General features: G+C 68.1%; 57 protein-coding genes (1 of these 57 running past the window's edge). 41 read left to right on the top strand and 16 right to left on the bottom strand.

All coding sequences use genetic code 11. The features are described 5' to 3' along the window. Positions 1-162: 162 nt before the first annotated feature. Complete coding sequence (locus JNK84_RS18140) at positions 163-1548, bottom strand: FAD-binding oxidoreductase (RefSeq protein WP_293426302.1); 1386 nt, start codon at positions 1546-1548, stop codon at positions 163-165. Between the two features lie 252 nt (positions 1549-1800). Between JNK84_RS18140 and JNK84_RS18145 the strand changes: the two genes are divergently transcribed. From JNK84_RS18145 to JNK84_RS18155, 3 genes are read left to right on the top strand one after another with little or no spacing between them, the layout of a single operon-like run. Continuing rightward, positions 1801-2823: an ABC transporter substrate-binding protein gene (locus JNK84_RS18145; RefSeq protein ID WP_293426304.1), complete on the top strand. Its 1023-nt coding sequence runs from the start codon at positions 1801-1803 to the stop codon at positions 2821-2823. 1 nt (position 2824) lies between these two features. After that, entirely contained in the window at positions 2825-3625 is an 801-nt protein-coding gene (locus JNK84_RS18150) for an ABC transporter ATP-binding protein (protein ID WP_293426306.1), read from the top strand. Between the two features lie 5 nt (positions 3626-3630). Then, the gene (locus JNK84_RS18155) at positions 3631-4506 is read left to right on the top strand and encodes an ABC transporter permease (RefSeq protein ID WP_441343270.1); all 876 of its coding nucleotides are present in this window, start codon (positions 3631-3633) and stop codon (positions 4504-4506) included. A 4-nt stretch (positions 4507-4510) separates the two neighbouring features. On the opposite strand, the gene JNK84_RS18160 is transcribed toward JNK84_RS18155, so the two are convergent. Both JNK84_RS18160 and JNK84_RS18165 read right to left on the bottom strand, forming a co-directional pair. Beyond that, entirely contained in the window at positions 4511-5095 is a 585-nt protein-coding gene (locus tag JNK84_RS18160; RefSeq protein WP_293426310.1) for an NAD(P)H-dependent oxidoreductase, read from the bottom strand. Further along, positions 5092-6465: an FAD-binding oxidoreductase gene (locus JNK84_RS18165; protein ID WP_293426312.1), complete on the bottom strand. Its 1374-nt coding sequence runs from the start codon at positions 6463-6465 to the stop codon at positions 5092-5094. The genes JNK84_RS18160 and JNK84_RS18165 overlap by 4 nt, the downstream gene beginning before the upstream one ends. Positions 6466-6672: 207 nt before the next feature. Here JNK84_RS18165 and JNK84_RS18170 point away from each other — a divergent pair, with 207 nt between their 5' ends. Continuing rightward, the gene (locus tag JNK84_RS18170; RefSeq protein WP_293426314.1) at positions 6673-8343 is read left to right on the top strand and encodes a methyl-accepting chemotaxis protein; all 1671 of its coding nucleotides are present in this window, start codon (positions 6673-6675) and stop codon (positions 8341-8343) included. Here the strand turns inward: JNK84_RS18170 and JNK84_RS18175 are convergent, their stop codons facing one another. After that, positions 8344-9516: an amidohydrolase/deacetylase family metallohydrolase gene (locus tag JNK84_RS18175; protein WP_293426316.1), complete on the bottom strand. Its 1173-nt coding sequence runs from the start codon at positions 9514-9516 to the stop codon at positions 8344-8346. 117 nt (positions 9517-9633) lie between these two features. On the opposite strand from JNK84_RS18175, the gene JNK84_RS18180 reads away from it, so the two are divergent. From JNK84_RS18180 to JNK84_RS18190, 3 genes are all read left to right on the top strand, one after another. Further along, positions 9634-10434 (top strand): creatininase family protein, encoded by an 801-nt coding sequence (locus JNK84_RS18180; protein ID WP_293426318.1) that lies wholly within the window; start codon positions 9634-9636, stop codon positions 10432-10434. Positions 10435-10568: 134 nt separating this feature from the next. After that, on the top strand, positions 10569-10823 hold the full coding sequence (locus JNK84_RS18185; RefSeq protein ID WP_293426320.1) for a hypothetical protein: 255 nt from the start codon (positions 10569-10571) through the stop codon (positions 10821-10823). Positions 10824-10832: 9 nt separating this feature from the next. Further along, complete coding sequence (locus JNK84_RS18190) at positions 10833-12035, top strand: low temperature requirement protein A (protein WP_293426322.1); 1203 nt, start codon at positions 10833-10835, stop codon at positions 12033-12035. Positions 12036-12039: 4 nt separating this feature from the next. On the opposite strand, the gene JNK84_RS18195 is transcribed toward JNK84_RS18190, so the two are convergent. Genes JNK84_RS18195 through JNK84_RS18205 form a run of 3 tightly spaced genes read right to left on the bottom strand, consistent with a single transcriptional unit; the run spans position 12040 to position 18750 of the window. Next, entirely contained in the window at positions 12040-12921 is an 882-nt protein-coding gene (locus tag JNK84_RS18195) for a transglutaminase family protein (protein ID WP_293426324.1), read from the bottom strand. Next, positions 12918-15422, bottom strand: a complete 2505-nt coding sequence (locus JNK84_RS18200) for a circularly permuted type 2 ATP-grasp protein (RefSeq protein ID WP_293426326.1) — start codon at positions 15420-15422, stop codon at positions 12918-12920. Before JNK84_RS18200 ends, JNK84_RS18195 begins: the two co-directional genes overlap by 4 nt. A 7-nt stretch (positions 15423-15429) precedes the next feature. Continuing rightward, positions 15430-18750, bottom strand: coding sequence for a transglutaminase family protein (locus JNK84_RS18205; RefSeq protein ID WP_293426328.1), 3321 nt, complete (start codon positions 18748-18750; stop codon positions 15430-15432). A 147-nt stretch (positions 18751-18897) separates the two neighbouring features. On the opposite strand from JNK84_RS18205, the gene JNK84_RS18210 reads away from it, so the two are divergent. From JNK84_RS18210 to phoB, 6 genes are all read left to right on the top strand, one after another. Beyond that, positions 18898-20070 carry an acyl-CoA dehydrogenase family protein gene (locus JNK84_RS18210; protein WP_293426330.1) on the top strand — a complete coding sequence of 391 codons (1173 nt, stop codon included), beginning with the start codon at positions 18898-18900 and terminating at the stop codon, positions 20068-20070. Between the two features lie 94 nt (positions 20071-20164). Further along, a complete protein-coding gene (locus JNK84_RS18215; protein WP_293426332.1) occupies positions 20165-21100 on the top strand; it encodes a sulfite exporter TauE/SafE family protein in 936 nt (311 codons plus the stop codon). After that, positions 21097-21858: a TIGR02186 family protein gene (locus tag JNK84_RS18220; RefSeq protein ID WP_293426334.1), complete on the top strand. Its 762-nt coding sequence runs from the start codon at positions 21097-21099 to the stop codon at positions 21856-21858. The genes JNK84_RS18215 and JNK84_RS18220 overlap by 4 nt, the downstream gene beginning before the upstream one ends. 167 nt (positions 21859-22025) lie before the next feature. Beyond that, positions 22026-23384, top strand: coding sequence for a sensor histidine kinase (locus tag JNK84_RS18225; RefSeq protein ID WP_293426336.1), 1359 nt, complete (start codon positions 22026-22028; stop codon positions 23382-23384). A 123-nt stretch (positions 23385-23507) separates the two neighbouring features. Continuing rightward, positions 23508-24215, top strand: coding sequence for a phosphate signaling complex protein PhoU (phoU, locus tag JNK84_RS18230; protein WP_293426338.1), 708 nt, complete (start codon positions 23508-23510; stop codon positions 24213-24215). Between the two features lie 34 nt (positions 24216-24249). Next, positions 24250-24957 (top strand): phosphate regulon transcriptional regulator PhoB, encoded by a 708-nt coding sequence (gene phoB, locus JNK84_RS18235; RefSeq protein WP_293426340.1) that lies wholly within the window; start codon positions 24250-24252, stop codon positions 24955-24957. An 11-nt stretch (positions 24958-24968) separates the two neighbouring features. Here phoB and JNK84_RS18240 read toward each other — a convergent pair whose 3' ends face one another. Next, positions 24969-26780: an ABC-F family ATP-binding cassette domain-containing protein gene (locus JNK84_RS18240; RefSeq protein ID WP_293426342.1), complete on the bottom strand. Its 1812-nt coding sequence runs from the start codon at positions 26778-26780 to the stop codon at positions 24969-24971. Between the two features lie 159 nt (positions 26781-26939). Between JNK84_RS18240 and JNK84_RS18245 the strand changes: the two genes are divergently transcribed. Then, positions 26940-28460, top strand: a complete 1521-nt coding sequence (locus tag JNK84_RS18245; protein ID WP_293426344.1) for a UxaA family hydrolase — start codon at positions 26940-26942, stop codon at positions 28458-28460. Between the two features lie 15 nt (positions 28461-28475). On the opposite strand, the gene JNK84_RS18250 is transcribed toward JNK84_RS18245, so the two are convergent. Beyond that, on the bottom strand, positions 28476-29324 hold the full coding sequence (locus tag JNK84_RS18250) for an alpha/beta hydrolase family protein (RefSeq protein ID WP_293426346.1): 849 nt from the start codon (positions 29322-29324) through the stop codon (positions 28476-28478). A 211-nt stretch (positions 29325-29535) separates the two neighbouring features. On the opposite strand from JNK84_RS18250, the gene JNK84_RS18255 reads away from it, so the two are divergent. The 3 genes from JNK84_RS18255 to JNK84_RS18265 are packed head-to-tail and all read left to right on the top strand — an operon-like array spanning position 29536 to position 32423. Beyond that, positions 29536-30588 carry a TRAP transporter substrate-binding protein gene (locus JNK84_RS18255; RefSeq protein ID WP_293426348.1) on the top strand — a complete coding sequence of 351 codons (1053 nt, stop codon included), beginning with the start codon at positions 29536-29538 and terminating at the stop codon, positions 30586-30588. Positions 30589-30594: 6 nt separating this feature from the next. Next, positions 30595-31107: a TRAP transporter small permease gene (locus JNK84_RS18260; RefSeq protein WP_293426350.1), complete on the top strand. Its 513-nt coding sequence runs from the start codon at positions 30595-30597 to the stop codon at positions 31105-31107. Next, on the top strand, positions 31104-32423 hold the full coding sequence (locus JNK84_RS18265) for a TRAP transporter large permease (RefSeq protein ID WP_293426352.1): 1320 nt from the start codon (positions 31104-31106) through the stop codon (positions 32421-32423). Before JNK84_RS18260 ends, JNK84_RS18265 begins: the two co-directional genes overlap by 4 nt. Before the next feature lie 104 nt (positions 32424-32527). On the opposite strand, the gene JNK84_RS18270 is transcribed toward JNK84_RS18265, so the two are convergent. Then, positions 32528-32929 carry an Ig-like domain-containing protein gene (locus JNK84_RS18270; protein WP_293426354.1) on the bottom strand — a complete coding sequence of 134 codons (402 nt, stop codon included), beginning with the start codon at positions 32927-32929 and terminating at the stop codon, positions 32528-32530. A 55-nt stretch (positions 32930-32984) separates the two neighbouring features. Then, complete coding sequence (locus tag JNK84_RS18275; RefSeq protein ID WP_293426356.1) at positions 32985-33335, bottom strand: hypothetical protein; 351 nt, start codon at positions 33333-33335, stop codon at positions 32985-32987. Positions 33336-33530: 195 nt separating this feature from the next. On the opposite strand from JNK84_RS18275, the gene JNK84_RS18280 reads away from it, so the two are divergent. Both JNK84_RS18280 and JNK84_RS18285 read left to right on the top strand, forming a co-directional pair. Beyond that, entirely contained in the window at positions 33531-33914 is a 384-nt protein-coding gene (locus tag JNK84_RS18280) for a PaaI family thioesterase (RefSeq protein WP_293426358.1), read from the top strand. A 109-nt stretch (positions 33915-34023) separates the two neighbouring features. Further along, positions 34024-34827, top strand: a complete 804-nt coding sequence (locus tag JNK84_RS18285; RefSeq protein ID WP_293426360.1) for a crotonase/enoyl-CoA hydratase family protein — start codon at positions 34024-34026, stop codon at positions 34825-34827. A gap of 15 nt (positions 34828-34842) precedes the next feature. Here JNK84_RS18285 and JNK84_RS18290 read toward each other — a convergent pair whose 3' ends face one another. Both JNK84_RS18290 and JNK84_RS18295 read right to left on the bottom strand, forming a co-directional pair. Continuing rightward, on the bottom strand, positions 34843-35139 hold the full coding sequence (locus tag JNK84_RS18290) for an antibiotic biosynthesis monooxygenase (RefSeq protein ID WP_293426362.1): 297 nt from the start codon (positions 35137-35139) through the stop codon (positions 34843-34845). Positions 35140-35269: 130 nt separating this feature from the next. Further along, a complete protein-coding gene (locus JNK84_RS18295) occupies positions 35270-36358 on the bottom strand; it encodes a malate/lactate/ureidoglycolate dehydrogenase (protein WP_293426364.1) in 1089 nt (362 codons plus the stop codon). A 140-nt stretch (positions 36359-36498) separates the two neighbouring features. Between JNK84_RS18295 and JNK84_RS18300 the strand changes: the two genes are divergently transcribed. Next, the gene (locus tag JNK84_RS18300) at positions 36499-37347 is read left to right on the top strand and encodes an alpha/beta fold hydrolase (protein WP_293426366.1); all 849 of its coding nucleotides are present in this window, start codon (positions 36499-36501) and stop codon (positions 37345-37347) included. Here JNK84_RS18300 and JNK84_RS18305 read toward each other — a convergent pair whose 3' ends face one another. Next, positions 37348-38208, bottom strand: coding sequence for an OmpA/MotB family protein (locus JNK84_RS18305; protein WP_293426368.1), 861 nt, complete (start codon positions 38206-38208; stop codon positions 37348-37350). 3 nt (positions 38209-38211) lie between these two features. Then, entirely contained in the window at positions 38212-38982 is a 771-nt protein-coding gene (locus tag JNK84_RS18310) for a motility protein A (protein ID WP_293426370.1), read from the bottom strand. 171 nt (positions 38983-39153) lie between these two features. Here JNK84_RS18310 and JNK84_RS18315 point away from each other — a divergent pair, with 171 nt between their 5' ends. From JNK84_RS18315 to JNK84_RS18390, 16 genes are all read left to right on the top strand, one after another. Continuing rightward, a complete protein-coding gene (locus tag JNK84_RS18315; protein ID WP_293426372.1) occupies positions 39154-39360 on the top strand; it encodes a hypothetical protein in 207 nt (68 codons plus the stop codon). Between the two features lie 66 nt (positions 39361-39426). After that, positions 39427-40068 carry a glutathione S-transferase family protein gene (locus JNK84_RS18320; RefSeq protein WP_293426374.1) on the top strand — a complete coding sequence of 214 codons (642 nt, stop codon included), beginning with the start codon at positions 39427-39429 and terminating at the stop codon, positions 40066-40068. A gap of 11 nt (positions 40069-40079) precedes the next feature. Then, positions 40080-40589 (top strand): hypothetical protein, encoded by a 510-nt coding sequence (locus JNK84_RS18325; RefSeq protein WP_293426376.1) that lies wholly within the window; start codon positions 40080-40082, stop codon positions 40587-40589. A gap of 100 nt (positions 40590-40689) precedes the next feature. Continuing rightward, positions 40690-41100 (top strand): hypothetical protein, encoded by a 411-nt coding sequence (locus JNK84_RS18330; protein WP_293426378.1) that lies wholly within the window; start codon positions 40690-40692, stop codon positions 41098-41100. Positions 41101-41105: 5 nt separating this feature from the next. Next, complete coding sequence (locus JNK84_RS18335; RefSeq protein ID WP_293426380.1) at positions 41106-41432, top strand: SH3 domain-containing protein; 327 nt, start codon at positions 41106-41108, stop codon at positions 41430-41432. Between the two features lie 13 nt (positions 41433-41445). Beyond that, positions 41446-42768, top strand: a complete 1323-nt coding sequence (locus JNK84_RS18340) for a hypothetical protein (RefSeq protein WP_293426382.1) — start codon at positions 41446-41448, stop codon at positions 42766-42768. A 71-nt stretch (positions 42769-42839) separates the two neighbouring features. Then, entirely contained in the window at positions 42840-43586 is a 747-nt protein-coding gene (lepB, locus tag JNK84_RS18345; RefSeq protein WP_441343269.1) for a signal peptidase I, read from the top strand. 8 nt (positions 43587-43594) lie between these two features. Next, positions 43595-44332 carry a ribonuclease III gene (gene rnc / locus JNK84_RS18350; protein ID WP_293426386.1) on the top strand — a complete coding sequence of 246 codons (738 nt, stop codon included), beginning with the start codon at positions 43595-43597 and terminating at the stop codon, positions 44330-44332. Beyond that, positions 44329-45252 carry a GTPase Era gene (era, locus tag JNK84_RS18355; protein WP_293426388.1) on the top strand — a complete coding sequence of 308 codons (924 nt, stop codon included), beginning with the start codon at positions 44329-44331 and terminating at the stop codon, positions 45250-45252. Before rnc ends, era begins: the two co-directional genes overlap by 4 nt. 3 nt (positions 45253-45255) lie before the next feature. Then, complete coding sequence (locus JNK84_RS18360) at positions 45256-45489, top strand: DUF1737 domain-containing protein (RefSeq protein WP_293426390.1); 234 nt, start codon at positions 45256-45258, stop codon at positions 45487-45489. 73 nt (positions 45490-45562) lie between these two features. Continuing rightward, positions 45563-45853, top strand: a complete 291-nt coding sequence (locus JNK84_RS18365) for a DUF1330 domain-containing protein (protein WP_293426392.1) — start codon at positions 45563-45565, stop codon at positions 45851-45853. Between the two features lie 49 nt (positions 45854-45902). Beyond that, a complete protein-coding gene (recO, locus tag JNK84_RS18370) occupies positions 45903-46613 on the top strand; it encodes a DNA repair protein RecO (protein WP_293426394.1) in 711 nt (236 codons plus the stop codon). A 93-nt stretch (positions 46614-46706) separates the two neighbouring features. Continuing rightward, complete coding sequence (gene serS / locus JNK84_RS18375; RefSeq protein ID WP_293426396.1) at positions 46707-47996, top strand: serine--tRNA ligase; 1290 nt, start codon at positions 46707-46709, stop codon at positions 47994-47996. Next, positions 47996-48778 carry a 5'/3'-nucleotidase SurE gene (gene surE, locus JNK84_RS18380; RefSeq protein ID WP_293426398.1) on the top strand — a complete coding sequence of 261 codons (783 nt, stop codon included), beginning with the start codon at positions 47996-47998 and terminating at the stop codon, positions 48776-48778. Before serS ends, surE begins: the two co-directional genes overlap by 1 nt. 7 nt (positions 48779-48785) lie before the next feature. Next, positions 48786-49433, top strand: coding sequence for a protein-L-isoaspartate(D-aspartate) O-methyltransferase (locus JNK84_RS18385; RefSeq protein WP_293426400.1), 648 nt, complete (start codon positions 48786-48788; stop codon positions 49431-49433). Positions 49434-49631: 198 nt separating this feature from the next. Then, a complete protein-coding gene (locus JNK84_RS18390; RefSeq protein ID WP_293426402.1) occupies positions 49632-51110 on the top strand; it encodes a peptidoglycan DD-metalloendopeptidase family protein in 1479 nt (492 codons plus the stop codon). Between the two features lie 178 nt (positions 51111-51288). Here JNK84_RS18390 and JNK84_RS18395 read toward each other — a convergent pair whose 3' ends face one another. Then, complete coding sequence (locus tag JNK84_RS18395; protein WP_293426404.1) at positions 51289-52176, bottom strand: ATP-binding protein; 888 nt, start codon at positions 52174-52176, stop codon at positions 51289-51291. A gap of 238 nt (positions 52177-52414) precedes the next feature. Here JNK84_RS18395 and yajC point away from each other — a divergent pair, with 238 nt between their 5' ends. The 5 genes in view from yajC to JNK84_RS18420 are tightly spaced (at most 50 nt apart) and all read left to right on the top strand, a layout consistent with a single transcriptional unit that may run on beyond the window. Beyond that, positions 52415-52744: a preprotein translocase subunit YajC gene (gene yajC, locus JNK84_RS18400; protein ID WP_293426406.1), complete on the top strand. Its 330-nt coding sequence runs from the start codon at positions 52415-52417 to the stop codon at positions 52742-52744. A 50-nt stretch (positions 52745-52794) separates the two neighbouring features. Beyond that, positions 52795-54411: a protein translocase subunit SecD gene (gene secD, locus JNK84_RS18405; RefSeq protein ID WP_293426408.1), complete on the top strand. Its 1617-nt coding sequence runs from the start codon at positions 52795-52797 to the stop codon at positions 54409-54411. 20 nt (positions 54412-54431) lie between these two features. Next, positions 54432-55391 (top strand): protein translocase subunit SecF, encoded by a 960-nt coding sequence (secF, locus tag JNK84_RS18410; RefSeq protein WP_293426410.1) that lies wholly within the window; start codon positions 54432-54434, stop codon positions 55389-55391. A 2-nt stretch (positions 55392-55393) separates the two neighbouring features. After that, on the top strand, positions 55394-55792 hold the full coding sequence (locus tag JNK84_RS18415) for an Mth938-like domain-containing protein (RefSeq protein ID WP_293426412.1): 399 nt from the start codon (positions 55394-55396) through the stop codon (positions 55790-55792). A 4-nt stretch (positions 55793-55796) separates the two neighbouring features. Next, positions 55797-55997: the start of a phytoene/squalene synthase family protein gene (locus tag JNK84_RS18420; protein ID WP_293426414.1), read on the top strand. 687 nt of this gene lie beyond the right edge of the window; the window shows 201 of its 888 coding nt (coding positions 1-201); its start codon is at positions 55797-55799; its stop codon lies off the right edge, out of view.

Raw genomic sequence — 55997 nt, forward strand, 5'->3', positions numbered from 1 at the left:
GCGGGGGGGGGGCTCGGCCCCTACCCCCCGGGGCGGTGGGGGCGGGGGGGGCCGGCCCCCCCCCCCCCCCCCACGACTTGAACACGATCTGTGAGAATGAAGCCGAGGATGCCCGGCGCGAGGCCGGGCATGACGTGTTCAGGTGATGGCCCCGTTCGGCCTCTACTCCGCCGCCTGCTGCGCGTCCTGCTCCCAGCCCAGGAGCTTGCCGGGGTTCATCAGCCCGTAGGGGTCGGCCTGCCGCTTGAACTCCGGCTGCGGCGCATCAATGCGCTTCCAGCCGACATTGTTCAGCACATAGGTATGCGGGCTTGACGGCTGCACGCCACCCTCCGCCGCCCGCCGCATGATCTCGTCCAGACGCTCGGCCGTGGTGAATTTCACCAGCGGCAGCGACGAGGTGATCACCTTGCCCTCGCGGCGCTGGAACTCCAGGTGGAAATAGACGTCCTCGTGGAACTCCTTTTCCGCCCAGGCGACGAGCTTCAGGTTGTCCGGGGCCGGAAAGCGGAGCTGCAGATAGGTGATGGACGGATCCATCTTGAGGGCGTGCAGCGTGGTGTGGTTCCAGGTGTATTCGTAGAGCGGGCCCGGCCCTCCGCGCTCCTTGTGGGTGCCGAAGGCGACCGCCTTTGCCTCGGCGGCGGCGCGCCGGAAGGTCACCTTGCCGGCATGGTCGGCGATCAGCAGGTCCAGCGTATCGGCCTGCGGCTCGGAGACCATCAGGATCGCGAAGGCGCGGCCTTGCTCCAGATAGGGCGCGAGGCGCTTGAGATAGGGCACGATGCGCGGGTCGTGGACGGAGACGAGCTTCTTGGCGATGCCGTCGCATTCCATGAAGGCCTGGCCGAAGCGTGCCGCGACGGTGAGGCTGTCGAAGGTGACGATGCGCTCGGCCCAGTCATGGGCGGGGGCGGTCGGCAGCTCGACCTCGGTGATGATGCCGTTGACGCCATAGGCATGCATCACCTTCAGAATCTCGCGGCCGCGCAGCTCGATGAGGCGCGGCTCCTCCTCGACGGTCATGACCTCCAGCGCCGTGACCGCGCCGAGATTGTCGATCTGGCCCCAGGTGCAGGAGCCCGCGCCCGCGGCGCCGCCCGCGACGAAACCACCGATGGTCGCCTGCGCCCGCGTCGAGGGATGGAAGCGCAGTTCCTGCCCGTGCGGATCGAGCATCTTGTCGATGTCCAGCATGTTGGCGCCGGCTTCGAAGCGCGCGCCGCCGGGCTTGGCGAAAACCATGCGGTTCAGCCTGCGCATGTCGACGACGAGGCCGCCGGCCAGCGGCACCGCCTGTCCGTAATTGCCGGTGCCGCCGCCGCGGATGACCAGCGGCACGCGGTGGCGCGCGCAGGCGGCCGCGATCCGGCGCAGTTCGGCCTTGTCCGCCGGGGTCGCCACGAGGTCCGCGTGTTTGCTTTCCAGCTGGGGCTTGAGCACCGGCGAGAACCAGAAGAAGTCGCGGCTCGCCATGCGGACGGACGGGGCGTCGTCGGCGAGGGCGATGCCGGAAAGGTCGGCGCGCAGCCGGTCGATGGCGGTCATGGCGGATCCAGTGTCAGGGTCGGGCGAGAATGCCAAAGTTCGGTCGCTGCCGCCATCCCGGAGCCGCATGGCCTGCCAGCATGGCGTCAGCCCTGGAAGGTGGCAGGGTCCGTAGCGGTATGCACAGATTTTGTGCAACCCTGTCCCGCATTATCCGTCAATATCGTAGGATAACCCGGCACGCCCGTTGCTCTTCGCTCCACGATAACGTTCAAGGTCCTCGTGAAGGACCCAGCCTCTGGAGAGTTCGCCATGCTTCGCACCCCCCTGTCACGTCGCAAGGCCCTGGCGCTCGGCGCCGGCGTCTCCGCAGCCTACCTCACCCAGTCCGGCAAGGTTTCCGCGCAAGGGCTCGACAAGGTCTCGTACCAGACCAACTGGCGGGCACAGGCAGAGCACGGCGGCTTCTATTACGCCGTCGCCCACGGCATCTACCGCAAGTACGGCATCGATGCGGACATCCGCATGGGCGGGCCGCAGCAGAACCCCTCGCAGCTCCTGCTCGGCGGGCGCGTGGACATGGTCATGTCGAACTCGTTCGAGGCGGTCCGCTACGTTCAGGAGAACCTGCCGTTCCTCTGCATCGGCTCGATCTTCCAGAAAGATCCGCAGGTCATCATCTGCCATCCCGGCGTCGGCAACGACTCGTTCCCGCAGCTGAAGGGCAAGACCATCCTGGTGGCCGCGGGCGGCCGCACGTCCTACTGGCCCTACCTGCGCGCGCGCTTCGGCTTCACCGACGAGCAGGTCCGCCCCTACACGTTCAACATGGCGCCGTTCCTGGCCGACAAGAACCTCTGCCAGCAGGGCTTCCTGTCGTCCGAGCCCTATGCGATCGAGCAGCAGGGCGGCGTGAAGCCGCTGGTCCATCTCATCGCCGATGCGGGCTTCGCGAACTACAACACGACCATCAACATCTCGCGGAAGATGGTCGACGAGCGGACGGATGTCGTGCAGCGCTTCGTCACCGCCACGCTGGAAGGCTGGTCGGAATACATGAAGAACGGGCCCGGCAATGCCGATGCCAACAAGCTGATCCTGGCCGCCAATCCGGACATGGACCAGAACAAGATCAACTATGCGGTCAAGATGATGACCGAGAACGGCATCGTGCTGTCGGGCGACGCCACCACGCTCGGCATCGGCGCGATGACCGATGCGCGGTGGGAGATCTTCTACAACCAGATGCGCGATGCGGGCGTGTTCCCGGCCGGCGTGGACTTCAGGAAGGCCTACGACCTGCGCTTCGTGAACAAGGGTGTGGGCAAGGCCTGACGTGACAGCAGCCGTTTCCATCGACCGGCCCCTGACGGGGGGTGGCAGGCCCCTCGTTTCGGTTCGCGGCGTTTCCAAGCAGTTCGCCAACGGCACGATCGCCGTCCGCGACGTCAATCTGGACCTGGCGGCGGGCGAGTTCGTCTCGCTGCTCGGCCCTTCGGGCTGCGGCAAGTCCACGCTGCTGCGCATGATCGCCGGTCTCGGCGAGCCCAGCGTCGGCGCCATCGACTGGCCGCAGGAGGTGGGGAAGGGCGCCGAGCACGAGCTCGGTTTCGTCTTCCAGGACCCGACGCTGATGCCCTGGGCCACCGCGCTCGGCAACGTCATCCTGCCGCTGACGCTCAAGCGCGTCGGCAGGCGCGAGGCCGAGGAGCGCGGCGCCGACATGCTGGCGCTGGTCGGCCTCAAGGGGTTCGCGAAGAGCTATCCGCGCGAATTGTCGGGCGGCATGAAGATGCGCGTCTCCATCGCGCGCGCGCTGGTGACCCAGCCGAAGATCCTGCTGATGGACGAGCCCTTCGCGGCGCTCGACGAGATCACCCGCCACAAGCTCAACGACGACCTGCTCGGCCTGTGGGAGCGCAACCGCTTCTCGGCGGTCTTCGTCACGCATTCGGTGTTCGAGAGCGTCTATCTCTCGCAGCGTATCGTGGTGATGGCGGCGCGTCCCGGCCGGGTCATGGCCGATCTCCGGATCGAGGCGCCTTATCCGCGCGACGACGAGTTCCGCACCTCGGCGGATTATGCCCACTGGTGCCGGATCGCATCGTCCAAGCTCAAGGAGGCGATTTCCTCATGAGCGACATGACCCTTCCGACACCCGCCGTTCCCCATGACGGCACTGATGCCGAAGCCCGCCCGGTCTTCCGCGTCGAGCGCAAGGTGCTCGGCATTTCGACGGAAACCTGGCCCGGCATCATCGCGCCTGTCGTCATCGGCGTGCTGGCGCTGGGACTGTGGGAATTCATCGTCTGGTGGCGCGCCATCCCGCCGTTCATCCTGCCGGGCCCGCTGCTGATCGCGAAGACGCTGTTCGCTGACTGGGGCACGCTGTCCGCCTCCCTCTGGGTCACGCTTCGGATCACCGCCGCCGCGCTGATCGCGGCGGTTTCGCTCGGCGTCGGCCTCGCCATCCTGTTCACCCAGTCGAAATGGCTGGAGAAGTCGCTGTTTCCCTATGCGGTGATCCTTCAGGTGACGCCGGTCGTATCGATCGCGCCGCTGATCATCATCTGGGTTGGCGACATCAACCTGTCGCTCTTGATCTGCGCCTGGATCGTCGCCTTCTTCCCGATCCTGTCGAACACCATCCTCGGGTTGAACTCGGCCGACCACAACCTGATCAACCTGTTCCAGCTCTACCGCGCCTCGCGCTGGCAGACGCTGCGTTATCTGCGCCTGCCGGCGGCGCTGCCCTATTTCCTCGGCGGCCTGAAGATTTCCGGCGGCCTCGCGCTGATCGGCGCGGTGGTGGCGGAGTTCGTGGCGGGCTCCGGCGGATCGGCCTCGGGGCTTGCCTACCGCATTCTCGAAGCCGGCTACCAGCTCAAGATCCCCCGCATGTTCGCGGCGCTGATCATGATCTCGATGTCGGGAATCGCGATCTTCCTCGCGATCAGCTGGCTGTCGCACATGCTGCTGCGCCGCTGGCACGAGAGCGCCCTGAAGCGCGAGAACTGAGGGCTTAGAGGCGGGCCATGCCCGCCTTGACCTTCTCGATGAAGCCGGCGCGCTGGTCTGATGTCGCGACGTTGAGGTGATAGAGCGCGTGGTAGCGCCGCCGCGCCTTCCAGCCCGTGTACCACCACAGATAGCGCATCACGATCTTGCGGGGCGGATCGCCCATCCAGAACGCATACCACCATGGCCGCCCGTAGGTGACGATGCCCGCGACCGAACGGATGTGAGTGAGCAGGGGCTTCATCCTGGCCGGATCGGAAATGTCGAAGCCGACGCCGGGCATGAACATGCGGTCGATGAAGCCTTTCAGCATGGCCGGCGGACCGAAGCTCCAGGTCGGAAACTGGATGACGAGCCCTTCCGCCGCGCGCAGGCGGGCGATGTAGGGCTCGAGGCCGCGCTGGTTGACGGCCTCGTCGTGATAGTCGCGACGGCCTTCCGCGGACAGGACGGGATCGAAGCCCTCGGCATAGAGGTCGAGCAGATCGACCTCATGTCCGGCGGCTTCGAGCGCGGCCAGCGCTTCGGCGCGGATACCGGCGTGGAAGCTGTCGGCGAGCGGGTGGCAATAGACGTAGAGGACCCTCATCGGACCGCCACGTAGCTCGCCATCTTGCCGGGGTTCAAAAGGCCCATCGGGTCCACATCGGCCTTGAAGCCGAGCTGGTCGGCATCGGCGCGCTTGTGGCGCGAGCCATCCTCGAGGCTGACGACATGCGGATTGGCGACCATGACGCCGTGGTCCTCGTGGATACGGATGATCTCGTCGAGGCGCTCGGGCGTCGTGTAGCGCACGATCGGCAGGGCCGAGCAGGTGATGCGGCCGGCGAAGCGGATGAATTCGAGATGGGGCAGCACCTCTCCCTCGAACTGCTCCATCAGCCGGAACACGGTCTCCTCCAGCCGGTCGTGCGGATAGAGAAGCTGGAGATAGGTGATCGAGCGGTCGGTCTTCAGCCACTGCAGGGTCGTGTGGTTCCACGAAAACTCGTAGAGCGGCACCTGACCCGGACCTTCCTGCGAGGGCGCCTCGTGGGTGACGGTGCCGCGCCCGCCGAGCACGGCCTTGAAACTGTCGAGGAAGGGTTCGGCGATCATGCAGACAAGGATCGCCTTACCCTCGGGACAGGCGGCCTTCAGCGAGCCGAAATAGGACGGGATCGGCCAGGCGATGGGCGTGACGAGCTTCTTCACGACGCCGTCCGCGAGGGCCACGGCGCGGCCGGCCTCGAAGGCGTCGCGGAACGTGTCGAAGGCGACGATGACGTCGATCCAGGGCCAGGCGGGCGCGAGTGGCATTTCCAGCTCGGTGATGATGCCGGTCGTGCCATAGGCGCGATTCACCTTCTGCGCGGCGTCCTGCCTGAGTTCGAGGATGCGCGGCTGTTCCTCGACCGTGACGATGCGCGCGGCGAGGATGTTGCCGGGTTCGCGCAGGCCGCCATAGGCGACCGAACCGACGCCGCCGGAGCCGCCGGCGACGAAGCCGCCGACCGTCGCGGTGCGCTTGGTCGAGGGATGCATGCGCAGTTCGAAGCCGTTGGCGCGCGTCTCGCCGTCGAGCGCCAGCAGGTTCATGCCGGTCTGGACGCGGACTACGCCCGGCTTCTGCCAGAGAACGGCGTTCAGCGCCGTCATGTCGAGGATCACGCCACCCTCGAGCGGCATGGCCTGTCCGTAATTTCCGGTGCCGCCGGCCCTGACGGTCAGGGGTATCCTCAGCTTCGCGCAGGCGGCGGCCGTGCGGACGACATCCGCCTCGTCGCGCGGCTGGACGATGATGTCGCCGGCGACCGCCTTCAGCTGCTCGGCGAGGATCGGCGAATACCAGAAGAAGTCGCGCGAGCGGCGGCGCACGATGACCGGCTCGGTGACGACAGGCACGTCGCCCAGCGCCTCGACAAGGGCCGCGATATCGTAGCGGGGCGATGCGGGTTCGGTCTTTGCGCGCGCGGTCATGACGGTCTCATCCTGCGGTGCATCATGCAGGGTCCGGCACCCTCGCGACAAGGTTTCCGGATCGGTCGTCCACGGGGAAGCATGGCGATAGTGCAAGGAATTTAGGCAAAACGGCATAATGATACCGTTACACGGTCGCGATGGTTAACGTTTTGCTAGGCCCTTTCACTGATGGTCTGGAGGTAATGTGGGAGGGGAGAAACCACCTTGAACATCAAGACCCGTCTCGTGCTCGTGGTGTCCGGACTGGCCGCGGCGGCGCTCGTCGTTGGCGCCGTCGCGGTCCATGGCTTCCAGCGCTACCAGAGCGTGGTGGACCAGAACGAGCGTACCGCGAAGATCACGCAGCTCGCCGAACAGGCCAATGCGCTGATCTACTCGGTGGTGATGGAGTCGCGCGGCATCTACATGTCCGACGATCCCAAGGTCCTGGAGCGGTTCGCCGCCAATCAGGATCGCGAGCTCGGTCGCTTCCGGCGCGTCATCGGGGAGTGGGCGGCGCTTGCGGCGCCGGAGGATCAGGCGATCAAGGCGCGACTTCAGGAACAGGCCGAGACCTTCATCCGCCTGCGCGACGAACTGGCGCGGGCCGGCCGTGCTTCCGGGAACATGGCGGCGCGCGCCATTGGTGACAATGACGCCAACCGCACGACGCGCCAGAAGCTGAACACGGAAATGGCCGCCTTCGCGGAGGTCAATGCGAAGCGCGTCGCGGCACTGTCCGACCAGATCGAGGCGATGCGCACCGGACTGATGCGGATGATCGCCGCGACGATCGGGCTCGCCATTCTGGCGGCGGTGCTGGCCTTCTGGACAATCCTGTCGGGCGTCGCGCGTCCCCTGACGCGCCTCACGGCGGCGGTTGACGCGGTATCGTCGGGCGTGACGGACAGCGAGATCAGCGACACCGGGCGCAAGGATGAGATCGGCGCGCTCGCGCGGTCGGTGCTCGTGTTCCGCGACAGCGTGCGCGAGGTCGAGGGTCTCAAGGCCGCCGAGGCCGTACGCGAGGCCGGGATGCGCGACCGGCGCGCCCGCGACATGGCGGCGCTGGCCGACGAGTTCCGCGCGACCGTTCAGTCGGTGGTCTCGACGGTGACAGACGCCTCGGAGGCGATCGTCGCCAATGCCTCGCGGGTCGGCGACGTCGCCCGCAACGTTTCTGAGCTCGGCGGAACCGTGGCCGCGACCTCGGCCAGCGCGACGCTGAGCGTCGACAGCGCGGCCGGTTCGGCGCAGGAACTCGCGACATCGATCGGCGAGATATCGAGCCGAACCGCGCAAGCCCAGCAGATCGCTGCCTCCGCCGTCGACCAGGCGACGCGCACCGGCGAGATTGTCGGATCGCTCGCGGCATCGACCCAGAAGATTGGCGACGTCGTCAGCCTGATCAATGCCATCGCCGCCCAGACCAACCTGCTGGCCCTCAACGCCACCATCGAGGCGGCGCGCGCGGGCGAGGCCGGCAAGGGCTTCGCCGTCGTCGCGACAGAGGTGAAGAACCTCGCGGCCCAGACCTCGAAGGCGACGGATGAGATCGCCAGCCAGATCGGCGCGGTTCAGGCGGTCACCGGCGAGGCGGTGTCGGCCATCGAGGCGATCAACCGGACCATCGGCGAGATCTCGTCGGTGTCCTCGTCGATCATGGCGGCGGTCGAGGAGCAGGCGGCCGTCACCAATGGCATTGCCGGCTCGGTGTCGGACGCCGCCGACGGCACGCGCGCCGTCGGACAGGACATCGGGCGGGTCACGCGCGCGGCGCAGGAGACGGGCGATGCCGCCCGCGTCATGTCCGACGCGGCGACCGCGCTCGGGGAGGGCTCCACCGAACTCGACACCGCCGTCGCCGGATTCCTCGACCGGATCCGCGCCGCCTGATCAGGCGGCCACGGTCTTCCTGAAGCGCGTCGAGCGCTTCGGGTGCCACCACTTGCCGGCGACGACCGTGCCCTCGGCGACGATCTTCTTGTCGCCGATCAGGTGCTCGCCGACGACGTCGACATAGTCGAACTTGCCGTCCTTGATGGTGAGGATGGTGGCATCGCCCGCCGATCCCGGCTTCAGACTGCCGAGTTCCGGGCGCTTCAGGGCCATGGCGGCGTTGACGGTCGAGGCGGCGATGACGCGGTCGAGCGGCATGCCCATGCAGAGGAATTTCGACAGGGTGGTCACCTGGTCGAAGGCCGGGCCCTCGATGCACAGCGTGTGCACGTCCGACGAGATCACGTCCGGCTCGAAACCGCCCGCCAGCATGGCGCGGGTGGTCTTGAACGAGAACGACCCCTTGCCGTGGCCGATGTCGAAAATGACGCCCTTCTTGCGGGCGGCGATGACTTCCGGCTTGACCGCGCCCTGCGCGGTGATCGGCGCATTGGGGAAGGGGCGGAAGGCGTGGGTCAGCACGTCGCCGGGGCGGAGGCGGCCGATGACGTGCTCGTAGCTCGGCGGCGGGTGGTCGATATGGGCCATCAGCGGCATGCCGACCTCGTTGGCGACCTGCAGCGCCATGTCGAGCGCCGCTTCGCCATTGGTGCCCGAGGCATGCAGGCCGACGCGCACCTTGATGCCGACGATGAGGTCGCGGTTGGCGTCGGCGACCTCGGCGCAGTCGATCGGGTTGAGGTGCATGATCTCGCGGCTCTCGCCGACCATCACGCGCTTGTCGAACCCGTAGATGCCGGCATGGCTGACGTGCAGATAGGCAAGGATGCGCACCTGGCTCGGCTCGATGACGTGCTTGCGGAAGCCTTTCCAGTTGCCGGGGCCGGCCGAACCGGTATCGACGGCGGTGGTGACGCCGGAGGTCCGGCAGAACTCCTCGGCATCGATGCCGAGCGAGGTGCCGCCCCAGTAGACATGGGTATGGAGGTCGATCAGGCCGGGCGTGACGATGTAGCCGGAGACGTCGCGAATCTCGGTGCCGGCCGGCGCCTTCAGGTCCTTGGCCACGGCCGCGACCTTGCCGTCCCTGAAGGCCACGTCGCGGACGCCGTCGATTTTCTGCGAGGGGTCGATCACGCGCCCGCCGCGCAAAATCAGGTCGAAGGTCATCGAAGGCTCCGCTTGCTGGATCAGTCCCGCCGGTGCATCTGTCGCCGGCGCGGCGCAGATTGCGCGTCGGCTGGCGGATTGCCAACCGCTACAGCAAACCGTTTGTGGAGATCTCCCATGCCGGCTCGTCACTGGGGCGACCTGAAGACCACCGATTTCGACCGGCTCGACCCGACGACGACGGTCGCCATCCTGCCGCTCGCCGCGATCGAGCAGCATGGGCCGCATCTGCCGGTATCGACCGACACCTCGATCATGCAGGGCATGATCCAGACGGCCTTTCCGCTGGTGGGCGAGGGCGTCACCGCGCTGTTCCTGCCCGTCGAGGCGGTGGCGAAGTCCAACGAGCACCTTCATTCCAAGGGCACGGTGACGCTCTCGGCGCAGACCGTGCTGAGCGCCTGGATCGAGATCGGCGAGAGCGTCAAGCGCGCCGGCATCGACAAGATCGTGCTGATGACCTCGCATGGCGGCAATCTCGATCCGATGCGGGTCGTGGCGCGCGAACTGCGCATCCGCTTCGGCCAGTTGGCGGTGGTGACGAGCTGGACCGCCTTCGGCCGGCCGCCCGGCCTCTACGGCGAGCTCGACATCAAGCACGGCATCCATGGCGGCGATGTCGAGACGTCGCTGATGCTGCATTTCCGCCCCGAACTGGTCGACATGGCCCATGCCGCGCGCTTCGAGCCGGTCATGGTGGCGATGGAGAAGGAGTTCACCTATCTCCGCCCGACCGTGAACCACGCCTTCGGCTGGATGGCGCAGGACATCCATCCGCACGGCGCGGCCGGCGACGCCTCGCTGGCGACGGCCGAGAAGGGCCGGCAGACCGCCGAGTATCAGGCGCGGGAATTCGTCAAGCTGCTCGACGACATGGCGCGCTTCGACATCGGCCGGCTCTACCAGCCCGGCGGGTGATTGGTCCTACTTTACGAAAATAATCCTTGACGAGCGTAACGCTCCGTGGCAGGGTTTCCGGCATGTTCCGGAGGTGCGGCCGGCAGCCGGGGAGCTGCGGATGCGCCAGTCTATCGAACGGGAGCGGCTGAAGCGTGCATACGATCATGGTCATTGGCGGCGGGCTCGTCGCACTTGCGCTGTTCGCACTCGTCGCCCGGATGTTCGCTCTGGACATGGGGACAGTGACCAAGGCCTTCATCGGCCTCTGGTTCGTGGCGGCGCTGGTCAATCTCTGGATTGGCGTCGCGAGGGCCGGCTATCCGGTGGCGGTCGAGGCGCCGATCTTCCTGATCGTGTTCGGCGTGCCGGCGGCCATCGCGCTGTTCGTCGGCTGGAAGCTGTCCTGAGAAGCTCCGATGGCAAGCCTCACCTCGCATGCCGGTTTCCTGCGCGACAAGGCCTCGGCCGCAGCCTCGCGTGTCGCGCCCGTCGAGCTCTTTTTCGACCTCGTCTTCGTCTTCGCGGTAACCCAGCTCTCCCACACGCTGGTTGCCAAGATGACGCCGCAGGGCGCGGTCGAGACGGGCATTCTGTTCCTTGCGGTCTGGTGGACCTGGATCTGCACGAGCTGGGTGACCAACTGGCTCGACCCCGACCGCTGGCCGGTCCGGATGTTCCTGTTCGCGGCCATGCTCGGCGGCCTCGTCCTGTCGGCGGCCATTCCCGACGCCTTCGGCAAGGGCGCGCTGGTCTTCGCCGCTGCCCACGTGATCATCCTGATCGGGCGGCCGCTGTTCATGATCTGCGCGCTGGGCGAGGCGAGCCCCGGCAACAAGCGGAATTTCCAGCGGATTCTGGCCTGGGCCTCGGTTTCCTCGACCTTCTGGATCGCCGGCGCACTGGCCGAAGGCAATGCCCGCCTCATGCTGTGGTGTCTGGCGCTGGTGCTGGATTACGGACCGGCCTGGTTCGGCTTCCGCTTTCCGGGCCTCGGCACCTCGTCGACGGCGGACTGGGACATTGACGGTCATCATCTCTCGGAGCGTTGCGCCCTGTTCGTCATCATCGCGCTCGGCGAATCGCTGCTGATGACCGGCGCTACGGCGCAGAAGCTGCCGGTCTCCGTGGGGACTTTGACGGCCTTCGTCTCGGCCTTCCTGTCGACGGTCACGATGTGGTGGCTCTATTTCGCCATCGGCGCGGAGCGCGCGACCCATCACATCGCCCACTCCGACGATCCGGGGCGGCTGGCGCGCGCCGGCTACACCTATCTGCATATCGTCATCGTCGCGGGGATCATCGTCGCGGCGGTGGCGGACGAACTGGTGCTGGCGCATCCGGCGGGGCACGTCGCGACGAGCTACCTGCTCGCCATTGTCGGCGCGCCGGCATTGTTCCTGCTCGGCAACGGCGCGTTCAAATCGCTGAGCGCGCCGAACTTCCCGCTGTCGCACATGATCGGCCTCGGATTGCTGGCCGCGATCGCGGCGGCCGAATACGTCATGCATCTGTTCTCGCCGCTCGGCCTGTCGATCGCGACGACCGGCGTTCTGATCGTCGCAGCGATGTGGGAGTGGCGCTCGCTGGGCGGCGCGGCGGTGCCGGCCGCGTCGCACTGACCGTTCAGCCCGCCACCGGCTTGACGTCCACCGCCACGGAAATCTCGTGGTCGCCGGAGGCGATGAGAACGCCGCCGTTCGGCGCGACATCGACGAAGTCGCGACCGACCGCCAGCGTGATGTGATCCTCGCCGACGATCAGGCCGTTGGTCGGGTCGAGCCCCCACCAGCCGAGTTCCGGCCCGCACCAGACCGACACCCAGGCATGGGTGGCGTCGGCGCCTTCGAGCCGCGGTTGGCCGGGCGGCGGCACGGTGCGCAGATAGCCCGAGACATAGGCCGCCGGCAGGCCGAGCCCGCGCAGCCCCGAGATCATGATGTGGGTGAAATCCTGACAGACGCCGCGGCGCATGGCGAAGGCCCGCGCGGCCGTCGTCGATGTGTCGGTCGTGCCGGGGGCATAGGCGAAGTCCGACTGGATGCGCCGGGCAAGGTCGAAGGACGCTTCGAGGATCGGCCGACCCGGCGGGAACGAGGCGCTGGCATAGGCGCGGATCAGCGGGTCGCGCGGCACATAGGTCGAGGGGAACAGCGCATGGACCGGAGAGTTCGGCGAGATGTCGGCCGAGGCGAAGGCGGTTTCGCGGACGCGCTCCCATGGCGGATCCATGGCGGGCAGGGGCCTCGCGCGGGCCGCGATCGAGACGCGGGCGCGCATGTCGATCTTCAGTTCGCGGTGCGGCGTGTCGAAGTCGAGGAAGATGCGGCGGTTGCCGAAGAAATCGCTGTCCTGCCGCCGCGCGCTCGGCTTGGGCGAAATGTCGATGTCGCAGGCGAGCACCCGCTGCCCCGCGCGGTCCACCGGCACGACGCGCAGCACGTGCTGGGCCATGACCACCGGGCGGGCATAGCGGTAATCGGTGACCTGGCGGATGTCGTAGTTCATCCGAGCACCTCGCCGGCCATGAAACCGACGGTCCGGGCGCCATCGCGATGGGTGAAATAGCGCTCGGAAATCTCGTTCGAGATCGCCAGCAGCGCCTGTTCGACGGCGCTGATCTGCCTGACGTCGAGCGTATGGGCGTCGGCGGTCTGGAGATCGACGCGGGTGCGCGCGATCAGCTTCTCGGCGACGTTCAGCCGGCCATCGGACATGTGGTCCGGCAATTCCTTCAGATGCGCGGCGATCCGGTCGATCTGGAAGGCGACGGAGCGCGGATTGTTGGGGTCGAGCATGACGAGGTCGAGCACGGGCGGCCGCGCCGCGACCATGACGTAGCGCCGCCGGTAGGTGATCTGGCTGTCCGCGAGGCTGAGCAGCAGGTCGAGACTGGCCGTGCCGGCCTTGGGGTCCGCGAACTGCCGGACGCAGCGGCAGGTCGCGAGCGCGCGCTCGATGCGTTTGCCGAGCTTGAGGAAGCGCCAGCCGATGAGCTGGTTCATGTTCTCCTGCGTCAGGCCGGAGAAAACGGCGGAGAGGCGCAGCCCCGCCTCGACCCGCTCGAAAATGCCGCCGTCGGCCTTCGGGCCGCCCTCGGCGAGGGCGACCATGTCGGTGATGGTGCGCCAGGCGTCCGGAGAGAAGCGGTCGCGGATGACGGAAGCCGCGTGCAGGGCCGACTGGGCAAGGCTCAGGACGCCGCCGGACGTGCGCCCGTGGAAGGCGGCGGCGGCAATCGCGGTGGGATCGGCGACGACCGGCTCCTCGGGCAGGGCCTCCCAGACACCGAGCAGGTCGACAATGCGCCTGACCGTATCGGTGGTCATGGACTCGCCGGAGCCGACCTGTTCGCCAAGCGCGCGCAGCACGCGCAGCGTCGCTTCGCCGCGTTCCATGTAGCGGGCGAGCCAGAACAGGTTGTCGGCGGCGCGGCTGGGGAGCGAGGACGTCGCGCGGCGCAGTTCGAGGCGGTCCAGGGACGGCAGGAGCGTGGTTTCCTCGACGGGGCCGTCGGCGAGGACGCAGACATCGGCCGAGCGGCCGTCGCGCTGCATGGTGACGGCCCGGGCATCGATCCGGTCGCCGACACGGCAGAAGCCGCCGGGCATGACCGTCCAGCTGTCGCCGACCTTGGCGAGGAACAGGCGCAGGATGAAGGGGCGGGGCTCCAGATAGCCGTCGCGCCAGACCGGCATGGTGGAGAGCTTCACCACCTCCTGCGCGACGAAATCCGAGCCGCGCAGGCGCATTTCCTCGGCCAGCGCCAGCCGGCGCTCGGGCGACAGGCTTGACGCGAGCACCGCGCCCTCGTCGAGGATGCCGGGAATGGTCGGGGAGAAGGCCGGCGCGACCACGAAGGAATCAAGATCCGCGATGACCGCGCCGCGTTCGAGGGGCTGGCCGCACCACCAGGTCGCGACATGGGGCATGGCGAGGTCGCGGCCAAGCTTCGCCCGCGCGATGGAGGGCAGGAAGGCGAGCAGCCCGCGCGCCTCGACGACGCCGGAGCCGAGCGCATTGGCGAGCGTCACCTTGCCGGAACGGATGGCGTGGACGAGCCCGGCGACGCCGAGCTGGGAACGCGGGTTGAGCTCCAGCGGGTCGGCGAAATCGGCATCGAGCCGGCGCCAGACCATTTCCAGCTTCTTCAGGCCCGAAACGGTGCGGACATAGAGCGTGTCGTCGCGGACGGTGAGGTCCGCGCCCTCGGCCAGCACGAAGCCGAGATAGCGGGCGAGGAAGGCGTGTTCGAAATAGGTCTCGTTGAGGGGCCCGGGGGTCAGCACCGCGACGCGCGAGTCGGTAGCCGCCGCCAGCGAAGAAAAGTGCGAGCGCAGGGCCTGGAAGAAGCCCGCGAGGCGCTCCACCGGCTGGGAGCGGTAAATCTCCGGCAGCGCCCGCGCCATGGCGAGGCGGTTCTGGAGGGCGTAGCCGGCGCCGGACGGCGCCTGCGCGCGGTCGCCAAGCACCCACCAGCGGCCATCCGGGCCGCGGCCGACATCGACGGCGTAGTAGAGCAGATGCGAGCCGCCGCGCGGCTCGATGCCGACCATGGGGCGCAGGAAATCCGGCGAACCCGCGAAGGTCGCTGCGGGCAACAGGCCGTCGCGGACGAGATCGCCCGGCCCGAGCAGGTCCTTCAGGACGGCGTCGAGCAGTTCGGCGCGCTCGGTGAGGCCGGCGGTGAGGCTTGCCCATTCGTCCGGCGCGATGACCAGCGGAATATGGGCCAGCGGCCAGGCGCGCTCGCTGTTCTGCGGGTCGTCATAGACCCGGTAGAAGACGCCGGTGTCGCGCAGATAGCGTTCCGCGCCGGCGAAGCGCTTGTCGAGTTCGCGCGGACCGATATCGGCGAGGCTCGCCAGGATCGGCTTCCAGTGCTCGCGCGGCTCGCCCCGAGCATCGATCATTTCGTCATAGACGCCAGGCACGGGTTCGTAGCGGGCGAGCATCGCGAGGATGCGCTCGCTGCGGGTGTCGGCGGCACGCCTTTCCTTCGCGGTCATGCCGTCCTCAATGCACCGGCGGACGGCGCAGGTCGAGGGTCGCCGGGAACTCGCCCGTGCGCTCGGGCCTCGGCGGATCGACCAGCCCCGGCGTGTGGCCGTGATCCTGGAAGCGGGCCCTGCGCCGCGCCTCGGCCTCGTAGGAATTGACCGGGAAGGTGTCGTAGTTGCGCCCGCCGGGATGGGCGACATGATAGACGCAGCCGCCCATGGAGCGCCGGCTCCAGGTATCGACGATGTCGAAGGTCAGCGGCGCATGGACCGGAATGGTCGGATGCAGGCCGGACGGCGGCTGCCACGCCTTGAAGCGCACGCCGCCGACATATTCGCCGCTGCGGCCGGTGGCGATGAGCGGCACGGGGCGGCCGTTGCAGGTGACGACGTGACGCTCGGGCTGGAGGCCGGTGAGCTTCACCTGGAGGCGCTCGACGGAGGAGTCGACGAAACGGACGGTGCCGCCGATCGCGCCTTCCTCGCCCATGACATGCCAGGGCTCCAGCGCCTGCCTCAGTTCAAGCCGCACGCCGGCATGGTCGACCACGCCCGCGATGGGGAAGCGGAATTCGTACTGCGCCTCGAACCAGGCGGGATCGATGGCATAGCCGGCGCGCTGGAGATCGCCGAGAACGCCGAGGAAATCCTCCCAGACGAAATGCGGCAGCATGAACCGGTCGTGGAGGGACGTGCCCCAGCGCACCAGCGCGCCGTCCTGCGGCTCGCGCCAGGCCCAGGCGACGATGGCGCGGATCAGCAATTGCTGGGCGAGGCTCATGCGCGCGTCCGGCGGCATCTCGAAGCCACGGAACTCGACGAGGCCGAGGCGGCCGGAGGGGCTGTCCGGCGAGAACAGCTTGTCGATGCACAGTTCCGTGCGGTGGGTGTTGCCGGTGGAATCGAACAGCAGGTTGCGGAACAGGCGATCGACCAGCCAGGGCGGCGGCGCTTCGCCCTCGCCGGGCTTCGGCACCATGCCCATCGCGATTTCCAGTTCGTAGAGCCCGTCGTGACGAGCCTCGTCGACGCGCGGGGCCTGACTGGTCGGACCGATGAACATGCCGGAGAACAGATAGGACAGGGACGGATGGCGCTGCCAGTAGAGGACGAGGCTCTTGAGCAGGTCCGGCCGGCGCAGGAACGGGCTGTCGGCGGGCCGCGCGCCGCCGACCACGACATGGTTGCCGCCGCCGGTGCCGGTGTGGCGGCCGTCGAGCATGAATTTCTCAGTGCCGAGGCGGGAGAGCCGCGCTTCCTCGTAGAGGTTCTGGGTGATCGCCACGCAGTCGCGCCATGACGCGGCCGGATGGACGTTGACCTCGATCACGCCGGGGTCGGGCGTCACCTTGATGACGTCGAGGCGGGGATCGGCGGGCGGGGGATAACCCTCGACGTGAACGGGGAGGCCGAGCGCCTTCGCCGTCGCCTCGGTCGCGGTGAGCAGTTCCAGATAGTCCTCAAGCCGTTCCGTCGGCGGCATGAACACGCAGAGACGGCCGTCGCGCGGCTCGACAGCGAGCGCCGTGCGGACGGCATTGTCGTCGGTCAGCACCTGTTCGACCTGCTCCGCGCGCTCCGGCTCGCGCTCGCGCTCGGCCGAGACACGCTGGGCGATATGGCCCTCGATGTCCTGCGGGTCGGGCAGCTCGGCCGGCACCGTGCCGGGATCGGCCCCGACCACGTAAGGATACGAGGCCGGCGGCACGTAGGGCAGGGAGGCCAGCGGCAGGCGATAGCCGACCGGACTGTCGCCGGGCACGAGGAACAGCTTCTCGCGCCGGAGCTTCCACTTCTCGGTCATCCAGTTGCGCTTAGCCGGCTCGGCATTCCAGCGCTGCACCGGCAGGACGAAGCCGGAGGGCTGGGTCAGGCCGCGCTCGAAGGCGCGGGCGATGCGGGCACGGGCCTCGGCATCCTCCAGCCTGGAGTCCAGCGCATCGACATTCTCGGGAAGGTCAGCCTCTTTCAGCACCCAGTGCGCCGGGTCCTCGAAGGCCGGGACCGCCGATTCCGCCGACAGGCCGAGCCGCTCGGCAATGCCGGAAGCGAGCGCGCCGGCCTGATCGATGGTCGGCTTGTCCGCGCCGGCCTCTTTCGCGATCAGCGCTTCGTCGCGCCAGATCGGCTTGCCGTCGCGCCGCCAGTAGAGCGCGAAGGTCCAGCGCGGCAGGCTCTCGCCGGGATACCACTTGCCCTGTCCGTAATGCAGGAAGCCGCCGGGCGCGAAAGTGTCGCGCAACCGCCGGATCAGCTCGTCCGCCCGTTCCCGCTTGGTCGGACCGACGGCGGCGGTGTTCCACTCCGCGCCCTCGTAATCGTCGATGGAGACGAAAGTCGGCTCGCCGCCCATGGTGAGGCGCACATCCTGCGCCTTCAGGTCTTCATCGACCTTGTCGCCGAGGGCATCGAGCCGCTGCCAGGCCTCGTCCGAGAAGGGGGCCGTGACGCGCGGCTTCTCATCGACGCGGTCGACGCGCATGTCGAAGGCGAAGGAGACCTCGGCCGGGTCCACCGCGCCGGATATCGGGGCGGCGGAGCGGAAATGCGGCGTCGCCGCCAGCGGGATATGCCCCTCGCCGCAAAGCAGGCCGGAGGTCGGGTCGAGGCCGATCCAGCCCGCGCCGGGAATGTAGATCTCGGTCCAGGCGTGGAGGTCGGTGAAGTCCTTGTCGGTGCCGGCCGGGCCGTCGAGGGCCTGCAGGTCCGGCTTCAGCTGGATCAGGTAGCCGGAGACGAAACGCGCGGCGAGGCCGAGCCGGCGGGCGAGCTGGACGAGCAGCCAGGCGGAATCGCGGCAGGAGCCGGAGGCGCGCTCCAGCGTCTCGTCCGGTGCCTGGACGCCGGGCTCCATGCGGATGACGTAGCGAATGTCGTTCTGAAGCTTCTGGTTCAGCGCGACGAGGAAATTGATGGTCTGTGCCGGCTCGCGGGGGACGCTGGCGAGATAGCGCTCGAAGTGTTCGTCCGTCGCCTCGGTGACGAGATAGGGCGCGAGTTCCTCGGCGAGCGCCGGGGCATAGGCGAAGGGAAAAGTCTCGGCATAGCTCTCGATGAAGAAGTCGAACGGGTTGACCACCGCCATGTCGGCGACGAGATCGACCGTCACCGAAAACTCGGTGCTCTTCTCGGGGAAGACGAAGCGGGCCAGCCAGTTGCCGTGCGGGTCCTGCTGCCAGTTCACGAAATGCTGCTCGGGAACCACTTTCAGCGAATAGCTGGGGATCGTCGTGCGGCTATGCGGCGCGGGGCGAAGCCGGATCACCTGCGGCCCGAGCGACACGGGCCGGTCGTAGAGATAGCGCGTGACGTGGTGGAGCTTCGCGAGAATGGCCATGGAACCTACGGGTAATGCGTCAGGATCGGTCGAGTCAAAGCGGTATTGCGCCCGACACGCCAAGCAAACATCGCGCCGCTGTCGCCCCATAAGGCGGACTTCCCATCCCGGCCGAAGGGACTATGGTCCGCCGCGGAGACGAGACCCATGCCGCTGACCATCCCGACCGCCGACGATCATGCCGACCTGCGCGAGGCCATGCGCGACCTCTGCTCGCGCTATGACGACGCCTATTGGCGCAAGGTGGACGACGAGCGGGGCTATCCGGAAGAGTTCACCGACGCGCTGACCAAGGCCGGCTGGCTGGCGGCGCTGATCCCGGCGGAATATGGCGGTTCGGGTCTCGGACTGACGGAAGCCTCCATCATCATGGAGGAGATCAACCGGTCGGGCGGCAATTCCGGCGCCGTCCACGGCCAGATGTACAATATGGGCACGATCCTGCGCGGCGGCTCGGCCGAGCAGAAGGCCAAGTACCTGCCGAAGATCGCGGCGGGCGAACTGCGTCTGCAGACCATGGCGGTGACCGAGCCGACCACCGGCACCGACACGACCAAGCTCAAGACGACGGCGGTGAAGAAGGGCAATGACCGCTACGTGGTCAACGGCCAGAAGGTCTGGACCAGCCGCGTGCAGCATTCCGACCTGATGATCCTGCTGGCGCGCACGACGCCGCTCGACAAGGTCGCGAAGAAGTCCGACGGCCTGTCGGTGTTCATCGTCGACCTGAAGCAGGCCATCGGCAAGGGCATGACGGTCCGGCCGATCCGCAACATGGTCAACCACGAGACCAACGAGGTGTTCTTCGACGATCTGGAGATTCCCGCCGAGAATCTCGTCGGCGAGGAGGGCAAGGGCTTCAAGACCATCCTGTCCGGCCTGAACGCCGAGCGGACGCTGATTGCCGCGGAGTGCATCGGCGACGGCTACTGGTTCATCGACCGTGCCAAGAAATACGGCACCGAGCGGGTGGTTTTCGACCGTCCCATCGCCAAGAACCAGGGCATCCAGTTCCCCATCGCGCGCGCCTATGTGAACATCCGGGCCGCCGACCTGATGCGCTTCCAGGCGGCGGGCCTCTGCGACACGGGTCAGGAATTCGGCGCGGAGGCCAATATGGCCAAGCTGCTGGCCGCCGATGCCTCGTTCGAGGCGGCGAATGCCTGCATCCAGACCCATGGCGGCTTCGGCTTCGCCGCCGACTACGATGTCGAGCGCAAGTTCCGCGAGACGCGGCTCTACCAGGTGGCGCCGATCTCGACGAACCTCATCCTCGCCTATGTCGGCGAACATGTGCTCGGCATGCCACGCTCCTACTGAAGGGCGCGGCGCGGTGCAGATTTGCTCCGAACAGCCTTGACTCGACGGGACTTTTCCCGCCTTCGATGGGTGCACACCCTGACCGGGGACGGACGTGCAGCTTTATCTCCCGATTGCCGAATTGCCCGTCAACATGCTGCTCATCCTCGGCATGGGGCTCGCGGTCGGGTTCATTTCCGGCATGTTCGGCGTCGGCGGCGGATTCCTGCTGACGCCGCTGCTGATTTTCATCGGCATTCCCCCGGCCATCGCGGTCGCCTCGGTGTCCGGTCAGATCGCCGCGTCCTCGCTGTCCGGCACGCTCAGCTACTGGCGCAAGAATGCGGTGGACGCCAAGCTCGTCTCGGTTCTGCTGCTGGGCAGTATCATCGGCTCGGCGGCGGGCGTCGCGGTCTTCGCGCTGCTGAGGCGCGAGGGTCAGCTCGACCTGTTCATCGCACTGTCCTACGTGACCCTGCTCGGCGGCATCGGCCTGCTGATGGTGATCGAGAGCAGCCGCGCCATCGCCCGCGCCCGCTCGTCAGCCGAACCACCGAAGCTCTACGCCGCCCGTGACCGGCGCATCGCCTCGTCGCTGCCCTTCGCCATCCACTTCCCACGCTCGCGCATCACCATTTCGGCGATCCCGGTCGTCGCGATCGGCCTCGGCATCGGCTTCCTCGGTTCGATGATGGGCATTGGCGGCGGCTTCCTGCTGGTGCCGGCGCTGATCTACCTGCTGCGCGTCTCGACGACGGTGGTGATCGGCACGTCGAGCCTGCAGACGCTGATCACCATGCTGATGACGGTGGTCTTCCACGCCATCTCCAACCATTCCGTCGATGTCGTCCTGGCGCTGCTCCTGATGATCGGCGGCGTCGTCGGCGCGCAGTTCGGCGCCCGCGCCTCTATGGCCATGAAGGGCGAGGAGCTGCGCCTGTTGCTGGGCCTCGTGGTGCTGGCGGTCGGCATCCGCTTCTTCGTCGATCTCGTTATCAGGCCGGAAGACCCGTTCTCGAACACCATCGTCGAATGGGTGGCGCGGACATGAGGCTTCTGGCGGCAGCGCTGATCGTTCTCGCCTCGGCCGCCGCCGCGCGCGCCGAGACGATGATCACGTCGCTGTCGACCCACCGGCTGCAGATCACCTCGCAGTTCGTCGGCGCGGAGATCGTGCTGTTCGGCGCCATCGAGCGGGACGCGCAGACCATCTCGCGGGCAGGCGGCTACGACCTCGCCGTGGTCGTTCGCGGCCCGAGGGCCATGGTGACGACGCGCAGCAAGAGCCGCGTCTTCGGCATCTGGATGAACACCGATGCCCGCGAATTCGTCGAGGTGCCGAGCTTCTATGCGCTGCTCGCCAACAAGCCGGCGGTCGATCTCGCCGATCTCGAACTGCGCCGCCGGCAGCAGATCGGCATCGATGCCGTGACGGTCGTCACCCCGCGACCCGGCACCAATCCGGGCGCGACACCGGCCTTCCGCGATGCCTTCCTGCGCATCAACCGCGCGCGCGGCCTCTACCGGGAGAACCCGACGGGCGTCACGTTCCTGACCCCGAGCCTGTTCCGCGCCAACATCCCGGTCGTGCCGAACACGCCGGTCGGGGCCTTCGACGTCGATATCTATCTGATGTCCGGCGGCGTCGTGCTGGCGCGCGAGACCACCAATTTCGAGGTGACCAAGACCGGATTCGAGGCCTTCGTCGCCAATTCGGCCCGAGATCACGGGTTATTCTACGGGCTCGCGGCGGCGGCGCTCGCGCTCGTCACAGGCTGGGCCGCGAGCGTGGTGTTCCGGCGCGACTGACCTGCGTCACAGAACCGTCTCGTCCGCGTGACAGTCAGGGCGCCCCCATCTCGCGAGGCACCCGCTCCGCCAGAGTTGGGGCAGGGCTACGACTCTATGCCTTTTGGAGCATGATCTTGCCCGAAAACCGGTTCCCACTTTTCGGGATCATGCTCTAGGACATGCGCATGAGCGACGAATTTCCGCAGGCATGGCACGAGGGCTGGCGCGGGCGCTGGTTCCTCTATCTCGCGGCTCTCTTCGTCGCGACGGTGCTGATCGTCTGGGGCGGTGCCAGATGGCCCTATGCGCTCGGCGGCGGTGTCGCGCTCGTGGCCGCAGGCTTCGTCGTGCGCCGACGCCCGCGCGAGGCGGCGCCGCTCGACGGCACGCTGCTGGCGCGCCGGGCCGCGCGCCTGACCGACCTGACCGTCGAGGGTCTGGTCGCCGCCGTGCCAATCCCGGCCATCCTGCTCGACCCGAAACTGGTGGTGCGGACCCACAATGCAAAGGCTACCGCGCTGGTGGCCGGGCTGAAGCGCGGCGAGCCGCTGATGCTGGCGCTACGCGCTCCCGAAGTGGTCGAGACGGTGAGGCGGGCGCTTGCGACCAATGCGACGCAGGCCATCGACTATGCCGAGCGGGTGCCGGTCAGCCGCTGGTTCCGGGTGGAGGCCGCGCCCGTCGCGGTGACGGCGGAGGGGCGGGACGGCGGCAAGCCCGATTTCGTGCTCGTCGCGATGACCGACCTGACCGAAGAACGCCGGCTGGAGCGGCTGCGGGCCGATTTCGTCGCCAATGCCAGCCACGAACTGCGCACGCCGCTTGCCTCCGTCGTTGGCTTCATCGAGACGATCCAGGGACCGGCGAAGAAGGATGCGGCGGCCACCGAACGTTTCCTCGGCATCATGCTGGCGCAGGCCCGCCGCATGTCGCGGCTGATCGACGACCTCCTGTCGCTGTCGCGAATCGAGCTGAACGAGCACGTCCGCCCCGTCGGAGACGTCGAACTGGTCGGCCTTATCGGCCATGTCCGCGACACGCTCGGCCCCTATGCCAGCGAGCAGGGCGTGACCGTGGCGGTCGAGGCGAGCGAGCCCGCGATCGTGGTCGCCGGCGATCCCGATGAACTGTTCCGCCTGTTCGAGAATCTCGTCCAGAACGCCATCAAATATGGCGCCGAGGGCAAAAGGGTCGAGATCAGCCTCCAGCGCGAGGCGCGCGAGGGCCGGCGCGACGAGGCGGTCGTCGCCATCCGCGACCACGGCGCCGGCATTCCCGCCGAACACCTGCCGCGTCTGACCGAGCGGTTCTATCGGGTCGATGTCGTTTCCAGTCGCGAGAAGGGCGGCACCGGCCTCGGACTGGCGCTGGTCAAGCACATCCTGAACCGCCATCGCGGCAGGCTCGCCATCGACAGCACCCCCGGAGAGGGCGCAACCTTCACCGTCAGGCTCGAAACCGCCACCGATGCCGGGGCCGGCGGCGGGGAGGCCGCGACGGAACAGGCGCCGGGCCGCGGCGACCGCGCGGCCGATTTGTCGTAACCTCGCCAATGCATTGAACCTGCGGGCGATTCTTCGTCATCGAAGCGTCACCTGAGAGGCATAGAACCGTCGCGACGCGGGGCTATGGGAAGTTTCCCATTCCGCCCCATCGAGGAGCTTCGCATGACCGAGCACATCGTCAGCGCTTTCGAAAACGAACTGAAGGGTCTGGCGCAGCAGGTCGCCGAAATGGGCGGCCTGACCGAGAAGCAGATCGTCGGCGCGATCGATTCGCTGATCAAGGTCGATGTCGCGCTGGCGAACCGGGTGCGCGCGGCCGATCCGGTCATCGACGCCAAGCAGCGCGAGATCGAGGAGCTCGGCATTCTCATCATCGCCAAGCGCCAGCCGATGGCCATCGACCTGCGCGAGATCGTCGGCGCCCTGCGCATCGCGGCGGACCTTGAGCGGATGGCGGACCTTGCCAAGAACATCGCCAAGCGCGTGACCGTCATCAACTCGTCGCTGCCCATGCCGAAGGTCACCGGCGGCTTCGACGCCATGGCGCGCCTCGCACTGGAGCGGGTGAAGGACGTGCTCGACGCCTATGCGCAGCGCGACGTCGCCGCCGCGCTCGAGGTGTGGCGCTCCGACGGCGATATCGACGCGCTGTACAATTCGCTGTTCCGGGAACTGCTCACCTACATGCTGGAGGATCCGCGCAATATCGGCTCCTGCACGCATCTCCTGTTCTGCGCCAAGAACCTCGAGCGGATCGGCGATCACGCGACCAACATCGCCGAGACGGTTCACTACATGGTTCACGGCGTGACGCTCGCCGACGAGCGGCCGAAGCTCGACACCACGACCATGGTGGCGACGGGAACCTGACCGCCTCCTTCATCGACATGCCGGGGATATCGCGATGACCGCACGCATTCTGGTGGTCGAGGACGAAGAGCCGATCACCGTCCTGCTCCGCTACAATCTCGAAGCCGAGGGCTACCGCGTCGAGACGGTGATGCGTGGCGACGAGGCCGAGGTCCGGCTGCGCGAGGCGGTTCCCGACCTCGTCCTGCTGGACTGGATGCTGCCGGGCCTGTCCGGCATCGAGCTCTGCCGGCGCATCCGCCTGCGCGCCGAGACCGAACGCCTGCCGGTGATCATGCTCACCGCACGCGGCGAGGAAGGCGAGCGGGTGAGGGGACTTGCCACCGGCGCCGACGACTATGTGGTCAAGCCGTTCTCGGTGCCGGAACTGCTGGCGCGGGTGCGTGCGCTGCTGCGCCGGGCAAAGCCAGAGCACCTGTCCAGCCTGCTGAAGTCCGGCGATATCGAACTCGACCGCGAGACGCGCCGGGTGCACCGCGCCGGCCGCGAGATATCGCTGGGGCCGACCGAGTTCCGCCTGCTCGAATTCCTGATGCAGTCGCCGGGCCGGGTCTATACCCGCGAACAGCTTCTCGATGGCGTCTGGGGCCGCGACGTCTATATCGACGAGCGCACCGTGGACGTGCATATCGGCCGCCTGCGCAAGGCGGTGAAGCGCGGCCGCGAGGCCGATCCGATCCGCACCGTGCGTGGTTCCGGCTATTCGTTCAACGAGCGCTTCGCAGGCAGCGCCGCCGCCTGAGGGGTGGCGGTTCAGGCCTCGAGGCTTTCCTTCAGCATTTCCAGCTCCAGCCAGCGGTCCTCGGCCGCGGCAAGTTCCCCCTGCGCCTTGGCCAGCGCCGCCGACGCCTTGTCGAAGCCGGCGCGGTCGCGGGTGAACAGGGCGGGGTCGGCGAGGATCTGCTGGAGCTTGGCGATGTCGCGGCCGAGCGCCTCCATCCGGCCGGGCAGGCTGTCGAGATCGTGCTTTTCGCGGAAGGACAGCTTGCGCTTGGTGTCGGCGGCACGCTCGCGCGGCGCTTCCGGCTCGGTCGCGGCCTTGCGCTGGGGCTTGTCGACCACGCGCGCCTCGACGCCCGAACCGCGCTGGGCGAGCATGTCCGAATAACCGCCGGCATATTCGCGCCAGCGTCCCTCGCCCTCGCTGACCAGCACGGACGAACAGACGCGGTCGAGGAAGTCGCGGTCGTGCGAGACGAGGATGACCGTGCCGGGGAAATCGGCGAGCATTTCCTGCAGCAGGTCGAGGGTTTCGAGGTCGAGGTCGTTGGTCGGCTCGTCCAGCACCATGACGTTGGCGGGGCTCGCCAGCGCCCGCGCCAGCAGGAGGCGGCCGCGCTCGCCGCCGGAGAGGACGCCGACCGGCGTGCCCTTCTGCTCGGGGGCGAACAGGAAGTCCTTCATGTAGCCGACGACATGGCGGTTCTCGCCGTTGATGGTCACGTAGTCGCCGCGCCCGCGCGTCAGGGCTTCCGCGAGCGGCGTCGCCGGGTCCAGCGCCTCGCGCTTCTGGTCGAGGGTCGCCATGGCGAGATTGGCGCCGAGCTTCACCGTGCCTGAATCGGGCTCCAGCGTGCCGGTGAGCATGCGGACGAGGGTCGTCTTGCCCGCGCCGTTCGGCCCGACAATGCCAAGCCGGTCGCCCCTGAGGATGCGGATGGAAAGATCGGCGACGACCGGGCGGTCGTCATAGGCCTTGGAGATGCCGAGCGCCTCGACGATGCGCTTGCCGGAGAGTTCTGCATCCGAGACGGTCAGCGAGACGTTGCCGACGGCCCTGCGGTGCTCGCGGAAGTCCTTGCGCAGCGCGTGGAGGTTGCCGAGGCGGCGGACATTGCGCTTGCGGCGCGCCGAGACGCCATAGCGCAGCCAGTGCTCCTCGCGGACGATCTGGCGGTCGAGCTTGTGCTGCTCCTTCTCCTCCTGTTCCAGCACCTCGTCGCGCCAGGCCTCGAAATGGCCGAAGCCCTTGTCGAGGCGGCGGGTGGTGCCGCGGTCGAGCCAGACGGTGGCGCGCGACAGGTTTTCGAGGAACCGCCGGTCGTGGCTGATCATGACGATGGCGGAGGACGACGCCTTGATCGCCGCTTCCAGCCATTCGATGGCGGGAAGGTCGAGATGGTTGGTCGGCTCGTCGAGGATCAGGATGTCGGGTTCGGGCGCGAGGACGCGGGCGAGGGCCGCGCGCTTCTGCTCGCCGCCGGAGAGCGCCGTCGTGCCTTCCTCGCCAGTCAGGCCGAGCTCGTTGAGCATCATGCGCGCGCGGTAGGGGTCGTCGCTCGGTCCAAGACCCGCCTCGACATAGGCGAGCGTGGTCGCAAAGCCGGTGAGGTCCGGTTCCTGCAGGAGGTAGCGGATCGTCGCGCCCGGCTGGGCGAAGCGCTTGCCCGAATCGGCTTCGACGAGGCCGGCGGCGATCTTCAGGAGCGTCGACTTGCCGGAGCCGTTGCGGCCGACCAGCGCCAGCCGGTCGCCGGCCTCGACCGACAGGTCGGCGCTGGTGAGCAGCGGCGTGCCGCCGAAGGTCAGGGCGATGCCCTGCAACTGGAGAAGGGGAGGAGCCATGGGCGGGGCTCTAGCATCGCGCGCGCGACATTGCACGCGGGCGGAGGGCCTGCATGGGCGGATGGCCGGCAAGCCGCCAAGGGCCTTTCCCTAAAACGGTTCAAAGGTCATGATCAGACCCAAGGAAGGCCGAACGGCCGCCTGCCCGGAGACGCCGCCATGACCACCCAACCCCGCTTCATCCGCCTCGCGGCGGAGGACAATGTCGTCGTCGCGGTCGATCTCATCGATCCCGGCAAGATGGTGGATGGCGTGAAGGCCGCGGCGCGCGTGCTCAAGGGCCACAAGATGGCGACGAGAGCGATTGCCGAGGGCGAGCCCATCGTCAAATACGGCCAGATCATCGGCTTCGCCTCCAAGCCGATCGCGCCGGGCGACTGGGTCCATACGCACAATTGCGCCTTCGCCGCCTTCGACCGCGACTACGCCTTCGCGCAGGATGCCCAGCCCGAGACGGTGCTGCCGGTCGAACAGCGCGCGACCTTCGAGGGCTTCCGCCGCGCCAAGGGCCGCGCCGGCACGCGCAACTACATCGCCATTCTGACCTCGGTGAACTGCTCGGCCTCGGTCGCCCGTTTCATGGCGGAGGCGGTGAACCGGTCGGGCATGCTGGCGGAGTTTCCCAATGTCGACGGCGTCATACCGCTGGTCCACGGCACCGGCTGCGGGCTTGCCGGCGAGGGGCTTGGCTTCGACATCCTGGAACGCACGATCTGGGGCTATGCGACCAATCCGAACGTCTCGGCGGTGCTGATCGTCGGCCTCGGCTGCGAGGTGTTCCAGATTCCGCGGCTGATGAAGGATTACGGCATCGAGCCGGGCGACCGATTCCAGTCCATGACCATCCAGGAAACCGGCGGCACGAAGAAGTCGATCGAGGCCGGCATGGCGCGCATCGCTGAGATGCTGCCGGTGGTCAACCAGTCGAAGCGCGAGACGCTGCCGGCCTCCGAACTCTGCCTCGCTCTCCAGTGCGGCGGCTCGGACGGCTATTCCGGCATCACCGCCAATCCCGCGCTCGGCAAGGCCGTAGACCTTCTAGTGAAGCATGGCGGCACGGCCGTTCTGTCCGAAACGCCCGAGATCTACGGCGCGGAGCATCTTCTGACCCGGCGCGCGGAAACCCGCGAGGTCGGTGAGAAGCTGGTCGGCATCATCAAGTGGTGGGAGGACTACACCGCCAAGAACCAGGGCTCGATGGACAACAATCCCTCGCCCGGCAACAAGGCCGGCGGGCTCACCACCATTCTCGAGAAGTCGCTGGGCGCCGCCGCCAAGGGCGGCTCGACCACCATGCGCGGCGTCTATCACTATGCCGAGAAGATCGACCGCAACGGCTTCGTCTACATGGACACGCCCGGCTACGATCCGGTGGCCGCGACGGGGCAGGTGGCCGGCGGCTCGAACGTGCTGTGCTTCACGACGGGGCGCGGCTCAGCCTATGGCTGCAAGCCGACGCCGTCGATCAAGCTGGCGACCAATTCCGACATCTACACCCGCATGATCGACGACATGGACATCAATTGCGGCGACGTGCTGGACGGGGTGTCGCTGGACCAGAAGGGGCAGGAGATCTTCGACCTGATCCTCAGGACCTCCTCCGGCGAGAAGACCAAGTCGGAACTGCTCGGCTACGGCGACAACGAGTTCGTCCCGTGGCAGATCGGCGCGACGATGTGAGGCCAGCGCGGCGGATCAGCCGAGCCGCGCGTCGAACCGATCCCAGAGCGCGCCGCCCACGGCCTTGCGGAAGAAGCCGAAATGGCCGATTCGCCCGGCTTCGGTGCCGGCGGCGCTGACCACCTCGACCTTGGCGCTCGGGAAGCGCCGGGCAAGCCCCCGAACGGCCGCCTCCGGCGCGAATGTGTCGTCGTCGAAGGCGGCAAGATGCACCTGCGCCCCGGCGCGGGCAAAACGCGCCCCGGCGCCGATCGCGGGATCGCCGAAGAAATAGTCCGGGGTCAGGCACCAGCGCGCCCACTGACGGAAGACATCGCCCGGCATCGGCTCGCCGAGCCCGAACCAGTTGGCGGGGAAGTGCCCGGTCAGGCGGATCGCGAGCGGGCCGGCGACACGGGCCAGGAAGCGAAATCCGGCCGCTGTCTTCGGCGGAAACAGCCTCATATCCCCGATCTGCGTCGCGATGCCGAGCACATGCGAGACGCGCGGATGCGGATTGAGCCCATAGGCCTGCCCGCCGAAACTGTGGCCGACGAGGCCGAGCGGCACCGTGTTCCAGGTCGTCGCGGCGAAATCGGAAACGGCCGCGGCATCCCTGTCCGCCCAGTCGAGCATCATCGCCCGGAAGCCGCCAAGCCGGGGCGGCGCCGATCCTCCGATGCCACGATAGTCAAAGGTGATCGCCCGGCGGCCCCGTGCGGCGAGGTCGGCAGCATATTCGGCGTAGAAGCGGCGCGGGACGGCGGTCGCGGACTGGATGACGACCGTCGAGCGGACCGGACCGTCGGGCTCGAAAATGCTCGCCGCCAGCGGATAGCCGTCGGTCGCCGGGATGATAAGGGTTTCGTCGGAATCTGTGCGCATGGGTGGGCGCACCTTGCATCGTGTAGATGCACGATTGACAGTCGGCCGGTTGGCGGATGACGCGGAAAGGGGGCTTCTCGACGAATAGTCGGATATCCAACTATTCCCGTTTTACACGCCGCGCCGGTATGACTATCGTCGCTCGGAAGACAAAAGACGCCGGTAAGGCGCAAGTCAGGTTTTCAGGGAACGCTCGACGAGGTTGCTCTCCATGATTCTCACCCGCCGCAACGCGCTGGCCCTCGCCGGCGCTGCCGTCGCATCGCCCGCCATCATGCGCACCGCCTTCGGCCAGACGCCGCAGGTGACGCTGCGCATGCATCACTTCCTGCCGCCCGTCTCCAATGCCCATCAGCGCTTCCTGGTGCCGTGGTCACGGCAGGTGGAGGCGGCGTCGCAGGGACGGATCAAGATCGACATCTTCCCGTCGATGCAGCTGGGCGGCGCGCCGCCCCAGCTGTTCGACCAGGCCCGCGACGGCGTCGCCGACATCGTTTGGACGCTACCCGGCAACACGCCCGGCCGTTTCCCGGCGACCGAGGCAATGGAACTGCCGTTCATTGCCGGCAAGCGCGGCGTGACCAATTCCAAGGTCATGGCCGAACTCGGCCCCGTCCACTTCTACAAGGAATATTCCGAGGTTCAGCCGCTCTGCCTCTGGGCGCACGACCACGGCCTCATCCACTCCAACAAGCAGGTGCGGACGCAGGCGGACCTGCAGGGCCTGAAGCTGCGCTTCCCGACCCGCCAGGCCGGCGAGGCGCTGCGCGCGCTGGGCGCCACCGCCATCGGCATGCCGATCCCGCAGGTGCCGGAAGCGCTGGCGCAGGGCGTCATCGACGGCGCGGTGGTGCCGTGGGAGGTCGTGCCGGCCCTGCGCCTGCACGAGCTCGTGCGCCATCACACGGAGATCCCGGGCTCGCCGACGCTCTATTCGGCCACCTTCATCCTCGCCATGAACAAGCCGAAATACGAGGGCCTGCCGGCCGACCTGAAGAAGGTGATCGACGACCATTCCGGCATGCCCGCAGCCGTCATGGCCGGCGAGATGTGGGACGAGCGCGGCCGGGCGGTGAGCGAGATGGTCAAGGGCCGCTCGCGCAACACCATCACCGTGCTGGCCGAGGACGAGGCGGCGAAGTGGCGGGCGGCGACCAAGCCGGTCGAGGAAGCCTGGATCCGCAGCGTCAAGGAGCGCAACATCGACGGCCAGAAGATCGTCGATGACGTGCGCGCCGCCGTCGCCAAGCATATGGCGGCCTGACGCGGCATGAGCCTGGAGGGGACAGAAGACGAAGCCGCCGGCTGGTCCGGCGGCGTCATCGGGCGCATGGCGCGCGCGCTCGCCGTCGCCGGCGGCGCGCTGATGCTCGCCACCGCGATCATGGTCGTGGTGTCGGTCGTCTCGCGCTGGCTGTTCAAGGCCGGCGTCAAGGGCGATTTCGAGATGGTGCAGATCGCCACCGCCGTCGCGGTCTTCGCCTTCCTGCCGCTCTGCCAGTGGCGGCGCGGCAATGTCTTCGTCGATACCTTCACCCTCAGGGCGCCGGCATGGTTCAACCGGAACCTCGATACGCTGTGGGACCTGGTCTATGCCGGGTTCGCTGCGCTGATCGCCTGGCGTCTCGCACTCGGCGCCATTGACGCGATCAGCTCGCGGACGAGCTCGATGGTGCTGGCGATCCCCACGGGATGGGCGATCCTCCTGACTGCGGTGATGGCCGCTTTCCTCGCCGTCGTGGCCGCCGTCACGGCCATTCGCCGCTATCGGAGCGCATCGTGAGCGGAGCGACCGTCGCCGTTATCGGCTTTGCCGGCATGCTGGTCCTGCTGGCCCTCAGGATGCCGATCGGGCTTGCCATGCTGACGGCCGGCTCTATCGGCTATACCTGGTTCACGAGCCTGCCGATCTTCATGAATTACATGAAGACAACGCCGTATCATCTTTTCGCCAATTACACTTTTTCTGTCATACCTCTGTTCATCCTGATGGGGGCGCTGGCGGAGAAATCGGGCCTGTCGACGGCATTGTTCCGCGCCGCCGCAGCCTTCCTCGGCCATTTGCGCGGCGGGCTCGGCATGGCGCTGATCGGCGCCTGCACCGGTTTCGGCGCGATTTGCGGCTCGTCGGTCGCGACGACGGCGACCTTCGCCCGCGCGACGCTGCCCGAGTTCGAGCGCTACAAGTACGACAGCGGCTTTGCCGGCGGCATGGTGGCGGTCGGCGGCACGCTCGGCATCCTCATCCCGCCCTCGGTGATCCTCGTCGTCTACGCGATCACGACCGAGCAGAACATCGCCAAGCTGTTCATGGCGGCGCTGATCCCCGGCCTGCTGGCGACCGTGTTCTACTGCATCGTCATCGCGATCGTGGCGCGGCTGAATCCGGCTTCCGCACCGGCGCTCGAGCGGGTGCCGTGGCCGCAGCGCATGCGCGAGATCGTCGGCGTCTGGCCGGTCATGCTCATCGCCATCACCGTCGTCGGCGGCATCTATGGCGGCGTGTTCACGCCGACCGAGGGCGCGGGCGTCGGCTGCGTCGCCATGCTGGTGGTGGGCATCGCGCAGCGCACGCTCGGCTGGGAGGAGATCAAGGCCTCGATCATCCAGACCGCCGAGACCTCGGCGATGATCTTCATCATCCTGCTCGGCGCCGAGGTGTTCAACGCGTTCCTGGCGCTGTCGCACCTGCCCGACACGGCGGCGAAACTCGTCACCGATTCCGGCCTGCCGCCCTACGGCGTCATCGTCGGGCTGCTGATCTTCTACATCATCCTCGGCGGGGTGATGGACGAACTCGCCATGATCCTGCTGACCCTGCCGATCTTCTTCCCGATCGTCACGGCGCTCGATCTCGGCATGCCCGCCGACGATATCGCCATCTGGTTCGGCATCCTCGTGCTGATGGTGGTGGGCATCGGGCTGACCGCGCCGCCCATAGGCCTCAACGTCTTCGTGGTATCGGCGATCGCCCGGCACGTGCCGATCGTGTCGATCTACAAGGGCGTGATCCCCTTCGTGCTCGCCGACATCATCCGCCTCGCGTTGGTGGTGGCCTTCCCGGCGCTGGCGCTCTGGCTGGTCAACTGGCTGACCTAGGCGCGGCGGGCCAAGGGCTGCGTCCTTGCACGTCATGCCCGCCCTTGTGGCGGGCATCCACGACTTGCCCTCAACGGCCGTGATCTGGTGGCCTTTGGAACCACCTAGGGGACTTCGACCTCGACGGTGATGAGGGATGTGCCCGAGCCGATGCTGCTCGTGCCGGTCAGGCCCATCACGAAGCGGTCCGGGCCGGCAAAGCCGGGAGCCGGCGTGTAGACGGCGCCGGCGCGGCCATCGAGAACGACCCGGCCGCCGCGTGGTCGTTCGAGCAGGCGCAGGGCCTCGTAGCGGCTGTGACTGCCCGCATAGAGGCTGACGCGGCAGGGTTCGCGGGCCGCCGTCATGTAGATCACGGCCGGCTGGCCCATGATGAAGGGCCGCCAGTCGATATGGCAGAGCGCGCGGGCGGGACTGGCCGCGCCGATCAGGATGCCGGCAGCCAGGAGCAGCGGGAACAGTCCGAACCCGGGGCGGCGGGCCGGTGCGGGTCGAATCTCGCGCATCGCATCGGCACTCCATCGGCGGAACAGCCGCCGTCTGCGATGCTGCTCGGGCTCCTCAGCCCCGGCTGAGCCGCCGGGCATTGGCCCTGGCACGGCGCGCGGCAGGCCTGGTCGCAGCGACGCCGATCGCCACGAGCCCGTGCGCGACGTCATCCGGCGAGACGCCTCCGAACGCGGAGCGCATCATGAAGCGCCCGGTCTCGAAAGCGGCCTCGACAGAACCTTCGGTCGCGGCGTTCATCTTCTCCGCGACCATGCGCACGGCCTCGATCTGGCCGGATGGCAAGGCAAGGGCCGCCGGGTCGCCGAGCAGCATCATGCGATGGGCAATGGTGACGCTCGCCGCGACGGCGGTCGATGCCGACAGCGTCGCTGCGCCGAGCGCGGCCTCAGTGAAGCGGGGCATGTACCAGAAGAGCAACGCCGTCCCTCGTTCGTCCGGACAGGTTGCCGGTTTCCCTCAGTTTGAGAACATTCCGGGCGTTTGCAAGGAACCAGCGCGCGCATGTCTGCCGATCACCAGAAAAATTCGCCCCCGGAACTTTCCGCGCCAGATCCCGATTTCGAGGCGCGCGGGCGGGCGAGCTTCGCGAGACAGACGATGATGACGACGCTCGGGGCGGAAATCCTGGTCGTGCGGCCCGGCCATGTCGAAATTGCCATGCCTTTTGCCCCGCACATCCTCCAGCAGCACGGTTTCGTTCACGCGGCGGCGCTGACCGCGATCGTCGATACCGCCTGCGGCTTCGCGGCCATGTCGATGATGCCCAAGGGCGCGGGCGTGCTCACCACCGAGTTCAAGATGAACCTGATGTCGCCGGGCAAGGGCGAGCGCTTCGTGGCTGTCGGCCGCGTCATCAAGCCAGGCCGCCAGCTGATGGTGACGCTTGGTGAGTGCTTTGCCGAGGAAGCCGGCAAGCGCAAGCTGATCACACTGATGACGGCGACCATGATGGTCATGAACACGCCGGGCATCGTCGACTAGCGCATGATCCCGAAAAGCGGGAACCGGTTTCCGGAAAAGATCATGCGCAAACAAAGAGTTGGAGCGTGATCCAATTCAATCTGCTGGGATCACACCGCAGGAGGCAGGAATGACCGATCTCGTCATCGAGCGGAACGGCCCCGTCACCACCTTCATCCGCACCCGGTCGGCGGCGCGCAATGCCATGAACCCGGAGGGCGCGCAGGCGCTTTGCGATGCGCTTCTCGCCTTCGATGCCGACGAGACCGCCAGCGTCGGCGTCCTCTGGGGCGCGGGCGGGGCCTTCTGCGCGGGCTTCGACCTGAAAGTGGCGGCAACCGCTGCCGAGGGCACGGTGGCCGGCGGCGCGCTCGACATCCCCGACGGCGACGCGAACTGGCCGCGCGGGCCCATGGGTCCGACGCGGCTGATGCTGTCGAAGCCGGTCATCGCCGCCATTGCCGGCCCGGCGGTGGCCGGCGGCATGGAGATCGCGCTCTGGTGCGACCTGCGGGTCATGGAGGAGGACGCCTATATGGGCGTCTATTGCCGGCGCTGGGGCGTGCCACTGATCGACGGCGGCACCGTGCGCCTGCCGCGCCTTGTCGGGCAGGGCAGGGCGCTGGACCTGATCCTCACCGGCCGCAAGGTGGAAGCGGACGAGGCGCTGCGCATCGGGCTTGCCGACCGCGTGGTGCCGAAGGGCGCGTCGCGCGAGGCTGCGGAGGCGCTGGCCCACGAGATCGCGCGCTTCCCGCAGGGGTGCATGCGGTCGGACCGCGCTTCCGCCTATGCCCAGTGGGATTTCGACCTCAACGGCGCGCTGCGCAACGAATGGCGTACGTCGTCCGCCTTCGCGCTCTCCGAGGGTGCGGCAGGCGCAGCCCGTTTCGCCGCCGGGAAGGGTCGCGGCGGCGATTTCGGTTCGATCTGACCGGCCTGACCGGCGCTATTTCATCGACAGGACCACCGACCCCGACACCGCATCGGTGACGCCCATGCCGCCGCCGAGATCCTCCAGCGTGTCACGGAAGCTGTTGAGCGTCGCGATCATCTGCGGACGCGCGCCGGCCATCGCGTCGATGCTGTCCCATTCGGCGATGATGCAGTAGCGGGCGTCGCCGATCTTGATCATGTTGGCGTGGCGCAGACCCGGCCAGGCCGCCACCGAGACGCGATGGGCATCGAGGAAGGCGTCCTCCATGCCCGGCTTGACCTTGAAACGCACGGCATTGAATGCAGTCATGGCGGTCTCCGACAGCTCACTGGTGCATGCGTCGTCACGAGGGGGCGCGGTCAGGCCGGCCTCTCGACGGCCACAGGGTACCGGCGTCGCCGGCCCGCGCAAACCTTCATTCGCCGGTTCGTGAAAGCCCCTAGTTCAATGCGGCCTTGATGACATTGTCGCCGATGCCGAGGCTGCGCGCGGTGTCGGCGATCGCATCCCATGTGCCGTCCGAGAGCGGCACGCCGTCCCTGAGCTTCGCCGCCTTGGCGCGCGCCTCCGCCTCGCCGGGCACCAGCACCTCGCCGCCGGCCTGTTCGGGACGCGCGCTCTTGTAATAGGCGACGTATTCGGCGCATTCGGCGGGGAAAAAGCCGTCGGGATCGATGATTTTCGGGTCGATATAGATCGACATCATGCCGTTGCAGAACCGCTTGTCGGGGCCTGTCGCGCCAGCGCCGGTCAGCGCGCCGCCGAGGATCTCGCACATGAAGGCGAGGCCCGAGCCCTTGTGCTCGCCGAAGGCGCGGATGGCGCCGGGTCCGTTCATCGGGTCGCGCGGACCGGGGCCCGCGGGGTAGGGGCCGTAGAGCACGGCGGGATCGCCGCTGCGCGTGCCGTCCGGCGAGACCAGCGCGTCGGCAGGAATCTTCTTGCCGCCCATGGAGGCGACCAGCACCTTGCCTTCGGCCACGAGCGAGGTGGCGAAATCGAGCAGCAGCGGCGCGCGGCCGGGCATCGGAACACCGATGCAATAGGGCGCGGTGGAGATGCGCCGGTCGACGCCGCCATAGGGCGCGACGAGGATCGAGCCGACGACATTGACGAAATGGATGGAGACGAGGCCCTCGGCCGCCGCCATCTCCGCGAAGTCGCCGATACGGCCGAGATGGCCGGCATGTTTCAGCGCGACGGCCGCAAGGCCGGCCTGCTTCGCCTTGGCGATGCCGATCCTGACCGCCTGCGGCCCGACCGTCTGGCCGAAGCCGTAATGGCCGTCGAGCACCGCGATCGACGGCGTGTCGATGACGGCGGTCACGGTCTTGCCGGCTTCCACCCGGCCTTCCTGCAACCAGCCGACATAGCGCGGCACGCGGGCGACGCCATGGCTGTCATGGCCGGTGAGATTCGCTTCGGTCAGGTAATTGCCGATCCGCGCGGCCTCGTCGCCCGCGCAGCCCGCCGCCTCGAAGATCGTCGTCACGAGCGCCTTCAGGCGTTCGGCATTCACGACTGCCATGCATTCCTCCCGCATTTTGGATCGATCTTGGCGCAGTGCGCCGGCATCGGAAAGGCCCCGGACCACAGGCGCGCCGTGCACCGGCCGCACTTCCGCGCGTGAAGCGGGCCGGCTAGGCTCGCCCCGAGAGGAGCCATCGCATGTCCCGGTCCGCGCCGAAGGTCGCCATCCCCCAGTTCACGACGGCGCGGCTCGAACGGCCGGACGGCGCGGTGATCCACTACGAGGTGGCGGGCGAGGGGCCGCCCATGGTCTTCGCCCATGGCCTTGGCGGCAATCACCTGAGCTGGTGGCAGTCGGCGCCGGTTTTCGCGCAGAACCACAAGGTGGTGGTGTTCTCTCATCGCGGCTTTTCGCCGTCGACCGCGCCCGGCGGCCTGCCGGACCCGAAGCTCTATGCCGGCGATCTCGTCGCGTTGCTCGACGCCCTGTCGATCCCGAAGGCGGTGATCGTCGGCCAGTCGATGGGCGGCTGGACGGCGGTCGAGACCGCACTGGCCGCGCCGGAGCGCGTCGCGGGCATCGTCATGGCCTGCACATCCGGCTCGTTCGACTACGACCGGTTCGGCGATCCCGGCGTGAAGGCGTGGCGCGAGGCGGCGCCCAAGGCGATAGCCGCCCTGGCCGCGCGCGGCATCCACCGCGCCGCCGGCGCGCGCATGGCCGACGAGCAGCCCGACCTTCATGCGCTCTACCGGGGCATCGACCGGCTCACCTCCGGCCTCGACAAGAATGAGGTCGGCAACCGCATCCGCGTCATGCGCACGCGCGGCGCGGAGGATGCGGCAAAGATCGCCTGTCCGGCCCTGTTCGTCATCGGCGAGGAGGATCTGCTGATCTGTCCGAGGGGCATCGAACTGGTCGCGGGCACGTTGCCGAAGGCGCGCACCGTCACCGTGCCGGTCTCCGGTCACTCCGTCTATTTCGAGCGGGCGACGCTGTTCAATGCGACGGTGGAAGGGTTCCTCGCCGAGATCGGCTGGAACTGATCAGCGCGACGGCTGCGGGGCTGCGGCCGCGTTGCCGCCGTTTCGCAGAAAGCCCTGCGGCAGGACCGGCGCTTCCTTCATCAGCATGATCGAGACGCGGCGGTTGGCGGCCAGATAGGGATCGTCGGGGAACATCGGTTCGCTGTCGCCCTTGCCGGTCACGGCGAAGATGCGGTCCGGCGGCAGGCCATTCTCCTCCAGAACCATGCGGACGGCATTGGCCCGGTCGGCGGTCAGGTCCCAGGGGCCGTAGCCGGGGCGGCCGAGCACGCGCGATCCCGATGTGTGGCCGGTGATGGTGATGCGGTTGGGCAACTGGCGCAGAGCCGGCGCGAGCGCCGCGATCAGCCTGCGGGTGCGCTCATAGGGTTCGCGGCCGTCCGGCGGGAACATGGCGCGGCCGTCCTGATCGACGATCTGGATGTCCAGCCCGTCCGGCCGCTCCTCCATGATGACGTTCTTGGAGAGTTCGGCGATTTCCGGGAAGGCCTGCAGCGCCTGGCGGAGGCTGGCCGCGGCGAGGGCGAGTTGCCGGCTCTGCGCGATCGGGATGCCGTCGGGGGAATTCTCCGGGCCGGGCGGGCCGGGACGGTCGGTCGGCGAGTCGGCGGAGGGCGAGACATTCTGGACATAGGGGCGGGTCGGCACGCCGTTCAGCTCGACGATGCCCGACATGAGGGTGTTGCTGGTGGTTCCGAACGCCTCGCGGAACGAACCGGTCATCATGTGCTTCTTGCGCTCGTCCTGATTCGAGGTCGCGACCAGCACGACGAAGAAGGACATCAGCAGGCCCATCAGGTCGGCGAACGTAACGAACCAGCCGTGACCGCCGGCGTGACCATCTGCCTTGCGCTTGGCCATGGCTCAGGCCGCTTCCGCCATGTCGTGGCGATCATGGGCGGTCAGATAGGCGAGCAGCATTTCCTTGACGATCTGCGGGCTCTTCTGGTTCCGGATCTGGATGATGCCGTCGATGATGATCGACCGGGAAATGTCCTCCTCGGCCATCTTCAGGTGGCATTTGTCGGCGATCGGCATGCAGACCATGTTGGCGACGACGGCGCCGTAGAGCGTCGCGATGAGCGCCATGGCCATGATGGGGCCGAGCTTGGAGGGGTCGGTCATGTTGGCGAACATGTTGACCATGCCGAGCAGCGTTCCGATCATGCCGAACGCGGGGGCGCAATCGCCGATCGAACGGTAGATCTTCTGTGCCTCGTCGAGCTGGGCGTAGACGTTGTCCTTTTCCGTTTCCATCGTCTGGCGGATGAAATCGGCATCGTAGCCGTCGGCGATGTAGCGGACCCCCTGGGCGAGGGTGGGGTCGGCGATCTCCAGCTTCTCCAGCGCGTTGGGGCCCTGCTTGCGCGCGACTTCGGCAACGCGGGTGATTTCCTCGACGAGTTCGCGCGGGCTGATGCGCGGCATGGCCAGCGCGGCCTTGAACCCCATGGGGATGCCGTGAAGGATGACGCCGAGGGGATAGCGCGTCAGGGTCGCCGTGAAGGCGCCGCCGAAGATGATGATGATCGCGTGCTTGTCGACGTACTGCCCGAAATTGCCGCCATCGATGAGGATCAGCACGACGATGACCGCCACCGCGCCGACCAGGCCGAGAATTGTTGCGATATCCATGGATCGGCCCCACGCCCGAACGAGCGAGTCTTGAACAGTCACCGCAAAATTAGGAGAGAGCGCTTAAAGCCTCCTTAAGGTTGCGAGAGGGTTGACGCGCCGGCGCCATCTTGCACGACCCGCCGGACGACGGCTAAAGGCAGAAAAAGCATCGAGGGAGGTTCCGCACCGATGAAACCGACGGTCGTTCTTCTTGCCGCGCTCGCCACTCTGGGCATGGCCGGCTGCGCCCAGACGCAGGCGCCGGCGACGCCGCCCGGCCCGCCGGTCGCCAATGCCACGCCGCCGCCGCTGCCGCCCGATCCGGCGCTCGGGGCTCATGCGACGCAGGGACAGGCGCCGGGCACCCGGCGGCCCGGAGCGCCCGCGCCGCGCTGATGCCGCCTCTTTTTTGACACGGCCCGCCGGTCAATTGCGCCGGCAATCCGTCGAACGAGGTCGCCCGTGCCCGAATACCGGCTGCACTGCTTCGCCCAGTCGGGCAATTCCTACAAGGCCGCGCTGATGCTCGAACTGTGCGGGCTCGACTGGGAGCCCGTGCTGGTCCGCTATTTCGACGGCGCGACACGGTCGGCCGAGTGGCGCTCGGACACCAATGCCATGGGCGAGGTGCCGGTGCTCGAGCATGGCGGCCGAAAGCTGGCCCAGTCGGGCGTGATCCTGACCTATCTGGCGCGTCGCGCCGGCCGTTTCGGACCCGAGAACGAGGACGAGGAACTCGACATCCTCCGCTGGATGCTGTTCGACAACCACAAGTTCACCAGCTATTTCGCGACCCATCGCTTCATGCTGTCGCTGGCCGGCAAGCCCTCCGACCCGGCGGTGCTGTCGTTCATGCGCGGGCGGGTGGACGCCGCGCTGGGGGTCGTCGATACCTATCTCGCCAAGCACGCGTTTCTGGTCGGCAACCGCGCGACGATCGCCGACCTGTCGCTCGCCGGCTATATGTTCTACCCCAATGCCGAAACCGGATACGACCTGTCCCTGTCGCATCCGAACATCCATGCCTGGCGGCAGCGTCTTGTCGCGCTGCCGGGCTGGAAGGCGCCCTACGACCTGATGCCGAGCGCGCTGCCGGCCACCTGAACGGATCGACGATGCGTCATTATCTCGCCCTCGCGCCCGCTTTGCTGCTCGGCGCCTGCATGGGAGCCTCCGAGCCGCCGGTCGCGGCGCAGGCGCCCGTTCAGGCCGTGCCGGTCGCGCCGGTCACCGCCTCAGCCCTGCCGCCGCCTTCCGGCGGAGGGGCAACCGTCGTGACGTCGTCGGGCGCCTCGGCTCCCCCGCCGGGTCCTGGAGGCATGAGCCAGGCGCAGGTCGCGACGATGGCGCGCGCGCCGGGCGCCCGCGAGAGCGCGAGCCTGTCCAATGTGTCGCGCACCCCGTCCTCGGGCGGTGGCGGCGGCGGTACGCTCGGCGGCACCATTGTCGGCGGCCAGTCGGCGGGGGTCATTCCCTCGACCGTCGATCGCAACCGGCCGGAGCCGCGCCGGGTCTCGGTGCCGCGCGATCCGCTCGGCCCCGGTACGCCGCCGCCAGTGCTCCAGCCGGAGCTGCGCGACACCACCGGCAATTCGCTCAGGAACCGCCAGCGCGTCGAGTTCTGACGCGTTTCCGCGGCCCGATACGGGCGAAACAGGCGGGGCGCCCGGTCGGCGCAGCCGCGCAATCAAGCCGTGGGACAAGCCGGACAACCCGGAGCGACCCATGTCCCGCCATAGCTTCACCCGCCATAGCTTCACCTGCCAGAGCCTCTCCCGCCAGAGCCTCTCCCGCCGCCTGATCGCGTTCTCATCGACCCGCATCGCGCGGCTCGCCGCCATGGCGGCGGGCGCGGTCGCGCTCAACCTGTTCATCGCCATGCCGGCCTCGGCGACCTCGTTCTGCAACATGAAGCGGACCTCGGACGGGTTCGCCGCCCTCCGCGCCGCGCCGGATGCCAATGCCCGCATCCTCGTGCGGATGCGCCACACGGACGAGGTCATGCTCGGCCTCGGCGAGCGCGGCCCGTGGCGCGAGGTCACCCACTGGCGCGGCCAGACCCGCCACGAGGACGGCGGCTTCGGCCGCGGCCGCCGGGGCTGGGTGCATCACAGCCTGCTCGGCGAGTGCGGGTGACGGTCATGGCCTGTTCGCCTTCGACGACGCGGCGGCTCCTGGCCGCAGCCATCGTGACGCTCGGCGCGCTGAGCGCCGCGCCGGCCTCGGCCATCACCTATTGCAATGTCAGCCGGACCCCCGACGGCTTCGTCGCCTTGCGCACCGGGCCGGATGCCGGCGCTCGCATGGTCACGCGCATGCGCAGCGGCGAGGAGGTGCTCCTCGAAACAGGCCGCGACGGCGCTTGGCAGCGCGTTCATCTGATGCGCCGCACGGGCATCGACGACGGCTATTTCGGTCCGGGCCACGCAGGCTGGATGCATTCGCGCTTCATCGAGCGCTGCTACTGAACGGGTTCGTCCGATGAAACGGCTTCTTGTCGCGTTGTTGTCCTCGTGCGCGCTGTCCGCCGGCGCTAGTGCCGCGACCCTGCCGTCCTGCTCGATGGACGGTTTCGACTGGCGGAACGATCGCGTCTTCGCCGAGAGCCGCCATCCCGCGGTCAGGAACCAGCGCGTCGAGCGGCTGATCTGCCAGACGACGGAGGTCTATGAGCCGAGCGCCGGCGGCGTCCGGCTGCGCATCCAGCGCGCCAAGGTGCATCAGCCGGCCGCCGATGGCAGCGCGGGGGTCGAGGAAAGCGTCAATCTCTATACGGTCGCGCGCGTGACACAGCAGGGCGAGGAGCCGGTCGGCCGTTTCCTCGCGGCCTACGACATTTCCCGCGACAAGCCGTTCATCGATCCGCAACTGGCCGTGGTCGACGGCGACCCGGTCCTGACGCTCGGACGGAGCGTCGCCACTGCCTACCGTCTGACAGCCGCCGGCATCGTGCCGTTCGATGCGCATGGCTGGGTGCCGGGAGCCCGCGAGCTTGCCGGTCCCGGTCTGTCGGTCGGGCAGGTGCGCCTGACCGATTTCGGGCGCATGGCAGGCTATCTCGCGGTCTTTCCGCTCGGTTCCGACGACCCCGCGCGGCGGACCTCCGCGCTGACCGATCACAAGCTGCTGAAGGCGCATCTCGCCTTCGTGGATGGCCGTCTCGCCGTCAGGTCCGTGGAGCGGGTGGAGCGCGCCGAAATCCAGGACGTCGAGGAAAGCGCCGCCATCGCCGACAGCGAGGAAACCGCCGAGGAGGCGCGCAAGCGCCTGCCGGCCGGCACCGAGCCCTGCCAGATGTCCGGCTGGTCCATCGATGCCGATCCCGCCGGCCTGAATGTCCGTTCCGAACCGTCCGCGCGCGGCCGCGTCCTCGGCCGGGTGCCGCCGGCCTGGAACGCCGCCGGGCGCGACGGCGATGAAGGCACCAACTACCGCGCTGAATTCGACATTGCCGGCTATCGCGACGGCTGGTTCTTCATCCGCAACATCCGCGCGCCCGGCACCGATTACGGCGAGCGCTATCCGCGCTCCCGTCCTCAGCCCTATCGCGGGCAGGGCTGGGTTTCCGCGCGCTTCGTCGGCGCGGCGCTCGCCAATGGCGGGCTGCCCGGCGGCCAGCTGCTTCAGACGCCGAACCAGTACGCCGCCGTTACCCCGGTGACCCGGCAGGGCGAGCCGATCTCGACCGGCGACATCGTGCAGCGGCTCCATGCCTGTTCGGGCAATTGGGGGCTCATCGAGATCGAGGGCGCGCGCGGCTGGTGGAACGGCATCTGCTCCAATCAGGTGACCAATTGCAGTTGATCGCCGCAGGGCCGCCCGTCGTTGCGCGCATCACGCGAAGCGGGCTATAGGGCGGTCTCTTTCGGTTTGGGATGACACGCGTGGCCGACGACAGCAAAGGCGGACTGGGCGAAACGGTCCGCGTGGTGATCCATGCGCTCCTCATCGCAGTGGTGATCCGCACCTTCCTCTTCCAGCCGTTCAACATCCCGTCCGGCTCGATGAAGGACACGCTGCTGGTCGGCGACTACCTGTTCGTCTCGAAATTCTCCTACGGCTATTCGCGTTATTCGCTGCCGTTCTCGCCGGATCTGTTCCAGGGCCGTGTCTTCGGCAGCGTGCCGACGCGCGGCGATGTGGTGGTGTTCCGCCTGCCGAAGGAGCCGGACGTCGACTATATCAAGCGCGTCATCGGCCTGCCGGGCGACAAGATCCAGGTGATCGGCGGCCAGGTGCACATCAACGGCGTGCCGGTCGCGCGCCAGCGCGTCGACGATTTCGTGGAGACCGAGGAGGGCCGCGAGACGCGCACCCGCCGCTTCCGCGAAACGCTGCCGAACGGCGTCAGCTACACGACGCTCGACCTCTACGAAAACGGCTTCTACGACAACACGCCCGTCTATGACGTGCCTCCCGGCCACGTCTTCGTGATGGGCGACAACCGCGACAATTCCACCGACAGCCGCGTGCTCAGCCAGGTCGGCCCGATTCCGCTGGACCACCTGATCGGCCGGGCGCAGATTCTGTTCTTCTCGCTCGAAGAGGGTGAGCGGGCCTGGGCCTTCTGGCGCTGGCCCTGGTCGATCCGCTGGTCGCGGTTCGGCTCCCTCGTGAGGTGACGAAAGGCTTGGCACCGGGTCGCAAGGCAAAGGCGCAGCGCGCGGGTCTCGACGAGATCGAGGCGCGGATCGGCCATGTCTTCGCCGACCGCGACCTGCTGGCGCGCGCGCTGACCCATCCGAGCGCGCTGAGCGGCGTCGAAAAGCGCGAAAAATCCTATCAGCGCCTCGAATTTCTCGGCGACCGGGTCCTCGGGCTCGCGGTGGCCGGCATGCTCTACGAGGCGATGCCGACCGAGGACGAAGGCTCGCTGTCGCGCCGGCTGTCCGATCTCGTGCGCGCCGAGACCTGCGCGGAGGTGGCGGTCGCGCTCGACCTCGGCGCCGGCGTGCGCGTCGGGCCGACCGAGAGCCAGATGGCGGTCGGCAAGCGGGCCGGCGTGCTCGCCGACCTCTGCGAGGCCGTGATCGGCGCGATCCATCTCGATGCCGGCTGGGAAGCGGCGGAGGCCTTCGTCGCCCGCAACTGGCAGGATCGGCTCGCGGCCGGCGCGCCGGCCCAGCGCGACGCCAAGAGCGCCCTGCAGGAATGGGCGCAAGGGCGGGGGCTGCCGACGCCGGTCTACCGGCAGGTGGACCGCTCCGGCCCCGACCATGCGCCGGTCTTCACCATGGCCGTGATCATTCCCGGCCTTGTCGACGGCCGGGGGCAGGGCAGCGCCAAGCGTCCGGCGGAGATCGCGGCGGCGACCGCCGTGCTCGTCCGCGAGGGGGTCTGGTCGGAACCGGGCGGAGGCCAGCCATGAGCGAAGAGCGGACCGACGATCAGGAGACCCGCTGCGGCTTCGTCGCCATTATCGGCGCGCCGAACGCCGGCAAGTCGACCCTCGTCAACGCCCTCGTCGGCGCCAAGGTGACCATCGTCTCGCACAAGGTGCAGACCACGCGCGCGCTCGTGCGCGGCATCGTCATGGAAGGCGCCTCCCAGATCATCCTGGTCGATACGCCGGGCCTGTTCTCACCGAAGCGGCGGCTCGACCGCGCCATGGTCTCCGCCGCCTGGAACGGGGCCGCCGATGCCGATCGGGTCATCGTGCTGATCGACGCCAAGAAGGGCATCGACGAGCCGGTCGACGCGATCCTCGACAAGCTCGCCGACGTGCGCCAGCCCAAGGACCTCGTGCTCAACAAGGTCGACCTCGTGGAGCGGCCGAAGCTCCTCGACCTCGCGCAGGCGGTGAACGACCGCGCCGCCTTTGGCAAGACCTTCATGGTGTCCTCGACCACCGGTTCCGGCGTCGCGGACCTCAAGCGCCATCTGGCGGCGACCGCGCCCGCGGGGCCATGGCACTATCCCGAAGACGAGATTTCCGACCTGCCGGCCCGCATGCTCGCCGCCGAGATCACCCGCGAGAAGCTCTACAACCGGCTCCACGACGAGTTGCCCTACGATTCGACCGTGGAGACCGAGAGTTACGAGGAGCGGAAAGACGGCTCCATCCGCATCGAGCAGACCATCTATGTCGTGCGCGAGGGGCAGCGGAAAATCATGCTGGGCAAGGGTGGCGAGACGATCAAGCTGATCTCCCAATCGGCCCGCGAGGAACTCTCGAAGCTGTTCGAGACCAAGGTGCACCTGTTCCTGTTCATCAAGGTGCGCGAGAACTGGGGCGACGACCCCGAGCGCTACGAGCGCATGGGGCTGGAGTATCCCAAAGGCAGGTGACCGATGCTGTCCGTCCGCGCGAAGAAGACCACGACCCTCTACCGCTACCTCACCGGCCCCGACGATTCCGCCTTCTGCCACAAGGTCAGCGCCGCGATTAACAAGGGCTGGCAACTCTACGGCCATCCGACGCTCACCTTCGACGCCGCGCAGGGCCGAACGATCTGCGGGCAGGCGATCGTCAAGGAGGTCGAGGACGTGGACTATTCGCCGGACCTGAAGCTCTCGGACTACTAGGCCGACAGGCGCGTCTTTGGCGCCGCCGATATGCTAGCCTGCCGCCGGACCTATACCCTTGGGGGGCATTGCGATGGCGGCCTACGTGATCTTCGACGTCGATATCCGTGATCCCGCGCGTTACCAGGAGTTCATGGCGGGTGTGAAGCCTGCCCTCGAAGCGGCCGGGGCGAAATATCTGGCGCGCGGCGGACCTCACAAGGTTTATGAGGGCGACTGGGAGCCTCGCCGGATCGTTCTGCTGGAATTCCCGTCGGTCGCCGCGTGGGAGTCATTCTACGGCGGCGCGACCTACCAGGGGCTGAAAAGCGTGAGGGACGCCTGTAGCTCCGCGCGGCTGGTCAGCGTCGAGGGCCTCGCCTAGCGGCTCCGGGAACAACGGGCGCGGCGGGCAGCGCGGTCGAGGGCAATCCATGCAATGGACCGATGACGGGATCGTGCTCGGTACCCGCTCCCACGGGGAATCGAGTGTGATCCTGGAACTCTATACCCGTGCGCACGGCCGCCATCTCGGGCTCGTGCGGGGCGGGCGTTCCAGGCGGCAGCAGCCGGTGCTCCAGCCGGGCAATACGGTCCATGCCAGCTGGTTCGCACGCCTCGACGAGCATCTCGGCAATTACACGATCGAGCCGGCCATCTCGCGCGCCGCACGGCTGATGGAGGGCAGGGCGGGCGTTGCCGGCATCACCCACCTTGCCGCGCTTGCCCGCCTGATGCCGGAGCGCGAGGTTCACGGCGGCCTGTTCGAGGCGCTGGAACTGATCGCCGATGCCTTGCCGGAGATCGCGGTCGCGGCCCCTCTGATGGTGCGGTTCGAGCTTGAAGTGTTGCAGGAGCTCGGATTCGGGCTGGACCTGAGCGAATGCGCGGCCAGCGGCGCGACTGACGGCCTTGTCTATGTCTCGCCGAAATCCTCACGCGCGGTCAGCCGGGAGGCCGGCGAGCCGTGGAAGGACAAGCTGCTGGCCTTGCCGGGCTTCCTGACCGGATCGGGCGTGGCGGAGAGTGCCGATATCGTCGCCGGCTTCCGGCTGACCGGCTATTTTCTGTCCCGCCACGTGTTCGAGCCGCGCGGGCTCGCCATGCCGGATGCGCGCGAGACGTTCGTGAGGCTGGTGGGGTGAGCGTTCCGCTTGCCTTCGGCAGGAGGCTCGCTTAAGCCGCAAGGCCCGATGGTGTTGCATTTTCTGCAACCTGTCCAAGCCTCAGAGACCGCCATGCACGACATCCGCTGGATCAGGGACAATGCAGCCGCTTTCGACGCCGCGCTTCTCTCGCGCGGGCGCGAGCCGCTGTCCTCGTCCCTGATCGCGCTTGACGATGCCCGCAAGGCGGCGGTCTCGACGCTTCAGGCGGCCCAAGAGCGCCGCAACGCCGCCTCCAAGGAGATCGGCCAGGCGATGGCGGCCAAGGATGCCGCGCGCGCCGACGCGCTGAAGGCCGAGGTCGCGGCGCTGAAGGACAGCATGGCCGAGGCCGAGACCGCCGAGAAGAAGGCCAATGCCGACCTGACCGCGGTGCTTGAGGTGATCCCGAACCTGCCGCTGGCCGAGGTGCCGGTCGGGCCGGACGAGAGCGCCAATGTCGAGCGCCACCGTTTCGGCGCGCCGAAGCAGATGAACTTCGCCAAGGAGCATTTCGAGCTCGGCGAGGCCATGGGCGGCATGGATTTCGAAACCGCCGCCAAACTGTCGGGTGCGCGCTTCGTCATCCTGAAGAAGCACCTCGCCCGCATGGAGCGCGCGCTCGGCCAGTTCATGCTCGACCTGCACGTCGATACCCACGGCTATACGGAAGTGAACCCGCCGGTGCTGGTCCGCGACCACGTCGTCTATGGCACCGGGCAGTTGCCGAAGGCCGCCGAGGACATGTTCCAGACCCGCGAGGGCTTCTGGCTGACGCCGACCGCCGAAGTGACGCTGACCAATCTGGTGCGCGAATCCATCGTCGCCGAGGACGTGCTGCCGATGCGGCTCACCGCCTGCACGCCGTGCTTCCGCTCGGAGGCGGGGGCCGCCGGCCGCGACACGCGCGGCATGCTGCGCCAGCACCAGTTCACCAAGGTCGAACTCGTGTCCATCACCGCGCCCGAGCAGTCGGCGGACGAGCACGAGCGCATGCTGGCCTGCGCCGAGGAGGTGCTGAAGCGCCTCGATCTCGCCTACCGCGTCATGACGCTGTCGACCGGTGACATGGGCTTCGCCGCGCGCAAGACCTATGACATCGAGGTCTGGCTGCCGGGGCAGAAGGCGTTCCGCGAGATTTCGTCCTGCTCGGTCTGCGGCGACTTCCAGGCGCGGCGCATGAACGCGCGCTACCGGCCGAAGGCGACCGACAACAAGCAGCCGGCGCCGCAATTCGTCCATACGCTCAACGGCTCCGGCACGGCGGTCGGCCGCGCGCTCATCGCCGTGATGGAGACCTATCAGCAGGAAGACGGCACGATTGCCGTGCCTGCCGCGCTGCAGCCCTATATGGGCGGCCTGACCACGATCGGACGTGCCTGATGCGGATCCTTGTCACCAATGACGACGGCATTCACGCCCCCGGCCTCGTCGCCGCCGAGCGCATCGCGCGCGCTCTTTCCGACGATGTCTGGGTGGTCGCGCCCGAGACCGACCAGTCCGGCGTTTCGCATTCGCTGTCGCTGAACGATCCCTTGCGCCTGCGCGAGGTTTCCGAGCAGCGCTTCGCCGTGAAGGGCACGCCGACCGACTGCGTGATCATGGCGGTGAAGCACATTCTGGCGGGCGAGGGCCCCGATCTGGTCATATCCGGCGTCAATCGCGGCCAGAACGTCGCCGAGGATGTCGGCTATTCCGGCACCATCGCGGGCGCGATGGAAGGCACGATCCTCGGCATCCCCTCGGTGGCGCTGTCGCAGGCCTACGGGCCGGAGAACCGCCACGCGGTTCCCTACCAGACCGCCGAGGCCCATGCGCCCGGCATCATCCGCACCGTGCTGGAGGAAGGCTTCCGGCCGGGTTCGCTAGTCAACATCAATTTCCCCAACCGCGCGCCGGATCAGGTGCGCGGCATCCAGGTGACGGCACAGGGCCGGCGTGATCAGGAGATCCTGACCATCGATCCGCGCCATGACGGCCGCGGCAATCCCTATTACTGGATCGCCTTCGTGCGGAACCGTCACCGGATCGAGAACGGCACCGATCTCTGGGCGCTGTCCGAAGGCTATGTCTCGGTGACGCCGCTCGAGATCAACATGACCGACGAGCCGATGATGACGCGCCTTGCGGCGGTCTTCGCCGGCGACCGCGCTCCCGGCTCCTGATCCGCCCATGAACGCTGCGCCCGGCCCCGAGCATTTCGTCGCCGCGGCCGAGTTCGTGCTGATGCTGCGGCAGTCGGGCCTCAGCGACCGGCGGGTGCTGCGCGCCATGGAACAGGTGCCGCGCGTGCCGTTCCTCGATCCGCGCTTCTTTCATCTCGCCGACGAGGATATCGCGCTGCCCATCGCGCTCGGCCAGACGATCCTGAAGCCGACTCTCGCCGCCGCCATGCTGGAATCGCTGGCGGTGGAGCCCGCGCACCGCGTGCTGCAGGTGGGAACGGGGTCGGGCTATACGGCCGCCGTGCTCGGCCGGCTGGCAGCCGCGGTGGTGACCATCGAGCGCTGGCGCAAGCTTGCCGACGAGGCGCATGTCCGGCTGCGCGGGCTCGGCTATGACATGGTCGAGACGCAGTTCGGCGATGGCCTCGGCGGTTATCCGCCGCGCGCGCCCTACGACCGCATCCTGATGACCTGCGCGGTGGAGGACGTGCCGCAGGCGCTGGTCGCCCAGCTTGCGCCGGGCGGCGTTCTGGTCGCGCCCCTGACCAGCGGCGAGATCGTCAGGCTGATCCGTGGAACTGGTGGAACGACACGCGCCGCCGCGGGGCAGGGGCAGGTCGATCCAGCGGTTCCCGGCGTCGCGCGGCGGCTCTGACGGGGACGACCGGTCGCGGAATCCGCTGAAGAATTTTGGCGACGACAACCGAACCTTAACCTGAACAGGTCATAAATCACGAGGTCACAAGTTGCGTACCGCGTGAGAGTAACCATGCGTCCTCGTGCGTTTTCCGGCCTGTCCCGGGCCGCCCTCATCGTTGCCGCTTCGGCCCTTGGCGCTGCCTGCAGCTCCGACGTGGCCAGGTTTGACGAGAACCCCTTCCGTTCGCAGCAGGTGGCGAGCGCGCCACAGCACCGCGAGGTGGCTTCCGCGCCGGTTCATCGGGTCGAGAGCGCGCCGCTGTCATCGCCGGTTGCTTCGGCGCCGCTCGCAGCGCCGTCCTCCGGCGGCTCGTCGCCGTTCGGGCAGGGCGCCGATCCCGGCATGACCACCGGCACCGTGACGCAGCGCCAGCCCTCCTTCGGTTCGTCCAGCCCCAATACGCCGGCCGTGCGCCAGATGGCCATGTCGCAGACCGTCAGCGGTGGCGCTGGCCCGGTCGCCAGCGGTCGTGGCTCCTGGTCGGCGGCCGGTGGCACGCAGATCCGCGCGGCGCAGGGCGATACCGCCGAAGGCCTGTCGCGCCGCTACGGCGTGCCCACGGCCGCGATCGTGCAGGCCAATGGCGGCAACCAGTCGTTCGCCGCCGGCCAGCCCGTGGTCATTCCGACCTATTCACTGACGGCCCCCGCCCAGCAGTCGGCGCCCGTGGCGCAGCCGCAGGTCGCATCGGCCCCGCCGTCGCGCGGCTCGTCCGATCTCGTTCGACAGCCGGCGGCGCCCGCCGCCGCCACCCGTGCCGGCTGGCAGGCCGGCGCGCAGCCCGTCGCCACGACCCAGCCGGCGCGTCCGGCCCAGCAGGCCGCGCGCCCCGCGTCGCACCAGGTCGCGTCCGGCGAGACCATGATCGGCATTGCGCGCCGCTACGGCCTGACCCGCGACCAGCTCGCCCGCGCCAACAACCTGCAGCCGACCCAGTCGCTGCGGATCGGCCAGACGCTGCGTTTGCCGGGCGCCGCTGCCGCCGCGACCGCCCAGACCCGTCCGCTGTCGGTCGAGCCCTCCGCGCCCGCCGCCACGGCCTCGGCCGCGCCGGCCCAGCGCCGCGAGCAGGCCCAGCGCGCCGTGGCGCAGGCTCAGGCGACCCCCGCCGGCCGGCGCGCCGACCCGGCTCCGACCGCCGCCATTCCGCCGGCACAACCGGCTCTCGCCGCCGCGCGGAGCGAGGCCGCTCCGGCTGCCGCGCCTGCTCCGGCACAGGCCGAGGCTCCGGCTGCCGCGCCGGCCGCTGCCGCTTCGTCGGCCGAGCCGCAGTTCCGCTGGCCGGCCCGCGGCCGGGTGATCACCGGGTTCCGCGCCGGCACCAATGACGGCATCAAGCTGTCGGTGCCGCAGGGCACTCCGGTCAAGGCGGCAGAGGACGGCGTGGTCGCCTATGCCGGCAACGAACTGCGCGGCTACGGCAACCTCGTTCTGGTGCGCCATTCCAACGGCTACGTCACGGCCTACGCTCACAACAGCGCGATCAACGTGCGGCGCGGCGAACAGGTGCGGCGCGGCCAGACCATCGCGGCCGCCGGCCAGACCGGCAACGTGTCGTCGCCGCAGATCCATTTCGAGATCCGCCGCGGCGCCACCCCGGTCGATCCCATGACCCTGCTGGGCGGCAACTGACCCTGCCGGGAAGCAACTGAGGAATTGCCGGCCGGGCAGGCCGGACACGAGTAGTCGATCGGCCCTCTCCTGCGACCTCCAAGGGGCCGGTCATTTCCGGGGCGGCACGGCGGTGCCGCCCCATTTCTTTTTGTGATTCCGAGGGCGCTCGGGAGGGCCCGGCGCTCGAGGCGGCCCGTCAGAGTCTGACGCCGAGCCGGCCAGCAAGATCCTGCACGAACTGCCAGGCGACGCGGCCGGAGCGCGAGCCGCGCGTCGTCGCCCATTCCAGCGCCTCGGCGCGGACGGTGTCCTCGTCGGCCTTGAGGCCGAAATGGTTGGCATAGCCGAAGACCATGGCGAGATATTCGTCCTGGCTGCATTTGTGGAAGCCGAGCCAGAGGCCGAAACGGTCGGACAGCGACACCTTCTCCTCCACCGCCTCGCCGGGATTGATCGAGGTCGAGCGCTCGTTCTCCATCATGTCGCGCGGCAGGAGGTGCCGGCGGTTGGAGGTCGCGTAGAAGATGACATTGTCCGGGCGGCCCTCGATGCCGCCCTCCAGCACCGCCTTCAGCGACTTGTAGGACGTGTCGTTGTTGTCGAAGGACAGGTCGTCGCAGAAGACGATGAAGCGGTAGTCGGAACCGCGCGCCAGCGCCATCAGCTGCGGCAGCGATTCGATGTCCTCGCGATGAATCTCGACGAGCTTCAGCAGCGCCCGGCCGCCGCCCGCGACCAGCGCCGCGTTGACGGTCGCGTGGGCGGCCTTGACCAGCGAGGACTTGCCCATGCCGCGCGCGCCCCAGAGCAGGGCGTTGTTGGCGGGCAGGCCGTCGGCGAAGCGGCGGGTGTTCTCGATCAGCGTGTCGCGGGCCCGGTCGATGCCGTGCAGCAGGATCATCTCGACGCGATTGACCTTCGGCACGGGGTCGAGCCGTGGCCCGACCGGGTTCCAGACATAGGCGTCGGCGGCGGCGAAATCAGGCACTGCCGGGGCGGGAGGCGCCAGCCGGTCGAGGGCCGAGGCGATGCGGGCGAGCGTGCCGGCGATGGATTCGGCGGCGCGGGCGATATCTTCGGACACGGTCGGCACTCTCCGGCGGTTGTGCACGACCCCATGCACCAGCGCGCCGCATGAGGCAATGAGGCCACTGGAAAGATCGCCGCGCGCGGATTACATGGCTGTTTCGCCGGTTACGGCGCGCCATCGGGGCGTCGATTGCATTCGACGCCTTGCTGGCTATAGTCCGCGCCAAATTCGGTCCCGGGGCATGCAGGCGCCGGGACTTTCCACGTCGAAGCCCTCCCGAAGAGGACCGTTCATGTTCATCACCCCGGCCTTTGCGCAGACCGGCGCGGGCGGCACCAACGACATCCTGATGTCGCTGCTGCCGTTCATCCTGATCTTCGTCATCATGTATTTCCTCATTCTGCGGCCGCAGCAGAAGAAGGTGAAGGATCATCAGACGATGATCGGCGCGCTGCGCCGCGGCGACCAGGTGACCCTGTCGGGCGGCGTCATCGGCCGCATCACCAAGGTCGTCGACGACACGACCATCGAGCTCGAAATCGCCGATAACGTGCGCATCCGCGCGGCGAAGCAGTTCGTCTCCGAGCTTCGCTCCAAGAGCGAACCGGCCGACGAGAAGTGAATGCCGGCCCCGCGGCCCGGCATGCCGGGCCGCCTGCGAGGATTTGAGCGATGCTGAGCTTCACGCGCTGGAAGGCGACCTTGATCCTGATGACGGCTTTCGTCGTCATCATGCTGGCCGCGCCCAACGTCCTGCCCCAGTCCTGGGTGGACCGGCTTCCGCGCGCGATGCGCACCCACATGACGCTCGGCCTCGACCTTCAGGGCGGCGTCCACCTGCTGTTGCAGGTCGACGCCAACGATGTCCGCCGCGTCCAGCTGGAGAATCTGCGCGACGACGTGCGCCGCGTGCTGCGCGACTCGCGCATTCAGGTCCAGGGCATCGGCTTCCAGGGTAATGCGGTGGTCGCCCGTCTGCGCGAAGGCCAGAACGCCGATCTCGCACTGACCGAACTGCGCAAGATTCCGCAGATGATCGGCGGCGCGTTCTCGACATCGGGCCAGTACGACGCCGAAGTCTCGCGCTCGGGCGACACGTTCACCGTGACAGCGACGGAAGCGGGCATTCGCGACAAGATCTCGCGGGCGGTGACCCAGTCGATCGAGGTCATCCGCCGCCGTATCGACGCCACCGGCACGACCGAGCCGATCATCCAGCGTCAGGGCCTCGACCGCATCCTGCTGCAGGTACCGGGCGCGAAAAACCCGGAAGAGATCAAGAAGTTCATCGGCGACGTCGCGAAGCTCGAATTCCGCCTCGTCGACCAGTCCATGCGGGTGGAGGAGGCGATCGCCTCGCGGCCGCCGGCCGACAGCGTCATCCTCTACGAAGAGGTGAAGGAGGGGAACCGCGTCGTCCAGCAGGTGCCCTACCTGATCCAGCGCCGCGCCATCGTCACCGGCGAGGACCTGATCGACGCCCAGGCCGCGTTCAACGCGCAGCAGGCCGAATGGGTCATCAACTTCCGGTTCAACGCCTCTGGCGGCCGCAAGTTCGCGCAGGCAACGACCGAGAACGTCAACCGGCCCTTCGCCATCATCCTCGACAACAAGGTGATCTCGGCCCCCGTGATCCGCGAACCGATCCTCGGCGGCTCCGGGCAGATTTCCGGCCGGTTCACCGCCGAGAGTTCCGCGACGCTCGCTCTCCTGCTGCGGGCGGGCGCGCTGCCGGCGCCGCTGACCTTCGTCGAGGAGCGCACCGTCGGCGCCTCGCTCGGTCAGGATTCGATCACAGCCGGCACGAACGCGGCGCTTATCGGCTCCGCCTTCGTCGTCGTCTTCATGTTCGCGACCTACGGATTGTTCGGCCTGTTCGCCAACATCGCCGTGCTGGTCAACGTGCTGATGATGTTCGGCCTCCTGAGCCTCATCGGCGCGACGCTGACGCTGCCGGGCATTGCAGGCGTGGTGCTGACCGTCGGCATGGCGGTCGATTCCAACGTGCTGATCTTCGAGCGCATACGCGAGGAGGCTCACAGCGGGCGCAGCGTGATGGCCTCCATCGACGGCGGCTTCACCAAGGCGATGGGCACCATCATGGACGCCAACATCACCCAGCTCATCACCTCGGTCATCCTGTTCTATCTGGGAACCGGGCCGGTGAAGGGCTTCGCGCTGACGCTGGGCCTCGGCATCGTCACCACGATGTTTACCGCCATCACCTTCACGCGCTACCTCGTGGTGCTTTGGCTGCGCTGGTTCAAGCCGGTGCGGATTCCGCTCTGATCGCGACAGGAGTTTCGACCGTGCGCCTGCTGCGGATCATTCCGGACAATACCAAGATCGACTTCATGAGGCTGAGGCCCTACGCCTTCATGCTCTCCATGGCGTTGCAGATCGTCACCCTTGTCGGCTTCCTGACCTTCGGCCTCGATGTCGGCATCGACTTCAAGGGCGGCACGCTGGTCGAGCTGCAGACGAAGGAGGGGGCGGCCAATATCGGCGAGCTGCGCACCCGGCTGACGCGCGCCAATGTCGGCGAGGTCCAGCTTCAGGAGTTCGGAGGACCGAACCTGGTTCTCGTCCGCTACGGCGAGCAGCCCGGCGGCGAGGAGGGCCAGCAGGCGGCGCTCCGGCGCGTGCGCGGGCTGGTCGATGCCGATTACGAGGTGCGCCGCACCGAGGTCGTCGGCCCGACCGTGTCGTCCGAACTCGTCCAGATGTCCGTGGTCGGCGTGATCCTGTCGATCTTCGCGGTGCTGATCTATCTGTGGTTGCGGTTCGAGTGGCAATTCGCCGTCGGCGCCATGATCGCCACGCTCCATGACGTGACGGCCATGCTGACCTTCTACGTGGTGACGCGAGCCGATTTCGATATCTCCTCCATCGCCGCGCTGCTGACCGTCATCGGCTATTCGCTGAACGACACGGTCGTCATCTACGACCGCATTCGGGAAATGATGCGCAAGCACAAGCGGATGGAGGCGACGGAGCTCCTGAACCTCGCCATCAACTCGACGCTGGCGCGCACGACCATCACCGCGATGACGACGTTCCTGGCGCTGCTAGCGCTGTTCTTCTTCGGCGGCGAGGTCATCCGCGGCTTCACCTCGTCCATGCTGATCGGCGTCATCGTAGGCACCTATTCGTCGAGCTTCATCGCCGCGCCGATCCTGATCTATCTCGGTCTCAAGGCCGGCGGCTTCGGGGCCACCTCGTCCGAGAGCACCGAGGCGCAGGCGGCCGAGGCCAAGGCCAAGGCCTGACGGTGCCGCGCGGCGAGCCCGTCCGGCAGCTTCACGACGGCTTCGTTCCCGGCCGGTTCGCCATCGACGCCTATGGCCGGGGCGGGTTTCGCTTCGCCGATATGAGCCATCGCGGCGCGATCCTCGCGCTGCCTTCCGGGGTTCACCGCTGGCCGGTGGAGGCGGGTGCTGGCCTGACCGCCGCGGACTTCGCGCTGGTTCTCGCCGAAAAGACCGCCATCGACACGCTGCTGGTGGGCACCGGCGAGGCGCCGCGCATGCTCACCGAGGATATCCGCTGGCTGCTGCGCGATGCCGGCATCGGCTTCGACGTGATGGCGACGGGCGCCGCCGCGCGCACCTACAACATCATGCTGGGCGAGAACCGCCGCGTCGCCGCAGCCCTACTGCCGGTCGACTGATCCCATGCCCCCGGAACGCGCCGAGGCCCTGGCCGCCGCCTTCGCGCATTGCGAGACCGCGGTGCGCGAGGCCGACAAGGATCGCTGGCTCGCGACCCTGTTCGCGCCCGAAGGCGCGCGGCCGGACCTTCATGCGCTCTACGCCTTCAACATCGAGATCGCCTCGGTGCGCGAGCGCGTGTCCGAACCGCTGCCCGGCGAGGTG

It is taken from the genome of Phreatobacter sp. (assembly GCF_016793595.1).
Lineage (GTDB): Bacteria > Pseudomonadota > Alphaproteobacteria > Rhizobiales > Phreatobacteraceae > Phreatobacter.

Bases quoted from the DNA above. Each gene is read 5' to 3' on its own strand.
- JNK84_RS18140 (WP_293426302.1), bottom strand. From the start codon at position 1,548: ATGACCGCCATCGACCGGCTGCGCGCCGACCTTTCCGGCATCGCCCTC.
- JNK84_RS18145 (WP_293426304.1), top strand. From the start codon at position 1,801: ATGCTTCGCACCCCCCTGTCACGTCGCAAGGCCCTGGCGCTCGGCGCC.
- JNK84_RS18155 (WP_441343270.1), top strand. From the start codon at position 3,631: ATGACCCTTCCGACACCCGCCGTTCCCCATGACGGCACTGATGCCGAA.
- JNK84_RS18160 (WP_293426310.1), bottom strand. From the start codon at position 5,095: ATGAGGGTCCTCTACGTCTATTGCCACCCGCTCGCCGACAGCTTCCAC.
- JNK84_RS18165 (WP_293426312.1), bottom strand. From the start codon at position 6,465: ATGACCGCGCGCGCAAAGACCGAACCCGCATCGCCCCGCTACGATATC.
- JNK84_RS18175 (WP_293426316.1), bottom strand. From the start codon at position 9,516: ATGACCTTCGACCTGATTTTGCGCGGCGGGCGCGTGATCGACCCCTCG.
- JNK84_RS18180 (WP_293426318.1), top strand. From the start codon at position 9,634: ATGCCGGCTCGTCACTGGGGCGACCTGAAGACCACCGATTTCGACCGG.
- JNK84_RS18190 (WP_293426322.1), top strand. From the start codon at position 10,833: ATGGCAAGCCTCACCTCGCATGCCGGTTTCCTGCGCGACAAGGCCTCG.
- JNK84_RS18195 (WP_293426324.1), bottom strand. From the start codon at position 12,921: ATGAACTACGACATCCGCCAGGTCACCGATTACCGCTATGCCCGCCCG.
- JNK84_RS18200 (WP_293426326.1), bottom strand. From the start codon at position 15,422: ATGACCGCGAAGGAAAGGCGTGCCGCCGACACCCGCAGCGAGCGCATC.
- JNK84_RS18205 (WP_293426328.1), bottom strand. From the start codon at position 18,750: ATGGCCATTCTCGCGAAGCTCCACCACGTCACGCGCTATCTCTACGAC.
- JNK84_RS18210 (WP_293426330.1), top strand. From the start codon at position 18,898: ATGCCGCTGACCATCCCGACCGCCGACGATCATGCCGACCTGCGCGAG.
- JNK84_RS18220 (WP_293426334.1), top strand. From the start codon at position 21,097: ATGAGGCTTCTGGCGGCAGCGCTGATCGTTCTCGCCTCGGCCGCCGCC.
- JNK84_RS18225 (WP_293426336.1), top strand. From the start codon at position 22,026: ATGAGCGACGAATTTCCGCAGGCATGGCACGAGGGCTGGCGCGGGCGC.
- phoU (WP_293426338.1), top strand. From the start codon at position 23,508: ATGACCGAGCACATCGTCAGCGCTTTCGAAAACGAACTGAAGGGTCTG.
- phoB (WP_293426340.1), top strand. From the start codon at position 24,250: ATGACCGCACGCATTCTGGTGGTCGAGGACGAAGAGCCGATCACCGTC.
- JNK84_RS18240 (WP_293426342.1), bottom strand. From the start codon at position 26,780: ATGGCTCCTCCCCTTCTCCAGTTGCAGGGCATCGCCCTGACCTTCGGC.
- JNK84_RS18245 (WP_293426344.1), top strand. From the start codon at position 26,940: ATGACCACCCAACCCCGCTTCATCCGCCTCGCGGCGGAGGACAATGTC.
- JNK84_RS18250 (WP_293426346.1), bottom strand. From the start codon at position 29,324: ATGCGCACAGATTCCGACGAAACCCTTATCATCCCGGCGACCGACGGC.
- JNK84_RS18255 (WP_293426348.1), top strand. From the start codon at position 29,536: ATGATTCTCACCCGCCGCAACGCGCTGGCCCTCGCCGGCGCTGCCGTC.
- JNK84_RS18260 (WP_293426350.1), top strand. From the start codon at position 30,595: ATGAGCCTGGAGGGGACAGAAGACGAAGCCGCCGGCTGGTCCGGCGGC.
- JNK84_RS18270 (WP_293426354.1), bottom strand. From the start codon at position 32,929: ATGCGCGAGATTCGACCCGCACCGGCCCGCCGCCCCGGGTTCGGACTG.
- JNK84_RS18275 (WP_293426356.1), bottom strand. From the start codon at position 33,335: ATGCCCCGCTTCACTGAGGCCGCGCTCGGCGCAGCGACGCTGTCGGCA.
- JNK84_RS18280 (WP_293426358.1), top strand. From the start codon at position 33,531: ATGATGACGACGCTCGGGGCGGAAATCCTGGTCGTGCGGCCCGGCCAT.
- JNK84_RS18285 (WP_293426360.1), top strand. From the start codon at position 34,024: ATGACCGATCTCGTCATCGAGCGGAACGGCCCCGTCACCACCTTCATC.
- JNK84_RS18290 (WP_293426362.1), bottom strand. From the start codon at position 35,139: ATGACTGCATTCAATGCCGTGCGTTTCAAGGTCAAGCCGGGCATGGAG.
- JNK84_RS18295 (WP_293426364.1), bottom strand. From the start codon at position 36,358: ATGGCAGTCGTGAATGCCGAACGCCTGAAGGCGCTCGTGACGACGATC.
- JNK84_RS18300 (WP_293426366.1), top strand. From the start codon at position 36,499: ATGTCCCGGTCCGCGCCGAAGGTCGCCATCCCCCAGTTCACGACGGCG.
- JNK84_RS18305 (WP_293426368.1), bottom strand. From the start codon at position 38,208: ATGGCCAAGCGCAAGGCAGATGGTCACGCCGGCGGTCACGGCTGGTTC.
- JNK84_RS18310 (WP_293426370.1), bottom strand. From the start codon at position 38,982: ATGGATATCGCAACAATTCTCGGCCTGGTCGGCGCGGTGGCGGTCATC.
- JNK84_RS18315 (WP_293426372.1), top strand. From the start codon at position 39,154: ATGAAACCGACGGTCGTTCTTCTTGCCGCGCTCGCCACTCTGGGCATG.
- JNK84_RS18325 (WP_293426376.1), top strand. From the start codon at position 40,080: ATGCGTCATTATCTCGCCCTCGCGCCCGCTTTGCTGCTCGGCGCCTGC.
- JNK84_RS18330 (WP_293426378.1), top strand. From the start codon at position 40,690: ATGTCCCGCCATAGCTTCACCCGCCATAGCTTCACCTGCCAGAGCCTC.
- JNK84_RS18335 (WP_293426380.1), top strand. From the start codon at position 41,106: ATGGCCTGTTCGCCTTCGACGACGCGGCGGCTCCTGGCCGCAGCCATC.
- JNK84_RS18340 (WP_293426382.1), top strand. From the start codon at position 41,446: ATGAAACGGCTTCTTGTCGCGTTGTTGTCCTCGTGCGCGCTGTCCGCC.
- lepB (WP_441343269.1), top strand. From the start codon at position 42,840: ATGACACGCGTGGCCGACGACAGCAAAGGCGGACTGGGCGAAACGGTC.
- era (WP_293426388.1), top strand. From the start codon at position 44,329: ATGAGCGAAGAGCGGACCGACGATCAGGAGACCCGCTGCGGCTTCGTC.
- JNK84_RS18360 (WP_293426390.1), top strand. From the start codon at position 45,256: ATGCTGTCCGTCCGCGCGAAGAAGACCACGACCCTCTACCGCTACCTC.
- JNK84_RS18365 (WP_293426392.1), top strand. From the start codon at position 45,563: ATGGCGGCCTACGTGATCTTCGACGTCGATATCCGTGATCCCGCGCGT.
- recO (WP_293426394.1), top strand. From the start codon at position 45,903: ATGCAATGGACCGATGACGGGATCGTGCTCGGTACCCGCTCCCACGGG.
- serS (WP_293426396.1), top strand. From the start codon at position 46,707: ATGCACGACATCCGCTGGATCAGGGACAATGCAGCCGCTTTCGACGCC.
- surE (WP_293426398.1), top strand. From the start codon at position 47,996: ATGCGGATCCTTGTCACCAATGACGACGGCATTCACGCCCCCGGCCTC.
- JNK84_RS18385 (WP_293426400.1), top strand. From the start codon at position 48,786: ATGAACGCTGCGCCCGGCCCCGAGCATTTCGTCGCCGCGGCCGAGTTC.
- yajC (WP_293426406.1), top strand. From the start codon at position 52,415: ATGTTCATCACCCCGGCCTTTGCGCAGACCGGCGCGGGCGGCACCAAC.
- secD (WP_293426408.1), top strand. From the start codon at position 52,795: ATGCTGAGCTTCACGCGCTGGAAGGCGACCTTGATCCTGATGACGGCT.